This window comes from Cryobacterium sp. M23 (assembly GCF_002929655.1).
GTDB classification, from domain to species: Bacteria; Actinomycetota; Actinomycetes; order Actinomycetales; family Microbacteriaceae; genus Cryobacterium; species Cryobacterium sandaracinum.
In genome coordinates this window covers 1-41907 of record NZ_PJJV01000051.1, presented here as the reverse complement: position 1 = coordinate 41907, position 41907 = coordinate 1, and the positions used below count along the sequence as shown (strand labels likewise).

At 67.5% G+C, this 41907-nt stretch carries 35 protein-coding genes, 1 tRNA gene and 2 pseudogenes; 27 read left to right on the top strand and 11 right to left on the bottom strand.

The window, feature by feature from the left end; all coding sequences use genetic code 11:
• Positions 1-236: 236 nt before the first annotated feature.
• Positions 237-836, bottom strand: coding sequence for a vitamin K epoxide reductase family protein (locus CXY82_RS03125; RefSeq protein WP_233194144.1), 600 nt, complete (start codon positions 834-836; stop codon positions 237-239).
• 279 nt (positions 837-1115) lie between these two features.
• On the opposite strand from CXY82_RS03125, the gene CXY82_RS03120 reads away from it, so the two are divergent.
• Entirely contained in the window at positions 1116-3854 is a 2739-nt protein-coding gene (locus CXY82_RS03120) for an Rne/Rng family ribonuclease (protein WP_104169637.1), read from the top strand.
• A 121-nt stretch (positions 3855-3975) separates the two neighbouring features.
• Here the strand turns inward: CXY82_RS03120 and CXY82_RS03115 are convergent, their stop codons facing one another.
• A complete protein-coding gene (locus tag CXY82_RS03115; RefSeq protein WP_104103409.1) occupies positions 3976-4266 on the bottom strand; it encodes a DUF4031 domain-containing protein in 291 nt (96 codons plus the stop codon).
• 191 nt (positions 4267-4457) lie between these two features.
• On the opposite strand from CXY82_RS03115, the gene rplU reads away from it, so the two are divergent.
• The 11 genes from rplU (at position 4458) to CXY82_RS03060 (ending at position 12092) form a co-directional block, all read left to right on the top strand.
• Positions 4458-4766: a 50S ribosomal protein L21 gene (gene rplU / locus CXY82_RS03110; RefSeq protein WP_104103412.1), complete on the top strand. Its 309-nt coding sequence runs from the start codon at positions 4458-4460 to the stop codon at positions 4764-4766.
• A gap of 19 nt (positions 4767-4785) precedes the next feature.
• Complete coding sequence (gene rpmA, locus CXY82_RS03105; protein WP_104169636.1) at positions 4786-5043, top strand: 50S ribosomal protein L27; 258 nt, start codon at positions 4786-4788, stop codon at positions 5041-5043.
• 135 nt (positions 5044-5178) lie between these two features.
• Complete coding sequence (gene obgE, locus CXY82_RS03100) at positions 5179-6759, top strand: GTPase ObgE (protein ID WP_104103417.1); 1581 nt, start codon at positions 5179-5181, stop codon at positions 6757-6759.
• Positions 6756-7565: a glutamate 5-kinase gene (gene proB / locus CXY82_RS03095; protein ID WP_104169635.1), complete on the top strand. Its 810-nt coding sequence runs from the start codon at positions 6756-6758 to the stop codon at positions 7563-7565. Before obgE ends, proB (CXY82_RS03095) begins: the two co-directional genes overlap by 4 nt.
• Positions 7562-8344, top strand: coding sequence for a glutamate 5-kinase (gene proB, locus CXY82_RS03090; RefSeq protein ID WP_104103424.1), 783 nt, complete (start codon positions 7562-7564; stop codon positions 8342-8344). Before proB (CXY82_RS03095) ends, proB (CXY82_RS03090) begins: the two co-directional genes overlap by 4 nt.
• Before the next feature lie 9 nt (positions 8345-8353).
• Complete coding sequence (locus CXY82_RS03085) at positions 8354-9616, top strand: glutamate-5-semialdehyde dehydrogenase (protein ID WP_104169634.1); 1263 nt, start codon at positions 8354-8356, stop codon at positions 9614-9616.
• A gap of 63 nt (positions 9617-9679) precedes the next feature.
• On the top strand, positions 9680-9880 hold the full coding sequence (locus CXY82_RS03080; RefSeq protein WP_104169633.1) for a hypothetical protein: 201 nt from the start codon (positions 9680-9682) through the stop codon (positions 9878-9880).
• 15 nt (positions 9881-9895) lie between these two features.
• Positions 9896-10498, top strand: a complete 603-nt coding sequence (gene nadD, locus CXY82_RS03075) for a nicotinate-nucleotide adenylyltransferase (protein ID WP_255408565.1) — start codon at positions 9896-9898, stop codon at positions 10496-10498.
• Complete coding sequence (locus CXY82_RS03070; protein WP_146069037.1) at positions 10495-11529, top strand: hypothetical protein; 1035 nt, start codon at positions 10495-10497, stop codon at positions 11527-11529. The genes nadD and CXY82_RS03070 overlap by 4 nt, the downstream gene beginning before the upstream one ends.
• 40 nt (positions 11530-11569) lie before the next feature.
• Positions 11570-11947: a ribosome silencing factor gene (rsfS, locus tag CXY82_RS03065; RefSeq protein ID WP_104169630.1), complete on the top strand. Its 378-nt coding sequence runs from the start codon at positions 11570-11572 to the stop codon at positions 11945-11947.
• Between the two features lie 72 nt (positions 11948-12019).
• Positions 12020-12092 (top strand) — tRNA-Ala (locus CXY82_RS03060).
• Between the two features lie 162 nt (positions 12093-12254).
• Here the strand turns inward: CXY82_RS03060 and CXY82_RS03055 are convergent.
• The gene (locus tag CXY82_RS03055) at positions 12255-12473 is read right to left on the bottom strand and encodes a DUF1653 domain-containing protein (protein WP_104169629.1); all 219 of its coding nucleotides are present in this window, start codon (positions 12471-12473) and stop codon (positions 12255-12257) included.
• Between CXY82_RS03055 and CXY82_RS18485 the strand changes: the two genes are divergently transcribed.
• Positions 12399-13259 (top strand): YchJ family metal-binding protein, encoded by an 861-nt coding sequence (locus CXY82_RS18485; RefSeq protein WP_370443674.1) that lies wholly within the window; start codon positions 12399-12401, stop codon positions 13257-13259. The genes CXY82_RS03055 and CXY82_RS18485 overlap by 75 nt on opposite strands.
• A 280-nt stretch (positions 13260-13539) precedes the next feature.
• Here CXY82_RS18485 and nrdD read toward each other — a convergent pair.
• Positions 13540-14466, bottom strand: a pseudogene (gene nrdD, locus CXY82_RS03045) (anaerobic ribonucleoside-triphosphate reductase); the annotation flags it as partial.
• Positions 14467-14625: 159 nt separating this feature from the next.
• Positions 14626-15006, bottom strand: a complete 381-nt coding sequence (locus CXY82_RS03040; RefSeq protein ID WP_104169628.1) for a hypothetical protein — start codon at positions 15004-15006, stop codon at positions 14626-14628.
• 212 nt (positions 15007-15218) lie between these two features.
• On the opposite strand from CXY82_RS03040, the gene CXY82_RS03035 reads away from it, so the two are divergent.
• Positions 15219-16280, top strand: coding sequence for an LLM class flavin-dependent oxidoreductase (locus CXY82_RS03035; RefSeq protein ID WP_104169627.1), 1062 nt, complete (start codon positions 15219-15221; stop codon positions 16278-16280).
• Between the two features lie 150 nt (positions 16281-16430).
• On the opposite strand, the gene CXY82_RS03030 is transcribed toward CXY82_RS03035, so the two are convergent.
• Positions 16431-16622, bottom strand: coding sequence for a hypothetical protein (locus tag CXY82_RS03030; RefSeq protein ID WP_146069036.1), 192 nt, complete (start codon positions 16620-16622; stop codon positions 16431-16433).
• 361 nt (positions 16623-16983) lie between these two features.
• Between CXY82_RS03030 and glgX the strand changes: the two genes are divergently transcribed.
• The 3 genes from glgX to treZ are packed head-to-tail and all read left to right on the top strand — an operon-like array spanning position 16984 to position 23337.
• Positions 16984-19188 (top strand): glycogen debranching protein GlgX, encoded by a 2205-nt coding sequence (gene glgX / locus CXY82_RS03025; RefSeq protein ID WP_104169625.1) that lies wholly within the window; start codon positions 16984-16986, stop codon positions 19186-19188.
• Positions 19185-21575: a malto-oligosyltrehalose synthase gene (treY, locus tag CXY82_RS03020; protein ID WP_104169624.1), complete on the top strand. Its 2391-nt coding sequence runs from the start codon at positions 19185-19187 to the stop codon at positions 21573-21575. The genes glgX and treY overlap by 4 nt, the downstream gene beginning before the upstream one ends.
• Positions 21565-23337, top strand: coding sequence for a malto-oligosyltrehalose trehalohydrolase (treZ, locus tag CXY82_RS03015; RefSeq protein WP_104169623.1), 1773 nt, complete (start codon positions 21565-21567; stop codon positions 23335-23337). Before treY ends, treZ begins: the two co-directional genes overlap by 11 nt.
• Positions 23338-23448: 111 nt before the next feature.
• Here the strand turns inward: treZ and CXY82_RS03010 are convergent, their stop codons facing one another.
• Positions 23449-26298, bottom strand: a complete 2850-nt coding sequence (locus tag CXY82_RS03010) for an FAD-binding and (Fe-S)-binding domain-containing protein (protein ID WP_104169638.1) — start codon at positions 26296-26298, stop codon at positions 23449-23451.
• A 74-nt stretch (positions 26299-26372) separates the two neighbouring features.
• A complete protein-coding gene (locus CXY82_RS03005) occupies positions 26373-28100 on the bottom strand; it encodes an L-lactate permease (protein WP_104169622.1) in 1728 nt (575 codons plus the stop codon).
• A gap of 134 nt (positions 28101-28234) precedes the next feature.
• On the opposite strand from CXY82_RS03005, the gene CXY82_RS03000 reads away from it, so the two are divergent.
• Genes CXY82_RS03000 through CXY82_RS02990 form a run of 3 tightly spaced genes read left to right on the top strand, consistent with a single transcriptional unit; the run spans position 28235 to position 30013 of the window.
• Positions 28235-28927, top strand: coding sequence for a GntR family transcriptional regulator (locus tag CXY82_RS03000; RefSeq protein WP_104169621.1), 693 nt, complete (start codon positions 28235-28237; stop codon positions 28925-28927).
• A gap of 16 nt (positions 28928-28943) precedes the next feature.
• Complete coding sequence (locus CXY82_RS02995; protein WP_104169620.1) at positions 28944-29504, top strand: hypothetical protein; 561 nt, start codon at positions 28944-28946, stop codon at positions 29502-29504.
• A complete protein-coding gene (locus CXY82_RS02990) occupies positions 29501-30013 on the top strand; it encodes a hypothetical protein (RefSeq protein ID WP_104194935.1) in 513 nt (170 codons plus the stop codon). The genes CXY82_RS02995 and CXY82_RS02990 overlap by 4 nt, the downstream gene beginning before the upstream one ends.
• Positions 30014-30048: 35 nt before the next feature.
• Here CXY82_RS02990 and CXY82_RS02985 read toward each other — a convergent pair whose 3' ends face one another.
• A complete protein-coding gene (locus CXY82_RS02985) occupies positions 30049-31299 on the bottom strand; it encodes a low temperature requirement protein A (RefSeq protein ID WP_104169618.1) in 1251 nt (416 codons plus the stop codon).
• Positions 31300-31440: 141 nt separating this feature from the next.
• Here CXY82_RS02985 and CXY82_RS17510 point away from each other — a divergent pair, with 141 nt between their 5' ends.
• From CXY82_RS17510 to CXY82_RS02965, 5 genes are all read left to right on the top strand, one after another.
• Positions 31441-32625, top strand: a complete 1185-nt coding sequence (locus CXY82_RS17510; RefSeq protein WP_199180866.1) for an acetyl-CoA C-acyltransferase — start codon at positions 31441-31443, stop codon at positions 32623-32625.
• Positions 32626-33372 carry an enoyl-CoA hydratase/isomerase family protein gene (locus tag CXY82_RS17505; protein WP_104103479.1) on the top strand — a complete coding sequence of 249 codons (747 nt, stop codon included), beginning with the start codon at positions 32626-32628 and terminating at the stop codon, positions 33370-33372.
• Complete coding sequence (locus CXY82_RS02975; RefSeq protein WP_104169617.1) at positions 33369-34268, top strand: 3-hydroxyacyl-CoA dehydrogenase family protein; 900 nt, start codon at positions 33369-33371, stop codon at positions 34266-34268. Before CXY82_RS17505 ends, CXY82_RS02975 begins: the two co-directional genes overlap by 4 nt.
• Positions 34268-36349: a phenylacetic acid degradation bifunctional protein PaaZ gene (gene paaZ / locus CXY82_RS02970; RefSeq protein WP_104169616.1), complete on the top strand. Its 2082-nt coding sequence runs from the start codon at positions 34268-34270 to the stop codon at positions 36347-36349. Before CXY82_RS02975 ends, paaZ begins: the two co-directional genes overlap by 1 nt.
• 305 nt (positions 36350-36654) lie before the next feature.
• The gene (locus CXY82_RS02965) at positions 36655-37059 is read left to right on the top strand and encodes a VOC family protein (RefSeq protein WP_199180865.1); all 405 of its coding nucleotides are present in this window, start codon (positions 36655-36657) and stop codon (positions 37057-37059) included.
• Here CXY82_RS02965 and CXY82_RS02960 read toward each other — a convergent pair.
• Complete coding sequence (locus CXY82_RS02960) at positions 36992-37783, bottom strand: metalloregulator ArsR/SmtB family transcription factor (RefSeq protein ID WP_104169614.1); 792 nt, start codon at positions 37781-37783, stop codon at positions 36992-36994. The genes CXY82_RS02965 and CXY82_RS02960 overlap by 68 nt on opposite strands.
• Positions 37784-37887: 104 nt before the next feature.
• Between CXY82_RS02960 and CXY82_RS02955 the strand changes: the two are divergent.
• Positions 37888-38492, top strand: a pseudogene (locus CXY82_RS02955) (MFS transporter).
• 236 nt (positions 38493-38728) lie between these two features.
• On the opposite strand, the gene CXY82_RS02950 reads toward CXY82_RS02955, so the two are convergent.
• Positions 38729-40789, bottom strand: a complete 2061-nt coding sequence (locus tag CXY82_RS02950; protein ID WP_104169613.1) for a glucose PTS transporter subunit IIA — start codon at positions 40787-40789, stop codon at positions 38729-38731.
• 320 nt (positions 40790-41109) lie between these two features.
• Between CXY82_RS02950 and CXY82_RS02945 the strand changes: the two genes are divergently transcribed.
• Positions 41110-41709 carry a GNAT family N-acetyltransferase gene (locus CXY82_RS02945; protein WP_199180864.1) on the top strand — a complete coding sequence of 200 codons (600 nt, stop codon included), beginning with the start codon at positions 41110-41112 and terminating at the stop codon, positions 41707-41709.
• Positions 41710-41907: the final 198 nt, after the last annotated feature.

The window sequence follows — 41907 nt, the reverse complement described above, 5'->3', positions numbered from 1 at the left end:
CCGAACGCCTCATCAAACTCACACTCGCCGCCTAAAATGAAACCAAGGACCCCGTCCGAAAAGACCGGGTCACCCCAGCCCGTGTGAGCGGCGTGTTGCGAAAATCTCCGAAGTTAGCAACCGCCACGGATGCCCGGAGCGGCAACCTCCGGCCGCTACCACCGGAGCTCGACCACCGGAGCTCGACCACCGGAGCTCGACCACCGGGTCTCAACCGGACGGGGGCAGGGTCGCCATTACAGGCGGTTCAGGAAGTCCATCTCGACCTGGGCGATGACGGCGGCGATCAGGTAGCAGACGATCGTGATCACGATGATCCAGGAGGAGGCGACGGATGCCAGGCGCCGCACGTGCGGCCCCGCTGGGAGGTTGCCCGCCGTGAGGTTGTGCAGCGTCACGGCGAGGAACATTGGGATCGTGACCGTCCAGGTCACCATGCACCACGGGCAGAGCACGTCGAGCTCGAAGAAGCTCTGCGCCATCAGCCAGATCACGAACGCGAGGGCGCCGGTGACGCCCACGTTCAGCGCGATCCAGAACCAGCGGGCTAACCGCGCCCCGGCCAGGATCGCGGCGCCGATCGTGATGACTACCGGCCAGGCCATCAAGCCGATCACCGGGTTGGGGAAACCGAGGATGGCACCCTGCCACGATCCCAGGTTGGTGCTGCAGCCCACCAGCACACTGAAGTTGCAGGAAAGCTGGGCCTGCGGGTCCTCGAGGATCGCGAACTTGTCGACGGTCAGGAGGAAAGCCGCGATGAGGGCGATCAAACCACCGATGATGAAGAAGATGGCGAGCCCGATGGGGCGCTTGACGGGCGGGTTGTGGGGCACGATTGAATTATGTCATGTGCCTCGCATGTGTTCCTGAGAATGCATGCGATAATCGGAACAGTCGCTTGGGCCGCGCTCAAGTTGACGCCAGAGAAGTCTTAATGGGCCGTAAAGGCCCAGATTCATTGGTCCCACGACCAAAGGTATTAGCAGCCAGAGCCAAGAGCCGGTTGCGAACGAAGAGGATTTCCGAGGGTTTCGCGCAAGCGTGATCCTCGCACGAGAGAGTAGCCGGATGGGTGGCGCGGTCGCCCACACTGGTCAAGGAGCGCACCAGTGATGGTGGAAGACAACGAAAACATCAGAAAACGCAAGGGTTTGTTCGGCACCCGCCGCACCTCGCGGAGGGCTGCCACCCCGGTGACCGTTCCGGAGGCCGCGCCTGAGAACAACAGTGCGCAGCAAAATGACGCCGCACAGAACATCGCTGCGGCGACGCGCGAGCCGATTTCAGCAGCGCAGGCACCCCGCGTCCACACCGACGACGCCGTGACCGAGCCGGCAGCCGCCGCTCCGTTCGGCGAAACCCCCGACTCAGAACAGGACGCTGCCGTGGAACCGACGCCGCCGCCCACCCCGACCGCCGATGTGGTTCGCCGCCCGTCCACCTCGCTGGTGTTCCAGGCCCCGGTCATCGTGCCGCTACCGGCCCGCACCGGAGCGCGCCGCGACACCGCGCGCCAGGACCAGCGCCAGGACCAGCGCCAGGACACCGGCCAGGACATCCGTCAGGACCATGACGACGAGGGCGACGACTCGTCGACCGTTCGTCGTCGCGCCCGCCGGCGCACCGGCGACGAGAACCGGTCCGGATCCGACGACCCCGCGAACACCGTTGTTCGCGTGCGCACGCCCCGCGAACCCGAACTCATCACCGAACCCCAGCGGATCAAGGGGTCGACCCGCCTCGAGGCCAAGAAGCAGCGCCGCCGTGACGGCCGCGATGCCGGGCGCCGTCGCCCGGTGATCACCGAGGCCGAGTTCCTCGCCCGCCGCGAATCCGTCGACCGGGCCATGGTCGTGCGGGCCAAGCACAACAAGATTCAGATCGGGGTGCTGGAAGACGGTGTGCTGGTCGAGCACTACGTCGCCAAGAATCAGGATGCCTCGCTGATCGGAAACGTCTACCTGGGCAAGGTGCAGAACGTGCTGCCGAGCATGGAAGCAGCCTTCGTCGACATCGGACGCGGCCGCAACGCCGTGTTGTACTCGGGTGAGGTCGACTGGGAGGCCGCCGCCGAGAACTCCGGCAACAGCAGCCAGGCTCGGCGCATCGAGCTCGCGCTCAAGCCGGGCGACAAGGTGCTCGTGCAGGTCACGAAGGACCCGATCGGGCACAAGGGTGCGCGACTCACCAGCCAGGTGTCACTGCCCGGCCGCTACCTCGTCTACGTGCCGAACGGCTCGATGAACGGGATCAGCCGCAAGTTGCCCGACACCGAGCGGGCGCGCTTGAAGAAGATCCTCAAGGAGGTTCTGCCCGAGAACGTGGGGGTCATCGTGCGCACCGCGGCCGAGGGTGCCACCGACGAGCAGCTCACGCTCGACGTCAACCGGCTCACCTCGCAGTGGGCGTCCATCGCCAAGCAGGTCGACACGGTGCAGGCACCGGCCCTGCTGCACAGCGAACCGGACCTTCTGATCAAGATCGTGCGGGATGTCTTCAACGAGGACTTTCAGAAGATGGTCATCTCCGGCGAGGAATCCCGCGAGGTCATCGAGGCCTACCTGCGCCAGGTCGCACCGGACCTGGTGGAGCGCGTGGAGCGCTACGAGGGCGAGAACGACGCCTTCGACGAGTACCGTATTTCGGAGCAGATCGAGAAGGCCCTCGACCGCAAGGTCTGGCTACCGTCCGGTGGCTCCCTCGTGATCGACCGCACCGAGGCCATGACCGTCGTCGATGTCAACACCGGCAAGTTCGTCGGCTCTGGTGGAAACCTCGAGGAGACCGTCACGAAGAACAACCTCGAGGCTGCCGAAGAGATCGTTCGCCAGCTGCGTCTGCGCGACATCGGCGGCATCATCGTCGTCGACTTCATCGACATGGTCCTCGAAACCAACCGCGACCTCGTGCTGCGCCGCATGCTCGAATGCCTGAGCCGCGACCGCACCAAGCACCAGGTCGCCGAGGTTACCTCGCTCGGGCTTGTGCAGATGACCCGCAAAAAGCTCGGTCTCGGACTTCTGGAATCATTCAGCGAGAACTGTGAAGCCTGCGCCGGCCGAGGCATCGTCATCCACCACGACCCGGTGCTCAAGCACCGCCAGACGGCTCAGCCGGCCATGGAGCGTCGCCCGCGCAGCAAGTCGGGCACCAATTCCGGCGGCGACAACGGGCACCGCGGCGGAAACGGAAACGGAAACGGTACCAACTCCGCAGCCGTGCACGCGTCTCAGGCCGATGCCGGCAAGTCCGGACACGGCACCCACGGCATCACCGAGGATGCCAAGCACGCCCTCGCCCTGATCGCCGCCCGCACCATCCCGCGCGCCCTGACCGGCTCGATCCCGATCATCGCCCTGCCTGAGGCGAAGCCGGAATCGGTTCCCGCGGAGACCGCCGCATCAGCCAACCCGGCCGCCGAAGCCAACCCGATCGAGGAGGCCGTGAACGAGGCAGTCGCGGTCGAGACGTCTGCACCGTCGGCACGCCGCAGCCGTAGGGCGTCCTCCCTTCCCCGCCAGCGGGACGCAGCGCCCATCGTGACCCCGGAAACCCCGGTGCAGGAGGCGCAGCAGACCCCGGTCGAGGCACCTGCCGCGCTCGAGGCCGCAACGCCCGACGACGACGAGCCCGTCGCCATCCTGGACATCCCGGTCAAGAAGTCCTCCCGTAGCCGCCGCACGGTCAGCAAGCAGGTCACCGACCAGCTGCTGGACTCGGTGCTGGACGCCCTGCCCGAGCCCAAGCAGCCGGGCCAGGGGCGTTCGCGCAGCCGGCGGGTGACGACGGCCGGCGGATCCACCGGGTCGGCCCAGCCGATCATGACCACGGCCCCGGATTCCCAGCAGTAACGAGAATCCCTGCAGGAACGAATCGAGTCGATCGGGCGACCGGCGGCGCACAGCCCACGGGGCTGGGCGTCGCCGGTCGCCCGGTCTCTTTCAACCGGCGAGGCAGCGCTTCGGGCCCCGATCAGGACTCTGGGAGAGAGCCGCTGCCCGATCGGTCCCGGCCGCGCACACGCAGGCCGCTTGCGCGGAGCCGGAGAACCAGTTCCCGATTGTCCACCGGATGCGCCCCCGAGGCCACGAGGGCGTCATAGCGGTGGGCGGGTACGTCGTAGTGGTCCAGGTCGAAGCCGCGGCGGGGGATTCCGTTGCGGGCCGCGAAAGCGTGCAGTTCGGCCAGTGACGAATCGCTGACAAGATGGGACCAGACGGTGCCATGCGCGGGCCACATCGGCTTGTCGATCAAGACGGTCATCACCCGATTCTATGATCCGGCCTCGGTTTGACCGTTGCAGCAGGATCGGCTAACGTTGACTTTTGGTGTGCGACGGGCCTTCGCCCCCGCGATCACCGAGGTTTTCTGAGAGCGACGGGCCGACTTGGCGTGTTTAAGGCAGTAACTTTCCATCACGGGGCCTCACGGCTCCCCAGAGATAGGTACGTAACGTGGTTTACGCAGTTGTGCGCGCCGGTGGGCGGCAGGAAAAGGTAGAGGTCGGGACCATCGTCACGATGGACCGAATCAAAGCCAACAAGGACGGCAACGTCGAGCTGGCCGCAGTGCTTCTCGTCGACGGCGACACGATCACCTCTGACTCCCAGTCACTGGCCAAGATCACGGTCACGGCCGAGGTCTTGAACGATCTCCGCGGTCCGAAAATCGTCATCCAGAAGTTCAAGAACAAGACCGGGTACAAGAAGCGTCAGGGGCACCGTCAGGAGCTCACTCGCGTTCAGGTTACCGGCATCGCCTAGGCCCTGAGGAGCAGAACAGATGGCACATAAAAAAGGCGCGAGTTCCACTCGCAACGGTCGCGACTCCAACGCCCAGCGCCTCGGCGTGAAGCGCTTCGGCGGTCAGGTTGTCAGCGCGGGCGAGATCATCGTCCGTCAGCGCGGCACCCACTTCCACCCCGGCGTCAACGTCGGGCGTGGTGGCGACGACACGCTCTTCGCTCTCGAGCCCGGCTCGGTTGAGTTCGGCGCCAAGGGCGGCCGCAAGGTCGTCAACATCGTGGTGGCTGCCGCTTAGGCATTCCACATCGGTAAGCGTGAGGGCGGGCTTCGGCTCGCCCTTTGCGTGTTTTACGGCACCCGCACGACAAGATGCACAGCACCAATGATTTACGCACCACTGAGCTTTTTGCCACCTGAAAGGGGCACCCCCATGGCCACGTTTGTTGACCACGTCACTCTCCACCTGCGAGCAGGCAACGGAGGGAACGGCTGTGTCTCCGTCAAGCGTGAGAAGTTCAAGCCGCTCGCCGGCCCTGACGGAGGCAACGGCGGAAGCGGTGGTGACATCGTGCTCGTCGCCGACCCGAACGTGACGACCCTCCTCGGTTACCACCGGTCCCCGCACCGCAGCTCCGCGAACGGCGGCCCCGGCATGGGTGACCACCGCGCCGGCTTCGGCAGCGAGCTGATGGAGCTGGCCGTCCCGCTCGGCACCGTGGTCAAAGACGCCGAGGGCAACGAACTCGCCGACATGACCGAGCCGGGCTTCCGCATCGTCGTGGCGCCTGGCGGTCAGGGCGGGCTCGGCAACGCGGCCCTGGCCTCGCTCAAACGCAAAGCCCCCGGCTTCGCCCTGCTCGGCACCTACGGCTGGGAAGGCGACATCCAGCTTGAACTCAAGACCGTGGCGGATGTCGCGCTCGTCGGCTACCCCTCGGCCGGCAAGTCCAGCCTGATCGCGGCCATCTCGGCGGCCCGGCCCAAGATTGCGGATTACCCGTTCACGACCCTGCACCCCAACCTCGGCGTCGTGGATGCCGGCGAGGTGCGCTACACCGTCGCCGACGTGCCCGGCCTAATCGAGGGCGCCAGCGAGGGAAAGGGCCTCGGCCTCGAATTCCTTCGTCACGTGGAACGGTGTACGGCGTTGCTGCACATCCTCGACTGCGCCACACTCGACCCTGACCGTGACCCGCTCAGCGACCTCGACGTCATTCTCGGCGAACTGGCCGCCTACCCGGTGCCCGACGGCCAGAAACCGCTCCTCGACCGCCCCCAGTTGATCGCCCTGAACAAGATCGACGTTCCCGAGGGCCGGGAGCTCGCGGAGTTCGTCAAGCCCGACCTCGAGGCGCGCGGTTACCGCGTGTTCGAGATCTCGACCGTCAGCCATGAGGGTCTCAAGCAGCTCAACTATGCGCTGGCCGAGACCGTCGAGGCCGGACGGGTCGAGGCCGCCGCGGCGCAGGCCGTCAAGCCGCGCATCGTGATCCGCCCGAAGGCCGTCGACGACAGCGGCTTCGTCGTCAAGGTCGAGGGTGGGTCGTTCGGCAACATCTACCGCATCATCGGCACCAAGCCCGAGCGCTGGGTGCAGCAGACGGACTTCAAGAACGACGAGGCCGTCGGCTTCCTGGCCGACCGCCTGGCCAAGCTCGGCATCGAGAACGAACTGTTCAAGGCCGGCGCGATCGCCGGCTCGACGGTCATCATCGGGCCCGGCAACGGCGTGGTCTTCGACTGGGAGCCCACCCTCACCTCCACGGCCGAACTGATCACGGCCCCGCGTGGCACCGACACCCGCCTTGACGACTCCAAGCGACGCACCAGCAACGAGCGCCGAGAGGAGTACTTCGGCCGGATGGACGCCAAGGCAGCCGCACGCGCCGAACTGATCCGAGAGCGCGAGGCCGGCATGTGGTCGACCGGCGAGGAAGAGTACAACGGCGACACTCTCACGGGCGACGGTTCAGTCCCGGTGTCGCCCCGTAAGGAGAGCGGGGCCGAATGAGTCACCGCTCCCGCGCCCAGGTAGCCTCCGCCCGGCGCATCGTCGTGAAGGTCGGCTCCTCGTCGATCAGCGGCGACAACTCCGAGCAGATCGTACCTCTGATCGAGGTCCTGGCCCAGGCCCACAATCGCGGCGTGGAGGTCGTCCTGGTGTCGAGCGGCGCCGTCGCCAGCGGCATGGACTACCTCAACCTCGACGAGCGGCCGGCCGACCTGGCCACCCAACAGGCCGCGGCATCCGTGGGTCAGAACGTGCTCACGGCCCGTTACCAGGAGACTCTGGACCGCTATGGCATTGCCGCGGGGCAGGTGCTGCTGACAGAGGGTGACCTACTCAACGAGCCGCACCGCAGCAACACCCGCCGCGCGGTGAACCGGCTGCTGGACCTGCGCATTATGCCCGTCGTGAACGAGAACGACACGGTCGCGACCTACGGGCTGCGATTCGGCGACAACGACCGGCTCGCCGCCATGCTCTCGGTGCTCATCCGCGCCGACCTACTGCTCTTGCTCAGCGACGTCGACGCGCTCTACACCAAGCCCCCGCACCTGCCCGGTGCGGAACCGCTCGACTTTATCGGGTTCGACCAGGAACTGGACGGCATGGAGTTCGGGGCGAACAAGGGTGCCGGCACCGTGGGCACCGGCGGGGCGGACACCAAGGTGAGGGCGGCCCGCCTGGCCGCCTCCGCCGGAACGGCCGTTCTCGTCACTGAGACGAGCCTGGCCGCAGAGGCCCTCCGCGGCGGCTCCTGTGGCACCTGGTTCGAGCCGATGCCCACCGCGCCCGGCCGAGCGCTTCTGTGAGCGCACTCGGCCGACACGAGGTCGCGTCGGCCGCGCGCATCGTTGTGAAGGTCGGCTCCTCCTCGATCAGCGGCGCGAACATCGCACAGATCATCCCGCTCGTCGATGCCCTTGCCGAAGCGCACGGGCGCGGAGTGGAGATCGTCCTCGTCTCCTCCGGGGCCATCGCCACCGGCATGCCCTACCTGCAACTCGACGAGCGCCCCACCGACCTGGCCACCCAGCAGGCCGCGGCATCCGTGGGCCAGAACCTGCTCATCTTCCGCTACCAGGACAGCCTCGACCGGTACGACATCGTCGCCGGCCAGGTGCTGCTCACTGCCGGTGACCTGGAAAACCCCTCGCATCGAGGCAACGCCCACCGGGCGATGGATCGCCTGCTCGGTCTGCGCATCCTGCCGATCGTCAACGAGAACGACACGGTCGCCACCCACGAGATCCGGTTCGGCGACAACGACCGGTTGGCCGCCCTGGTCGCCACGCTCATCCACGCCGACCTGCTGGTCCTGCTCAGCGACGTCGACGCCCTCTACACGCGCGCGCCGCACCTGCCGGGCGCGGAACGCATCGATCACGTCCCCTGCGGCGATCCCATGCTCGGTGTCGAGCTCAGCGGCAGCCGCTCCGGCGTGGGCACCGGGGGTGCCGACACCAAGGTGTCGGCCGCACGGATCGCGGCGGAGGCCGGCACTGCCGTGCTGCTCACCTCGACTGGTCTGGTTGCCGAGGCACTCCGCGGCGACCCGGTCGGAACCTGGTTCGAACCCGCTCTGGCCTAAACTACCGGGATGCTGCAGACCGACTCACCTCAGATCACCCCGATCCTCGAAGCCGCCCGAACCGCCGCCCGAACTCTGGCCACGACGTCGACCGGGCTGAAGAACCAGGCGTTGCACGGGATCGCCGCCGCCCTGCGGGGGAGCGCTGCGGAGATTCTGGCCGCTAACACCCTGGATCTGGCCGCCGGCACGCACAATGGCCTCTCCGAGGGCTTGCTCGACCGCCTCAGCCTCGACGAGGCGCGCATTAACGCCCTCGCCGACGCCGTGCTCGAGATCAGCCTGCTCACCGATCCCGTCGGGGAGGTTGTGCGCGGCTCCAGCCTGCCCAACGGCGTCCGAATCAGCCAGGTGCGTGTACCCTTCGGTGTCGTCGGCGTCATCTACGAAGCCCGCCCGAACGTCACCGTGGACATAGCCGCCATCGCTCTGAAGAGCGGCAACGCCGTCGTCTTGCGGGGCGGATCGGCCGCCGAGAACACCAACCGGGTGCTCGTCACCCTGCTCCAGGCCGCGATCAGGCAGGTCGGCCTGCCCGAGGCGTGCGTGCAGACCATCGACCCGTTCGGCCGTACCGGTGCCACCGAGCTGATGCAGGCCCGCGGCTTTGTCGACGTGCTGATCCCGCGGGGGAGCGCCGGCCTGATTCGGGCTGTCGTCACCCAGTCGACCGTGCCCGTGATCGAGACCGGGGCCGGCGTCGTGCACATCTTCGTCGACGAGTCGGCGAATCCGGAGTGGGCGGTCGACATCGTGCACAACTCGAAGGTGCACCGGCCCAGTGTCTGCAACGCCCTCGAGACTCTGCTCGTGCACGAGGCCGCGGCCGCGCGGCTCCTGCCGGCCGTTCTGGCGAAGCTGACGGAGTCCGGCGTTACCCTGCACGGCGACGACCGCGTGCGCGAGATCTTCCCCGCGGCCGTGCCGGCCACGGAGGAGGACTGGTCCACCGAGTACATGGGCCTCGAACTGGCCGTGGCGGTCGTCGACTCCCTCGACGACGCCATTGCGCACATCCGTCGCTACTCGACCGGGCACACGGAGTCGATCATCACAAACGACATCGTGAACGCCGACCGGTTCCTCGGAGAAGTGGATTCCGCGGCGGTCATGGTCAATGCCTCGACCCGGTTCACCGATGGCGGCGAGTTCGGTTTCGGAGCCGAGGTGGGCATTTCCACCCAGAAACTGCACGCTCGCGGGCCGATGGGTCTGCCCGAGCTCACCAGCACCAAGTGGATCGTGCGTGGCTCCGGCCAGGTGCGCGCATAGCCCCGCTAGACTGTGAGCCGCGGCGTATCACTGTGCCTTGTGTGTCCCTGAATGGAGAATCCCATGTCGTTCCTGACCGTTGTGCTGGCTGAGGCCGGGCTCGTCGATTTGCCGATGCCGATCTTCCTCTACGGAGTGATCGCCCTCGTGGTCTTCGCCGCGCTCGGCTTCGTCGTCTGGTCCTACCGGGATGTCGCCAACCGCCACCAGGCCAAGGCGAAGGCTTACGCCGACGCCCACGGCGGCGCGCGCAGCGACCACTAATCGGAAGCGTCACCCATCGATAATCCCGGGGCCCGCCCACCGCGCATCGGCGTGATGGGCGGCACGTTCGACCCCATTCACCACGGGCACCTTGTGGCCGCCAGCGAGGTGGCTCAGAGCTTCGACCTTGATACGGTCATTTTCGTTCCCACCGGTCAGCCGTGGCAGAAGGCAGATGTGACCGAGAGCGAGCACCGGTATCTCATGACGGTCATCGCCACCGCCTCCAATCCCCGGTTCACCGTCAGCCGGGTCGACATCGACCGAACCGGGCCCACGTACACGATCGACACCCTGCGGGATCTGCACGCCGAACGCCCGGACGCGGAGCTGTTCTTCATCACGGGTGCCGACGCGATGGGGCAGATCCTGGGCTGGAAAGATGTTCAGGAGCTCTGGGACCTGGCCCATTTCGTGGCTGTGAGTCGTCCGGGACACGAGCTCAGTATTTCGGGATTGCCCGACCAGGACGTAAGCTTGTTGGAGGTTCCGGCTCTGGCCATCTCGTCCACGGACTGCCGGGAACGTGTGAATCGGGGATTCCCGGTCTGGTATCTGGTCCCCGATGGGGTTGTCCAGTACATCTCAAAGCATCATCTGTATCGGAGTGTGGCATGACGTTGGGTAATGACCCACAGCCACTGACGCGGCGACAAGCCCGCGAATGGGCTAGTCGGAACGAGCAGGTCGTCGCCGGCGAATCGGCCGTGCCTGCGCCTCCGGCGCCGCTCGAACCGGCACCGGTGGATCAGGCACCGGTGCCGGTGACGGATGCCCTTTCCGCAAAGCAGCACGCCGCCCAGCAGTATCCCGCCGCACCGTCCGCGTTCGCGCCTCGCGCCGTCGACGGCACGCGCAGCGTTCTCCACGCGCAGGACCACAGCACCCTGACCCGTCGTGAGCTGCGCGCGCTTCAGACCGCACAGACCGGCGATTCCGGCGAATTCCTGCTGAAGCACAACTCCCACACCGAGTCGGCGCTCCCAGCTGCCCCGATCGCACCCGTGCCCGAGACGGCTGCGCACCCCTTCGCCATCGACGCGCTGCACGTTCCGGTGGCCCCCGCCAAGGTGGCGCCGCCCGTCGAGTTCCTGATTGAGGCCTCCCCGCGCACGAGGGTCAAGTCCCGACCCGGAGTGCTCCACCCGCCGGTCGGACACTGGTCGCTGGCCCGCGACGAGGTTGACGACCACGTTCCCGGCGTGACACAGCTCGAACCGTTCGACCAGATCGTGGCTCGCGGCATCAGCGCCGGCGGCATTCCGACCACGACCAACGCCCTGATCCTGCCGTCCATCCCGCACCACGGATCTTCGTCGGGCCCGCTCATGCGCACCGGCGAGATCATGGTCACCGGGTCGATCGACCTGCCCCGCAGCCTCGGTTCCACCGGAGCCCTGCCGAACGTCTTCGACTCGTCGGACATGGATCAGATGCTCGACCAGCTCGACGAGGGTGGACACCATAGCGACGTCGCCCCGGTCAGTGCGAGCCGCGCCGTCAGCACGCACGCTTCGACCCGGGGAGTCATGGCTCCACCGAAAAAGCGCGGGTTGACCGTTCCGGCCGTCCTGACCGTTACCGCAGGCGTCCTCGCTTTCGGCGTGCTGGCCCTGATCGTGGCCGGCTACGTCCTCAAGATTTTCTAATGCCATCCATTTCGCTTTCACTAACTCAGGGATTCATTCGATGACCGCTTCTGCCCATGCTCTCGAGCTCCTCCAGGTGGCCGCCGCCGCCGCAGACTCGAAAGCGGGGGAGGACCTCGTCGCAATCGACGTATCCAATCCCCTGCCTCTCACCGACATCTTCCTGATCGTCACGGGCCGCTCCGAGCGCAACGTGGTGGCCATCGCCGGTGAGGTCGAGGACAAGATGACCGAGGCCGGCCACAAACCGCTGCGTCGCGAAGGCCGTGCCGAGGGGCGCTGGGTCCTCGTCGACTTCGGCGATCTCGTCGTGCACATTTTCCACGAGGAAGAGCGCGTGTACTACTCGCTCGAACGTCTGTGGAAAGACTGCCCCGTCATTCCCATCGCACTGCCTGCCCACAAGGCCGCCGAGTAGCGGTGGTCAGCAGCAGGCTAATCATGTAGTAGCCTAGAGAAGTTGTTTCGGGCACGTTGCGAAACACATTCTGGGTCCGTGGCGCAGCTGGTAGCGCACCTGCATGGCATGCAGGGGGTCAGGGGTTCGAATCCCCTCGGATCCACCGAGTAGCACAACGTACCGAAAATATGGAACAGGCCTCGACTTCGGTCGGGGCCTGTTCTGGTTATGTGGGGCAGAAAAGCTCATCAGTGAACTTCGCATGAAATGTATCGATCAGATGGATCCTCGCGGAGGCCCTCTGACGCGACTGCGGGGCTGGTGATCACGCGCCGTCGATCAGGGCGAAGCGTGGAACGTCTGCGCCGTCGATGCGGACGGTTCCCGTGAACATGGCCAAGGGGCGCACCCACAGCCCGCGTTCTCCGTACAGGGCGGTGTAGACCACCAGCTGTTCCTCGGTCTCCGAGTGCAGGGCCACGCCGAGAACCTCGTAGAGGTGACCCTTGTAGTGCTTGTATCTGCCGATCGCAATGTCATTCATGGTGGGCTGACTCTAGGCTCCTTCGCCCGGCATTCCCAAACCGTCATCTCCCCACCCGAGCCGGACCGGCAGGTACCGGGCCGTACCCTGTTGCCCGGCGCCACACACCTGTTCGAGGAGCCGAAACCCTGGCGGAGGCCGCCGACCTGGCCCGGAACCGGGTCGCCGACCACCTCGCCCCGACCGTCCCGCCACCGGTTGCCCGCACCGCGAGTATCGCCCCGAGTCCGGCCGACACCCGAGCGACGGGAGCCACAGAACGAACCCGGCACGGGAGGTGACCGCGACGCTGCGGTCGAACAGGTCGGCAGAACGCGAGTACGAGACCGAGCCGACCGGGTTCCGGCGGCCCGGACGCTGCCCGATACTGGAGGGGTGCCCGAGACTTCGATCCCCGCAGAGCGCCCGCAGCGCCCTCGACCGTGCCCCTGCCCGAGCGGCAACCCCTATTCCGCGTGCTGTGGTCGGTTCCACCGCGGGGACGCGTTTGCGCCCACCGCGGAGGCGCTGATGCGGTCCCGGTACGCGGCCTTCGCGGTGGGGGAGCCGGACTACCTGCTCACGACGTGGCATCCGCTCACCCGCCCGGAGGTGCTGGAACTCGACGCCGACGTGCGTTGGCTCCGCCTCGAGATCGAACGGACCGCGCAGGGCGGCCCGTTCGACACCGAAGGGGTGGTGGAGTTCACCGCGCACAGCCGGTCCGGCGGCGTCTCCTCGCAGCAGCACGAGATCAGCCGGTTCGTGCGCCTGAACCGCCGGTGGGTCTACCGGGACGCCGTCTAGCCCAGCTGCTCCAGGTGGGCTTTCAGCCGCGCCGCGAACGCGGGGCGGGCACCTTCGGCCCGCACAGTCTGCAGCACGTGTTCCCGCACGCCCAGGGCGGTGAGCGTGGCGCTGAGCCCCTGACTTCTCCGGGGGGCGTGATCATCGGGTCGACGGTCGTGCGTGCCGGGTGGGCTCCCCACCCGAGAAGACCACCCCGTCGAGCAGGCCGTGACGCTTGGCCAGCAGCCAGCCGCAGGTGGACAGTGCCACAAGTCCCGCGATCTGCAGATCGTTCGCGCTCGCCCTTCTTGCCGATGCTGAACGAGCTGACCGGGCGGAAGTGGCCCATCACGATGGTCCACACCTCACAGACGCCGCCGCAGACCGTGCAGGTCGGGTGCTCGCCGGCCAGGTAGCCGTGGTCGGGGCAGATTGAGAACGACGGCGTAACCGTGATGTACGGCAGCCGGTGCGTCGTCAGGGAGCGCTGGACGAGCTCGCGCCAGGCCGCGGCCGTGCAGAGCTTCTCCGACATGTACAGGTGCAGCACGGTGCCGCCGGTGTACTTGCTCTGCAGCTCGTCCTGGCGGTCGAGGGCCTCGAACGAGTCGTCGGTGAAGCCCACCGGCAGCTGGGACGAGTCGGTGTAGTACGGGTTCGCTTCGGTTCGGGCCTGCAGGATGTCCGGGAAGCGCTTCCGATCGTCCTTTGCGAACCGGTCGGTGGTGCCCTCCGCCGGGGTAGCCTCCAGGTTGTACATGTTTCCGGTGGTCTCCTGGAATGAAGTTCTGGAAATAAGGCGTGCCAAACTTCGCGGTCATCACGTCGATAGACGCCCGGTTGATCACGGCCATCTCCTCGGCCAGGTCGCCGTGGTTGAAGTCCTGCTCGACCTCGCCGATCACGGTCACCTGCTCGCGCAGGTACTCCGGGCAGACCCAGTCGAACGTGAGGTTGGTGAACGGTGCCCGGTAGGAGTCGAAGGAGCTGAACTCCTGCGCTCCGGCCCACTCGTTCTGCATGGTGCCGAGGAAATTGACGATCCGCGCGAGGGCCGAGGAGAAATGCCTCGGGGAGTGGACTCGACCTTGTCGAGAAAGCCAATCAGTCCCTCGTCGAGGAACACCCGGAGCGACCAGCCGGCGCAATAGCCGGCCAGCATGTCGAGGTCGTGGATGTGTAGCTCGCCCTCGCGCTGCGCCTTGCCGATCTCGGCGCTGGAGACGGCGGCACGGATCCGCACTGCGTCGGAGGGAGCGTCGGCGCCAGTGCGCTTGATGGCCCAAAATTTCGGGTTTGTGCATTCGACCTCACACCCTGTGCCTCAACGTCACCACATCTTGGGGTCCACATTCCGATACTGACGAGATGTGGTGGTGAGTGGCTAAGCGAACGGTAAGAACAGGGCCGCCAAAAGGGCGATGTAGACGACCACGAAGACTGCGGGGGTCAGGAAGCGCACGACGTTGATCCACGGTGCGGAGGCGATGACGCCGCGCCCGAGGGCGCTGCTCGCGGGCAGCGCGCAGAGGTCAGCCACGATGGCGAGCCCTTCGTTCGCGGACGCGATTTGAGCGAGCGCGCCGAGAATGCCTGAGGCCAGCAGGATGCCCGCGGCCGCGATGCGCACGCTCAGCTCGGCCTCCGCCAGGCCGAGGGACAGGAAGGCCACGAGCGCCGTGAGTAGGAAGGTCGGAGCGAGCTGGGACATGATGATGTGCCAACGGGCCCGGGTCCAGAGCGAAATGAGTTCGTGTTCGGTCATGGGAAATCTCCTGTCGCCGGGGCGGCCGGATGGTGGCGCCTGACCCCATTCTGCCCCCTCGCGCCGGCTCGCCGGCGGCCCCCCTCCCTAGCGGAGCGCGCCGAACCTCAGGTCGGGCTCGGAATATTCCCGGGACGGCCGCGGTTTGGCCTTTGAATGCATTTGCATAGAGTTTGTCGAACGTACCGACCACGGCGAGGAGCACGCACCAGATGAAAAAGAAGTTCGAACTCGGGCTGGATACCTTCGGTGACGTTACCTTTGACGTCTTCGGGGCCCGGTTGTCCCAGGCGGCGACGCTGCGCAACGTGGTGGCCGAGGGTGTGCTGGCCGATCAGGTCGGCCTGGACTTTTTCGGGATCGGTGAGCACCACCGGGAAGATTTCGCCGTTTCCGCCCCCGAGGTTGTTCTGGCCGCGATCGCCGGGCAGACCACCGGCATCCGTCTCGGGTCTGCGGTCACCGTTCTCAGCTCCGACGACCCGGTGCGCGTCTTCCAGCGCTTCTCCACCCTCGACGCGGTCTCCAGCGGGCGTGCCGAGGTCATCCTGGGTCGCGGCTCCTTCACCGAGTCGTTCCCGCTTTTCGGCCTGGAGCTGGAGCAATATGAGCTTCTGTTCGAGGAAAAGCTCAACCTCTTCACCGAGCTGCTCAAGGAGGAGCCCATCACCTGGTCGGGCGAAACCCGTGCCGGCCTGCGTAACCAGCGGGTGTTCCCGCCCACCGAATCCGGATCCCTCACCACCTGGATCGGCGTGGGCGGCAGCCCCCAGTCCGTCGTGCGCGCCGCGCACTACGGCCTGCCGCTGATGCTGGCCATCATCGGCGGCTCGCCGCTGGCCTTCGTGCCACTGGTCCAGCTCTATCACCGTGCGCTGGCCCAGTTCGAGAAGCCGACCCGCCCGATCGGCGAGCACTCCCCGGGATATGTGGCCGTGACGGATGCCCAGGCCCGCGAGGAAATATGGCCGCACTATGCCGCCATGCAGGACCGGATCGGCCGCGAGCGCGGTTGGGGTCCGGTCACCCGGGAGCGCTTCGAACACGACGCCGGCCCGGACGGCGCCCTGTTCGTGGGCTCACCCGAGACCGTGGCCACGAAGATCGCCGCCACGGCGGTGAGGCTGGGGCTCGCCCGCTTCGACCTCAAATACAGCCTCGGCACGCTCTCCCACGAGAAACTGATGACCAGCATCGAGCTTTACGGCACCGAGGTGGCACCGCTCGTGCGCGAGCTGGTAGCTGCCGACCGCGCCGACGACGAGAGCGGGTGATCGCGGAACGCCAGAATACGAGGCCCGGCACAGCGCCCGGAACGAATTCGACGGAGATTCTGCTCAATACGGCTCGAAATACTCCGGAAACCCGCTCTTTTCCCAAAATCTCCGTCGAATTGGTTCGACACCGGGCACGGTGCTCCGCCTCTAGAGCTCGGCCACCGTGCCGGCGCCGTCCTCCTGCAGAGCGTACCTGGCGGGGACGAGCTGCTCGAGGCTGCGGTAGACATCCGCCGGCACCACGTCTTCGCCGGCCGGTGCGCTGAGGATGATGACGTCTGTCCCCAGGCCGGCCCGGAGGGTGAGGTCGTAGAGCTCGTCGAGGTCGTGCTGGGACAACACATCGCCCTGAGCCTCGGCGAGATGTACGCGTTCGCCGCCACGCCAATCGTGCAGGTACGCAGCACCTCGGCCGGGGCGTCGCACCGCGAGCCTGAACCATCCGGGCCTGCCAAGCTCCCTGGCCACCGGCGTGCAGAGGCACATCGGCGGCGTCCTCGCGGCCCTCGACGGTGACCGTGGGAACCGGGGGACGAAGCGAAGACCACGACCGCATTCACAGCGGCTTGATACCCAGAGCGGTCACCCGCGAAAACGGATCGGGCGTCGACGGGGCCCGGCAGACTGTAGCGTACTTGTGGGCATACCGGCGCGGTCGGTGTGTCGACAGCACGAGACCCGTAGCACGAGGAGCACCCTTTTGGAAACCTGGCCCGGTACTGCGTACCCGCTCGGCGCAACGTACGACGGCAGCGGCACGAACTTTGCCCTGTTCAGCGGAGCCGCCCACCGCGTTGAGCTCTGCCTTTTCGACGAACAGGGCGTGGAGACCCGCATCGACGTGGTCGAATCCAGCGCGTTCATCTGGCACTGCTACCTGCCTCTGATCCAACCGGGACAGCGCTACGGCTACCGCGTGCACGGCGACTACAACCCCGCCGCGGGCAGCAGGGCGAACCCCAACAAGCTCCTGCTCGACCCCTATGCCAAGGCCACCTGCGGCACGATCGACTGGGACCAGTCCCTGTTCTCCTACAACTTCGGTGACCCGGATTCGCGTAACGACGAGGACTCCGCCCCGCACATGATGCTCGGCGTCGTCGTCAACCCGTTCTTCGACTGGGTGGGAGACCGGCCCCTGCGTACGCCCTACAGCGCCTCCCTGATCTACGAGGCCCACGTGAAGGGCCTCACCAAGCTGCAGGATGCGGTACCGGAGGGCCAGCGCGGCACGTACGCCGGCGTGGCGCATCCGTCGGTCATCGACCACCTGCAGAAACTCGGCGTGACCGCGATCGAGCTGATGCCGGTGCACCAGTTCGTCAACGACGGCACCCTCGAGGAAAAGGGCCTGAACAACTACTGGGGTTACAACACCATCGGGTTCTTCGCCCCGCACAACGCGTATTCCTCCACCGGTGACCTCGGCAACCAGGTGCAGGAATTCAAGGGGATGGTTCGTTCTCTGCACGACGCCGGTATCGAGGTCATCCTCGACGTGGTCTACAACCACACCGCGGAGGGCAACCACCTCGGCCCGACGATCTCGTTCAAGGGTATCGACAATGAGGCGTACTACCGGCTCATGGACGACGACAAGCGGTACTACATGGACTACACGGGCACCGGCAACACTCTAAACGTTCGCCACCCGCACTCGCTGCAGCTGATCATGGACTCGCTGCGCTACTGGGTTCTCGAGATGCACGTCGACGGCTTCCGGTTCGACCTGGCCTCGGCTCTGGCCCGGGACCTCTACGACGTCGACAAGCTCTCCACCTTTTTCGAGCTCGTGCAGCAGGACCCGGTGGTGTCCCAGGTCAAGCTCATCGCCGAGCCGTGGGACGTCGGCCCCGGTGGGTACCAGGTCGGCAACTTCCCGGCCCAGTGGACGGAATGGAACGGAAAGTACCGCGACACCGTGCGTGACTTCTGGCGCGGCGAACCGTCGACGCTGGGCGAGTTCGCCTCGCGCATCACCGGTTCCGCCGACCTCTACGAGCACTCGGGCCGCCGCCCCGTCGCCTCGATCAACTTCGTCACCGCGCACGACGGGTTCAGCCTCTCCGACCTGGTCTCTTACAACGAGAAGCACAACGACGCCAACGGCGAGAACGGCCAGGACGGCGAATCGCACAACCGGTCCTGGAACTCCGGGGTCGAGGGGCCGACGGATGACCCGGAGGTCCTGGCATTGCGGGCCCGGCAGCAGCGCAACTACGTTGCCACCCTGCTCCTGTCGCAGGGTGTGCCGATGATCCTGCACGGCGATGAGCTCGGCCGAACGCAGAACGGCAACAACAACACCTACGCCCAGGACAATGAACTGAGCTGGATCCACTGGTCGGAGGCGGACCAGCCGCTGATCGAGTTCACGGCTGCCGTTTCCCGGCTGCGCCGCGAACACCCGACGTTCCGCCGCAGCAGCTTCTTCAACGGCCACCCCGGTCACCGCACCGCGGGCGACCCGATGAGCGACCTCGTCTGGCTGACCCCCGACGGGCAGGAAATGCAGTCCCAGGACTGGGACGAGCACCTCACCCGCACGGTCGCCATGTTCCTCAGCGGCAACGGCATCCGGGAGCGCGACGTCCGTGGCCGGGTGGTGACCGACGTGAATTTCCTGGTCTGCTTCAACGCAGACGCCGAGGATGTCGAGTTCACCCTGCCCTCGGCCGAATACGCCCCGGCCTGGGAGATCGTCGTCGACACGGCGGGCGAGGGCGCCGACGCAGTCCCGCGGCCCGCCGGGTCCCTGCACACGGTGACGTCGCGTTCCCTCGTCGTGCTGAGGGCGTATCACGCTCCGGAAACCACGCCGGACCACTCCGTCGCGGCCTCCCTGGCCGGGCTGATGACGGGGACGATCCCCGTGATCGACCCGGCGCACCTGGTCAAGCCGTGAAAATTCCACTCACCACCTACCGTCTGCAGATCACGGCCGCGTTCGACCTGGCGGCCGTGGGAGGGGTGCTCGACTACCTGACCGAGTTGGGTGCGGACTGGCTCTATCTGTCCCCGCTGCTCGCTGCGGAAGAGGGCTCCGACCACGGCTACGACGTCGTCGACCACTCCCGCATCGACCCGGTGCGGGGCGGCGCCGAGGCGCTCACCCGCTTGGCGGCGGCCGCGACGGATGCCGGGCGCGGCATCCTGGTGGACATCGTGCCCAACCACATGGGCGTCGCGACCCCGCACCGCAACCTCTGGTGGTGGAACCTGCTCCAGCACGGCCCCGCGTCGCGCTACGCGGAGGCCTTCGACGTGGACTGGGCCGCGAACGGCAACCGAATCGTGCTGCCCGTGCTCGGCGACGACGCGGACGGAATGAGCGAACTCGACCGCCTCCAGGTGGTCGGCGACGAGCTGCACTACTACGACAACCGGTTCCCGCTCGCCCCGGGCAGCGCCGACGGCGGCGCGGACGCCCGCGTCGTGCACGCCCGGCAGCACTACGAACTCGTCAACTGGCGCCGCGCGGACGCGCAGCTGAACTACCGTCGGTTCTTCTCCGTGAACACCCTGGCCGGCCTCCGGGTCGAGGTGCCGTGGGTCTTCGACGAATCCCACCGGGAGATCGTGCGCTGGGTGCAGGAAGGCCTCGTGCACGGGCTGCGGGTCGACCACCCCGACGGTCTCGCCGACCCGGGCGGCTACCTCGACCGGTTGCGGGATGCCACCGACGGAGCCTACGTGCTCGTCGAGAAGATCCTCGAGGGTGACGAACAGCTGCCGACCAGCTGGGCCACCGCCGGCACGACCGGGTACGACGCCCTCGCCGACTTCGACCGGCTGCTCGTCGACCCGGCCGGGCAGGGCGCGCTCGACGCACTCGAGGCCCGGCTGCAGGCCGAGGCCGCGGCGCCGACCGGTGACGCGCCGCCGGCGGACTGGGCCGACCTGGTGCACGCGCGGAAGCGCGTCATCGCGGACCGCACCCTCCAGGCCGAGGTCGTGCGCCTGGCCCGACTGGTCCCCGGCGGCGACGCCACCACCGAACTGACCACGGTCGACGCCCTGGCCGAACTCCTGGCCTGCTTCCCGGTCTACCGCTCCTACCTCCCGGTGGGCATCGACGAGCTGCGCCACGCTGGCGTCGAGGCGGCTCGCCACCGGCCCGACCTCGGCCCCGCGATCGAGGCTCTGCTTCCGTTGCTCGGCGACCCGGGGCATCCGCTGGCCGTGCGCTTCCAGCAGACCTCGGGCATGGTGATGGCCAAGGGTGTCGAGGACACCGCGTACTACCGCTTCAGCCGGCTCACCTCGCTGAACGAGGTCGGCGCCGACCCGGGGGAGTTCGCGGTCGACATGGCCGAGTTCCACCGTCGCCAGCAGACCCGCCAGGCCACCTTCCCGACCTCGATGACGACCCTTTCCACCCACGACACCAAGCGCAGTGAGGATGTGCGCGCCCGGATCTCGGTGCTGGCCGAGATCCCGGCCGAATGGGAGAGCACCCTGCGCACCCTGCGCGCGACCGCGCCCCTCGGCGACGCCCCGTTCGAGAACCTGCTCTGGCAGGCCATCGTCGGATCGTGGCCAGCCACACCGGAACGCCTCATCGCCTACGCGGAGAAGGCGGCTCGGGAAGCCGGAACGTCGACCACCTGGACCAGCCAGAACGCGGAGTTCGAGACGGCGATGCGCGGCCTCGTGACCGCCTCCTTCAACGACCCGGCAGTCACGCAGACGCTCACCGCGTTCGTCGACCGGGTACGCCAGGCGGGCTGGAGCAACGCGCTCTCGAACAAGCTCGTGCAGCTGACGGCCCCCGGAGTGCCCGACGTCTACCAGGGCAGCGAGCTATGGGACACCTCCCTCGTCGACCCCGACAACCGCCGCCCGGTCGACTACGACCTGCGGCGCGGCTACCTGGCCCGGGTGCAGGACGGCTGGCTGCCGCCCGTCGACGAGACCGGCGCCGTGAAACTTCTGGTCACCACGCGCGCCCTCCGGCTGCGCCGCGACCAGCCCGAACGTTTCTACCGGCACAGTCCGGTCCCCGCGTTCGGCGCCGCCGCCGACCACGTGATCGCTTTCGACCGCGGCGGCGCGGTCACCATCGCCACCCGGCTGCCGCTCGGGCTCGCGGCCGCGGGCGGCTGGGGAGATACGATCGTGGTCCTGGCCGGCGGGCCGGTCGTCGATCTGCTGACCGGGGAACGCCACCCCGGCGCATCCGTCAGCGTGGCCGCCCTGCTGGGGCGCTACCCGGTGGCCCTGCTGGTGCCGGCCGACGACGCCGACCCGACCCGCACGACCGACCTGGAAGGTGCCGACCATGCCCGCTGAATTCGAAGTCTGGGCTCCCAACGCATCGGCCCTGGCGGTCGAACTCGCCGACCAGACCGTGCCGATGACCCCGCGGGGCGACGGATGGTGGCACGCACCCCGTCCGCTGACCGAGCCCGCCGAGGGCCGTGCCGCTGAGCCCGTCGACTACGGCTTTTTGATCGACGGCCAGGGGCCCTTCCCCGACCCGTGCTCCCGGCACCAGCCGAACGGCGTGCACGCGAAGAGCCGCACGTTCGATCCCGGCGCGCACGTCTGGCAGGACAGCGCCTGGACCGGCCGCCAGCTGGCCGGCAGCACGATCTATGAGCTGCACCTCGGCACCTTCACCACGGAGGGCACCCTCGACGCCGCGGCGGGCCGGCTGGCCCACCTGGCCTCGATCGGCGTCGACTTCGTGGAGCTGCTCCCGGTCAATGCCTTCAACGGCACCCACAACTGGGGCTACGACGGAGTGCTCTGGTACGCCGTGCACGAGGGCTACGGCGGACCGGCTGCCTACCAACGGTTCGTGGACGCCTGTCACCAGGCCGGAATCGGCGTCATCCAGGACGTGGTCTACAACCACCTCGGCCCGAGCGGCAACTACCTGCCGCAGTTCGGTCCGTACCTGAACGAGAGGGGCGACACGGGCTGGGGCTCCTCCCTCAACCTCGACGGCGCCGACTCCGACCCGGTGCGCCGCTACATCATCGACAACGCCCTGATGTGGCTGGGCGACTACCACGTCGACGGGCTCAGGCTGGATGCGGTGCACGCCCTGCGGGACGACCACGCCCTGCACCTGCTCGAGGAACTCGCCGCCGACGTCGATGCGTTGAGCGCCACCTGCGGGCGCCCGCTCACCCTGATCGCCGAGTCGGACCTCAACGACCCGCGCCTGATCACCCCGCGGGACGTCGGCGGCTACGGGCTTACCGGCCAGTGGAGCGACGACTTCCACCACGCCGTGCACGTGGCGGTCACCGGCGAGACCACCGGCTACTACGCCGACTTCGAGCCGCTCAGCGCCCTCGCGAAGGTGCTCACCCACGGGTTCTTCCACGACGGCACCTTCTCCAGCTTCCGCGGGCGCACCCACGGTCGGCCGATCGACACCGCACGGATGCCGGCCTGGCGCCTCGTCGTCAACAACCAGAACCACGACCAGATCGGCAACCGGGCCACGGGCGACCGCCTCAGTGCGACCCTCGACGCCGGGCAGCTGGCGATCGCCGCTACGCTGACCCTGCTCGGCCCGTTCACGCCCATGCTGTTCATGGGCGAGGAGTGGGGGGCGAACACACCTTGGCAGTTCTTCACGTCGCATCCGGAACCCGAACTCGGCGAGGCCGTCCGCACAGGCCGGATCGGCGAGTTCGCGCGCATGGGCTGGGACCCGGCCGTGGTGCCCGACCCGCAGGACCCGGCCACGTTCGAGCGGTCGGTGCTGGACTGGGCTGAGGTGTCCCAACCGGCCCACGCGCGCCTGCTCGATTTCTACCGGGCTCTGGGCTGGCTGCGGCGTTCCCGTCCGGACATCACGGACCCGCGCTTCGGCCGGGTCGCGGTCGACGTCGACGAGAAAGAGCGGTGGCTGCGGCTCTGCCGCGGCGACACCGAAATCCTGGTCAACCTGGGCACGGAGGCTCGTGACGTGCCGACGGATGCCCCGGCGCTACTGGCATCCTTCGCCGCCGTCGGCGACGCGGTCCAGTCTCGCACGCCCACCGCGGTCACCCTCGCACCGCACTCCGTCGCCGTGTTCGGCGCCTCCGAGTAGCCCGCAGTCAACGGTCCCCGGGGCCTCGTGCATCGCGGCGCACCCTACGGAAGCTGGCGCACGTTACACCGTGCGCCAGCTTCTCCAACTTGCGCCGCGAGTGGGCAGAGCTCAGACGGCGCCCGACTCTGCCAGGTGGGATGCGGCGGCATCCGGATCGTCGGCGTCGGGCCGGGTCACCTCTTCCAGCAGCTCGAGCACGTGGCGGTACTCCTTGCCGGTGGCCCGGGTCAGCCCGAGCTCACAGGTGCGGTTGCACGACGCGAATGCCGTGGCGTCCATCGTCGCGACATCGGCCGCCTGCGCCCGGGTGGCGGATTCTGTCAGCTCGGGATGCAGCATGCCGCGGTCCCCGGCGAAGCCGCAGCAGCCCCAGTTATCCGGCACCTGCACCCTCTCGGCCACCCCGCCGGCCAGGGTCTGCAGGGAGTCGTTGATGCCCATCCGGGTGGAGGAACACGTGGGGTGCAGCGCGAGCGAATCGATCTTCTGGTACTCGGGCAGTGACGGCAGGATGCGTTCGGCCGCGAACTGCACGGCGTCGACCACCCGCAGGCGCGGCTCGTTCTGGTCACCCTCGATGGTCGTCCGCAGCCCCTCGGTGCAGGAGGAGGCGTCGCAGATGATGGCGAGCTCGCCGTTCCGGGTCGCCGTGCGCAGCGCCGCGAGGGTCTTGGCCCGCATGGTCGCTTCGCCGGTCTTCAGCCCCTTCGATGACCACGGCGTGCCGCAGCAGAGCCCGTCGATGCCCGCGGGCACGACGAGGGTGATGCCGGCCCGGTCGCAGAGCTGCTCGAAGCTGACCTGCACCCCGGGCGTGCCCGCGGTGGCCGGACCGAACATGGTCTGCACGCAGGCCGGGAAGTAGACGGCCTCCGGCGCCAGGGCCGGCACCGGGCGGGAGCGTCCGCCGCCGCCGCCGGGCAGCTCGCTCGAGTAGAGCGGCAGCGTGTCGGTGCCGAGCACGGCTCGGCCGAGCTTGTTGGGCACCATCAGCACCGGGGCCGGGATCTTGCGCACCACAGTGAGGGCCAGCCCGGCGCCGCGGGTGACCGCACCCCAGTTCTTGGCCGCGGTGTTCCAGACGCCGTTGATCAGCGGCCCGGTCTCGCCGCGCCGGATCTGCTTCATCATGGTGCCGGTGTTGATGTTGACCGGGCAGGCGGTCTGGCACATGCCGTCGACCGCGCAGGTCTCCACGCCGTCGTAGACGAAGTCCTTCTCCAGCTCGGCGGCCAGAGCCAGGTTGCCGCTCCGGCGGGCCTGTTCGATGGCGCGCAGGGTGACGATGCGCTGGCGGGGGGTCAGGGTCAGGTCCCGGCTGGGGCAGACGGGTTCGCAGTAGCCGCAGGAGACGCAGCTATCGACCACCTCGGCGACGGGCGGCACCAGCTTGATGTCACGAAGGTGCACCTCAGGGTCGTCGTTCATCAGCACGCCGGGGTTGAGCATCCCGGCGGGGTCGAACAGCACCTTGAGCTGCCGCATGACGTCGTAGAGCTCGTCGCCGTACTGGCGCCGCACATACGGAGCCATCACCCGGCCGGTTCCGTGCTCCGCCTTGAGCGAGCCGCCCTCGCCGAGCACCAGGTCGACCATGTCCTCGGTGAAGGCGCTGTAGCGCTCCAGCTCGGTTGTGCCGGTGAACCCGTCGGTGAGCATGAAGTGGATGTTGCCGTCCTTGGCATGGCCGAAGATCACGCTGTTGCGGTAGCTGTACTTGTCGAACAGACGGATCAGCTCCACGCAGGTGCGGCCGAGCGCGGCCACCGGCACGACGACGTCCTCGAGCAGCGCGGTGGTGCCCTGCGGGCGGGCGCCGGCGACGGATGCGTAGAGCCCCTTCCGCAGATGCCACAGCTGGGCACGGGTCGCGGAGTCCGCGCTGAACTTCACCGGGGCGCTGAGCCCGAGCCCCGGCATAATGGTCAGGCCCGCGCGCTGGAGCTCCTGCAGCGATTCGGGGTTGTCGGTCTGGTACTCCATCAGGAGGGCGGCGTGGTCGCGCACCGCGAGGTCGCGCACGACCGGGGGTACGTCGTCCAGGCCCTGGCCGACCTTGAGCGACAGGGCGTCCATCAGCTCCAGGGTGGCCGCGCCGGTGCCCACCAGGGCAGGCAGGGCCGCGTTGGCGGTCTCCAGGTCCGGGAAGACCAGCAGGCCGGTGACCGTGTGGGTCGGCCGCGGGACGGTGCGGAAGACCGCCTCCGCGACGAACCCGAGGGTGCCCTCGCTGCCCACGATCAGGTGCGCCAGGATGTCGACGGGCCGGTCGAAGTCCAGCAGGGAGTTCAGGCCGTAGCCCATGGTGTTTTTCATCGAGAACTGGTGACGGATGGTCGAGACGGAGGCCGGGTTGCCGGCAACCCGCTTGGCGAGGCGCAGCAGGCCCTCGTGCAGCTCGGGTTCGAGGGCGCGGAGGCGCGCGTCGGCATCCGCCGCCCCGGTGTCGACGACGGTGCCGCTGGGCAGCACCACCGTGACCGATTCCAGGGTCTGGTAGGCGTTGTCGACGGTGCCGCAGGCCATACCGGAGGAGTTGTTGGCCACGACGCCGCCGATGGTGCAGGCGGATTCGCTCGCCGGGTCCGGACCGAATTTGCGCCCGTACTGCGCCAGGCGGGCGTTCAGGGCGCGCACGGTGGCGCCGGGCTGAACCCGCACTCGGGCGCCGTTGTCCTGCACCTCGATCTGTTTGAAGTTGCGGCGCACGTCGACGAGCACGCCGTCGGTGAGCGCCTGGCCGCTCAGGCTGGTACCGCCGGAGCGGAACGTGAGCGGCACACCCTGCGCCCGACTGGCGCGCAGCAGCTTGCCGACCTCGTCCGCGTTGGCGGCCACGACGACCGCCTGCGGCACCAGCAGGAAGTGCGAGGCGTCGTGGGCGTTGGCGTGCAGGTCGATCGCCCGGGTCTTCACCTGGGCCGGGTCGGACACCGCGGCGCGGAGGGCACCCAGCATCCCGGCGGATGCAGGCACCGCTGTGGGACCGGAGACGGTCGCCGAGGGCGTGACCACCGTGCCGCGGCGGGCCATTACGGCACCATCCAGCCGAGGACCGGGGTGGACTGCAGCACGATCAGGACCGTGATCAGCACGAGGAGCCCCAGGCTCCATCCGACGAGCTTGCGGAAGAGCAGGCTCTCCGCACCCACCAGGCCGACGGCGGCGGCCGCCACGGCCAGGTTCTGCAGCGAGAGCATCTTGCCGAGCACACCGGCCGACGAGTTGGCGGCGGCCATCAGCACAGGCGACAGGCCGGTCGCGTTGGCGGCGGTGACCTGCAGCTGCCCGAAGAGCGCGTTGGACGAGGTGTCGGAACCGGTCAGGGCCACGCCGATCCATCCGATCAGGGGGGAGATCACGGCGAAGAATACGCCGGCGGTGGCCAGGTAGGCGCCGAGGGAGGCGGTCTGGCCGGACAGGTTCATCACGAATGAGAGGGCGAGCACGGCGGTAACGGTGACGATGGTCCAGCGCAGCTGCACGAGGGTGTCGCCATAGATCTTGAGGCCCTGGCGGAACGAGACCTTGTAGAGCGCCATGGTGAGCAGGCCGGAGAAAAGCAGCAGGGTGCCGGTGGCCTTGAAGTGGTCGAGCTTGAACATCGTGGCCGGAACCGGGTCGCCGGCGGCGTCGGTCACGTTCAGTCCGGGCCAGGCGAAGGTGACGCTGCCCACGACGCTGAGCCAGGCCTTGATGGCCGGGATCTGCGCGATCGAGAAGATGCCCATGATGATCAGGTACGGGGCGATGGCCTTCCACACCTGGCGCGGTTCCGGGCGGGTGTTGTCGTTCAGGTCAGGGCTGTCGGCAGAGCGTCGCGCCGACTTGAGCGCGGTGGTGGGGGTGCTACGCATGGCGGATGCGGGGACCGCGGCGCCCACGGTCGTGCTCACCAGGTTCTCGGCACCGGACAGTTCGACGTCGTCGTTCAGTCCCATGGATTCGGCCGGCTGCCAGAAGCGCAGCATGACCAGGACGGCGGCCACGGTGGCGACGGCGGCCACGACATCCGTCAGCTCGACGGCGAAGAAGTTGGCGGTGACGAACTGGGCCAGTCCGAAGACGAGTCCGGCGACCACGGCCACCGGCCAGGTCTGCTTGACGCCGCGCTTGCCGTCGACGATGAAGACGAGGATCAGCGGAACGATCACGGCGATGAACGGCGTCTGGCGGCCGGCCATCGACGCGAGGTCCTGGATCGGCAGGCCGGTGACGCCGTTGAGGGCGATGATCGGGGCGGCCATGGCACCGAACGCCACCGGGGCCGTGTTTGCCAGCAGCGACACCATGGCGGATTTGAGGGGCTTCATGCCCGCGGCCATCAGCATGGCGGCGGAAATGGCAACCGGGGCGCCGAATCCGGCGAGGGACTCGAGTAGTGCGCCGAAGCAGAAGGCGATCAGGATGGCCAGGATACGCAGGTCGTTGGAGATGGAGCGGATGGTGCGGCCCAGCACCTCGAACCAGGGGGTGGCCACGGTGAGCTTGTAGATCCACAACGCGTTGACCAGAATCCAGAGAATCGGGAAGAGGCCGTAGAAGAGGCCGGCGGCCGTGGCGCTCAGCGCTTGGCCGACCGGCATCTGCCAGCCGACGACGGCGAGCACGACCGAGAGGAGCAGGCTGACCAGCGCCGCCTTGTGCGCCTTGACCCGGAACACGCCGAGAAGGACGAACAGGAGAATCAGCGGCAATGCGGCGCAGATGGCCGACAGGACGAGGGATCCAAGAATCGGATCGAGTATCTGTTGAAAGATTGGGTCTCCACACTGAGGTCGTGGTCACGCCGTCGTGACACTTCATCAGTTGTATAGCAAGTATGCAAGTAAGTCAATATAAATTGTGTTTTTGTCTGTCAAGATGAGAACACAATTTAGGAAAGGCAGGCCCCGTGACAGCGCGCGTAACGGCAACGTCGATCGTGGATGCCATCGCGAACGACCTGCGAACCCGAATCCTTGAAGGGGAATTGACCTCCGCCGCGGCCCTGACTGAGACCGATATGGCCGCGAGCTACGACGTCGCCCGCCCCACGGCGAAGGCGGCGATCGAGAAACTCGTCGCTGAGGGACTGCTGGTGCGCGGGGCGCACAAGAGCGCCCGCGTCGCCGAGCTCGGACCGGACTCCGTGCGCGACATCTACCAGGCCCGCGCCTACCTCGAAAGCGAGGTGCTGCGCCGCCTGGCCCTCAGCTGCACCGTCCCCGAGGAGGCCGTGCAGGCCAACCTCGACATCGCGGCCGTGGCTGGCGGCTCCGCCCTCGACGTCGTGGAACCCGATATGCGTTTCCACACCAGTCTGATCGACGCCGTCGGCAACGAGCGGATCAGCAGGATGTACCGTTCCCTGGTTAGCGAGGTACGCCTCTGCATGGTGCGGGTGCAGTCGCTGAACCTGCTCGACACCGCGTTGATCCAGGCCGAACACCAGCGCCTGCTCGAGCTGATCGGGGAGGGCGATGGCGCCGCGGCCGCCGAGTTGCTCGACGAACACCTCGCCCGTGCCCGCGAACGCCTCGCCGCGGCAATCGGCGGCGAAGCCGGCCCGGAGGCACACCTCCCGTCATCCCTGCACCGGGTCTGAGTCCCCCAGAGACGCCATGGGCTACTTTCTCGCACCATCCACCCGGGTTGCCCTGTCGCGCCTGGTGACCCTCGACACGGCCCCGGGCTCGGCGCCGCTCGAGCGGTTGCGGGCCATCCGTTCCCTGCTCTTCGAGCTCGACGCCGACCCAGCCACCCTGGTAGGTGTGCGCGACGCCCTCAGCGGGGGAGCGGACTGGGACGAGATCGCCGACACCGCCGGTTTGAAACCGGCCGCCGCGAAGTGGCGCTGGAGCGGCACCGATGCGGAGATCGCCGCCCGGCAGGCGGCCGGACGCAAGCGGTCCGCACGTCCCAGCGCCGTGCCCACCGATCTGCCCGGGCTGTCCGTGTCCGAGGCAGCTGCGCAGCTGGGGGTCACCGCCCAGGCGATCTACCTGAAGCTGAGCCGCGGCAAGCTCGCCGGCCGAACCGTCGAACTCCCCGACGGGCGAAGCTACAAACGGGTCTTTCTCAACGAAGACCCGGATGCCCGCCTTGACCGCGCCGAATCGGCAGCAGACAATGACCCCACCGCTTCCCCCCGATGCACTCTGACGACGGAGCCCTCACCATGACTGATTTCTCCTCGACCAGCACGCCCACCCGGTCGATGCCCCTGTCCGATCAGACCGAGACGCTCGAGCCCCTTGAAGAGCCTCAGACGACCGAGGCCCAGCCCGCGCCCAGGCGCGTAGCGCACCTCACGACCACGTCTGGCCAGCGCACCGCGCTGGTCGTCCTGGTCGGAATCATAGCCCTCGCCGTGGCCTTCATCGTGATGCTTTTGGTGGGGGTGTCGAGCGAGAGCATCAACGCCCTGGCCGTATTCGCCACGCCCGTCGCCTCGATGGTGGCCGCCTATTACGGCATCACCCTGAGCATCCAGCAGGTGCGCAGCGAACGCGCCGAGAAGGAAAAGGCTATCGCCCGAGCGGATGCCGCCGACGCCGCCAGCCGCGAGACCGAGGTCTGGGCCGCCCAGATGGAATCCGGCCTGCGCGTCGCGATGGCCCAGCTCGCCGCCGCGGGTATCGGCACCGAGGCGGTCGAGAAGGCTGCAGGCACCCCCGACGGCTTCTTCTGACCGGGGTTCGATCACTTGAAGCCGCCCAGTTTCGGCTAGCCGGCCTCCTTCTCGGCGGTGCCGTTCCGCACGCGCACGATGGTCCCCCAGCAGGCGACGGTCGTCAGCATGAACGCTCCCAGCGCTCCTAACGCGAGCGGCGAGAGGGCGAAGGCGAGGGGCAGCGCCAGCAGCAGCAGTGCGATTCCCGTGACATGGGAGATCAGCACCTCCCGGGCCACGACGAATCGGAACAACGCCAGCCCCAGCAGGTACAGCAGAGGCCCGCCGGTGATGGCGACGGCCGTCGAAAAAATGACCGGGTCATCCGGATGCGCCAGGATCTCCTTAACGCCGACCGAGCTCAGAACAACGCCGGCGATGAGCATCGCATGTACATAGGTATACGCGAGCCGGGCGAGCCGGCCGGGGTCGGCGGCATCGGCGAGGGCTTTGCTGCCCGCGTACTCGCTGTGGTCGAAGTACAGCCACCACATGGCCGCTCCACTCACGAAGGCCAGCAGCAGGCCGAGCACACCCGGCACCGACACGTCCTGATCGACGAAGGCGAAGCCCGTCACCAGAAATGATTCGCCGAGTGCGATGATGACGAACAGGGCGCTGCGCTCCGCGATGTGCGGACCGGAGAGCTCGCCGTCGCCGGGAGTGGCCCGGCCGAGGCCCGGCACCGGGAAGCCGAGCGTCGCGGAAACGAACTCGATCCCGAGTGCGGTGGCCCAGAGCAGCAACCGGTAGTCGGCCGGGAGCAGGCCGCCGAGAATCCAGAAGAGCCCGGCCACGGCGAGCCAGAGGAAGATCCGCACGAAGGCGCGGTAGAGGGCGCGATCGTGGAGCGCGAGGGCGAGCGCCATGAAGGCCGTTCGGCTCAGCTGCAGGGTGACGTAGGCCACGGCGAAGAGGAATCCCCGGTCGCCGAATGATTCGTGGATCGAGACGCTCACCACGAGCCCGACCAGGGAGAGGCCGATCACGACCCCGCGCACAGGCAGGCGGGCCGGATCGAGCAGGTTGGTCACCCAGGTGGTGTGCACCCAGATCCACCACAGGGCGAGCACCAGGATGACGGACTCGGCGGTTCCCTGCCAGGACTGGTTCTCGTAGAGATGGCGCGACAGCTGGGTCAACGCGAACACAAAGATCAGGTCGAAGAACAGCTCGATGTAGGTGACCCGATCCGCCAGGTCGGACCGATCCGGGCGCATCAGATTGAGCCGGAGGCCAAAACGGACGGCGGGGCGGCGACCGGTGCCGGGAGCGGAGGGGACGGTGCTGGGCGTTGCGTTCACGCACCCAGTCTGCCTCAGTCCGGCAGATGTGGGGGAGGCGGCGTGGCGGCCTCCCCTGTTGCCCTGAGGGGACTTTCTATGACATTCTTTTACAAAACGAACGGTCAGTTAGTAAACACGGCGATCAAAGGTGATGAAGCCATGCCCGAAGCATTCCTAGTTGATGGTGTTCGAACTCCTATCGGCCGATACGGCGGGGTGCTGGCCGGCATCCGCCCCGACGACCTGGCCGCCATCGTGCTTGCCTCGGTCGTGTCCCGGTCCGGGCTGGATCCCGCCCTCGTTGACGAGGTCGTCCTCGGCGCCGCCAACCAGGCCGGCGAGGACAACCGCAACGTCGCCCGCATGGCCGTGCTCCTGGCCGGTCTCCCCGACAGCGTGCCGGGGATCACGGTCAACCGGCTCTGCGCATCCGGCCTGTCCGCCGTGCACCTGGCCGCCAACATGATCAAGGCCGGCGAAGCAGACCTCGTGATCGCCGGCGGCGTCGAATCGATGACCCGCGCACCCTGGGTTCTCGCCAAGCCGGAGAAGGCGTTCGCCAAGCCGGGCGAGATCGTCGACACCTCGATCGGCTGGCGCTTCACGAACCCGCGCCTGAAAGCGCGCGACAAGGCCACCTTCTCCATGTCGGAGACGGCGGAGGAGGTCGCCGCCCTCGACGGCATCAGCCGGGCGGATGCCGACACGTTCGCCCTCCGCTCGCACCGGCTGGCACTCGAGGCGCAACGTGACGGCATCTTCACGCCCGAGATCGTGGGTGTTCCCACCCGCGCCGGACTGATCGAGATCGACGAGGGCCCCCGAGCCGACACCACGCTCGAACGCCTCGCCGGGCTGCGCTCGGTCGTGCGGACGGGCGGCATCGTCACGGCCGGCAACGCCAGCTCCCTCAACGACGGGGCCTCCGCCATCGTTGTGGCGAGCGAGGCGGCCATCGAGCGTCTGGGGCTGACGCCCCGCGCCCGGGTGGTAGGCGGAGCCAGCGCCGGCGTCGCCCCGGAGACCATGGGCCTCGGCCCGGTCCCCGCCACCCAGAAGCTGCTGCACCGCCTGGGACTGACCATCGGTGACGTCGACGCCGTCGAACTCAACGAGGCGTTCGCGACCCAGTCTCTGGCCTGCATCCGCCGGCTCGGCCTCGACCCGGAAATCGTCAACCGGCACGGCGGCGCCATCGCCCTCGGGCACCCGCTCGGGTCGTCCGGGTCCCGCATCCTGATCACCCTTTTGGGGCGCATGGAGCGCGAGGGTGCCCACCGCGGCGTGGCCACCATGTGCGTGGGCGTCGGGCAAGGTTCCTCCCTGCTGGTGGAGCGCGTCTAGATGTCGCGCGAGTTCACGACGCTGCTGGTCGACGAGCGGCCCGACCGGGTGCACGTGCAGCTTGACCGACCGGCCGTGCGCAACGCCATCGACCAGACCATGATCGACGAGCTGCACCTGGTCTGCGCCGACCTCGAGCAGGAACCCCGCATCCTGATCCTCTCCGGCACGAACGGCGTCTTCGCCTCCGGGGCCGATATCGCCCAGTTGCGGGAGCGCCGGGCCGAAGATGCCCTGAACGGGATCAACTCGACCCTGTTCGGCCGGATCGCCCGCCTGCCGATGCCCGTGATCGCCGCCATCGACGGCTGGGCGCTCGGCGGCGGGGCCGAGCTGGCCTACGCCGCCGACTTCCGGATCGCCTCCACGACCGCCCGGCTCGGCAATCCGGAGACGGCCCTCGGCATCATCCCGGCGGCCGGAGCGCTGTGGCGGCTGGCCGCGCTGGTCGGCGAACCCGTGGCCAAGGAGATCATCCTGGCCGGGCGCATCCTGAACGCTTCCGAGGCGCTGGCGGTGCACCTGGTCACCGAGGTGCACGAGTCGGACGTCCTGCTCGAGGCAGCGCACGCGCTGGCCGACCGGATCGCCAAGCAGGACCCGCTGGCCACCCAGCTGGCCAAGGAGGTCTTCCATGTTCCCGCCGCGGAGCATCCCGTGGCCGACAACGAGGCCCAGGCGCGCCTGTTCGAGTCCGACCAGAAATTCACCCGAATGACCGCATTCCTGGAGAGGAAGAAGCGATGACGCTCAGCACCGTGTCCACAAAGGCCCAAGCCGCTCAGTCCGTGCCAGTGCCGCACCAGGTCGGCGTGCTCGGCGGAGGCCGCATGGGCGCCGGCATTGCGCACGCGTTCCTGATGGCCGGGGCCCATGTCACCGTCGTGGAGCAGGGAGACGACGCGGCTGCCGCCGCCCGCGACCGGGTCCTGACCGCCATCGACAAATCCCAGAGCCGCGGTAGCGTGACCGCGAGCCGCGCCGAGCTCGGCGACCGGCTGACCGTGACAACGGATGCCGCCGCGTTCGCTGGCTCCGGCCTCGTCGTCGAGGCCGTTCCCGAGATCGTGGCGCTGAAGACGCAGGCGCTCCGCCTGGTGGAGGGGCACCTCGCCCCCACCGCCTGGCTGGCGTCCAACACCTCCTCGCTGTCGATCACCGATCTGGCCGAGACGCTGGACCGCCCGGACCGGTTCATCGGACTGCACTTCTTCAACCCGGTGCCGGTCTCGACCCTGATCGAGGTCGTCACGGGGGAGCGCACCGACCCGGAGCTCGCCCGGCTCGCCCAGGCCTGGGTGTCCGCGCTCGGGAAGACGCCGATCCTGGTGCGGGACTCGCCCGGATTCGCCAGCTCCCGCCTCGGCGTCGCGATCGCGCTCGAGGCGATCCGCATGGTCGAGGAGGGCGTGGCCAGCCCCGAGGCCATCGACACGGCCATGGTTCTCGGCTACAAGCATCCGGTCGGGCCTCTCCGCACGACCGACATCGTCGGCCTCGACGTTCGCCTCGGCATCGCCGAACACCTGCACGAAACCCTCGGCGACCGGTTCGCCCCGCCGCAACTGCTGCGCGACCTTGTCGCACGCGGTGACCTCGGACGCAAAAGCGGCCGCGGCTTCTTCGATTGGAAGGACGCATGATGACACTCCTCAGCAATGGCACCAGCACTGACACGAGCTCTGACACGAGCTCTGACACGGTCGTTCCCAGCTACGTTCTCGACTCCTGGTGGACCCCTGACACCGACGTGGTCGCCCAGCGTGTCCTCGACGCGAGCACCGGGGCCGAGGTCGCCCGGGTCAGCAGCGACGGGCTCGACCTGGCCGCCGTGGTCGAACACGCCCGCACCGTCGGCCAGGCCTCGCTCGGGGAACTGACCTTCCACCAGCGCGCCATCCTGCTCAAGAAGCTGGGACAGTACCTGGGCGGGGTCAAGGAGGAACTCTACGCGCTCTCCGCCCGCACCGGCGCCACCCGCTACGACTCGATGGTCGACATCGACGGCGGCATCGGAGTGCTGTTCACGCTGTCCTCCAAGGGCCGGCGCGAGATGCCCAACAGTCAGGTTTACATCGACGGCGACGTCGAGGCGCTCTCCCGCGACGGCTCCTTCAGCGGTCAGCACATCTACACCCGCATCCCCGGAGTCGCCTGCCAGATCAACGCCTTCAACTTCCCGGTCTGGGGCATGCTTGAGAAGCTGGCCCCGGCGTTCATCGCCGGCGTGCCGACGATCGTCAAGCCCGCGACGCCCACCGGGTACCTGACCGAGGCGGTCGTGCGTCACATCCTGGCGTCCGGCATCCTGCCCCTGGGCGCCCTGCAGCTGATCTCCGGCAGCGCTAGGGACCTGATCGACCACCTCGATTACCGCGATCTGGTGGCGTTCACCGGGTCGGCCGGCACCGCCCGCACCCTCAAGTCCCACCCGAACGTGGTCGAGGGCGGCGTGCGCTTCACGAGCGAGACCGATTCGCTCAACGCCGCGATCCTGGGCCCGGACGCCGCGGCCGGCACGGCCGAGTTCGACGCCTATGTCGCCTCCGTAGTGACCGAGATGACCAGCAAGGCCGGTCAGAAGTGCACCAGCATCCGCCGGCTGATCGTGCCGGCGGGCCGCCGCGACCAGGTCGTCGCGGCCGTCTCCGAACGGATGGCCCGCCGCGTCACCCTCGGCGACCCGCGCGCCGAGGGGGTCACCATGGGGCCCCTCGCCAGCACCGGGCAGCGCGACGAGGTGCTCGCCAGCGTCGCCCGCCTGATCGACGGCGGCGGACGCATCGTGATGGGCTCGGTGGACGCCCCGACCGGAACCGACCCGGGCGGCGCCTTCGTCGCCCCCATCCTGCTGGCCTTCCACGACCCGGAGAGCCCGGCCGTGCACGAGATCGAAGCCTTCGGCCCGGTGGCCTCCATCATCGAGTACACCGACCTGGACCACGCCATCGCGCTGGCCGCGCGCGGCGGCGGCTCACTGGTGACGACCGTGGCCACTCACCACCCCGATATCGCGCGTACGCTCGTGCTCGGGATCGCAGCGCACCACGGCCGGGTACTGATGCTTGACCGGGTCGATGCGCGCAGCAGCACGGGCCACGGATCGCCCGTTCCGCACCTCGTGCACGGCGGACCCGGGCGGGCCGGCGGCAGTGAGGAGCTCGGCGGCATCCGTTCGGTGCTGCACCACATGCAGCGCACGGCTATCCAGGGCTCGCCCGACATGCTGACCGCCATCACGGGGGAGTGGCACGCCGGTGCCGCGGTGCGAACGGGCATCCACCCGTTCCGAAAGTCCCTGGCCGAGTTGCGGGTGGGCGACCAGACCCAGGGCGGACCGCGCGTGGTCACTCTGGCCGACATCACGGCATTCGCCGAGGCCACCGGCGACAAGTTCTACGCGCACACGGACCCCGAGGCGGCGGTGGCGAACCCGTTCTTCCCCGGGATCGTCGCGCACGGCTACCTGCTGGTGTCCTGGGCGGCGGGGTTGTTCGTGGATGCGGCCCCCGGGCCGGTGCTCGCGAACTCCGGGCTGGAGAAGCTGCGGTTCGTCACCCCGGTGTCGCCCGGCGACAGCATCCGGGTCACCCTGACGGCCAAGCGGATCACCCCGCGCGAGACCGAAGAGTACGGCGAGGTCTGCTGGGACGCCGTGCTGCACAACCAGAACGATGAGGTCGTCGCCACCTACGACGTTCTCACCCTGGTCGCCAAGGAGTAACCCCCGGGCACCAGCTGAGAGCGCCACAGGCGGAGCGCCAGGTCGGGTGTCGAACGAATTCGACGGAGATTTTAAGGAATGAGCCGGTTTCCGGGCTGTTTTGGGCCTTCGCGCAAAATCTCCGTCGAACTCGTTCATGCTGCCGGCGGGGCGCGCGTACGGTGCGCGGCCGCTGTCGACGGCACGAGCGCGATCGGGCAGGCCTTCGATGCCGCACCGGAGTGCACTTCCCTGACTCGGTAGGTCTGAGGGTGAGCAGAGCCTGACACCATGACTATGTGACTTCCGGGACAGATCCAGCGTTGGTGCCTGAACTTCTGGTGCGGGATCTTGAAGCCAGCATCGAGTTCTGGTGCGACTTGTGCGGATTCACGATTCGCTACGACCGCCCCGCTGACGGCTTCGCTTACATCCTGCGGGGATCCGCGCACGTGATGCTGGAACGGGCGGGAGCCGGCAGGAACTGGATCACGGGTCCCCTCGAGGTGCCGCAGGGTCGCGGCGTGAACTTTCAGGTGGCCGTGCCCGACGTCGATCCGATCCTGTCGGCCTTGCGAGCGGCCGGCGTTTCACTGTTCATGGCGCCCGAGACGAAGTGGTATCGCGTCGACGACGAGGAAGCCGGTGTGCGCCAGTTCCTGGTCACCGATCCGGACGGCTACCTGATTCGGTTCCAAAGCCCACTCGGCCGCCGGCCGGTAGTCCGGTAGTCCGATAGGCCGGTAGTTCGACGGATGTGCGCCCGGCGGCCGCCTCGGCGGACACCGGCAGATTCGCCAGTCGCCATTCCAACATCCCCTCGTTCAATCGCGTTGCGCGGCGGCCGCTCCGGCGCAGCACGGCCATGGCCTCGTAGGCAAGCACGCAGTACTTGCTGCGGCAGTAGGCGACAACCTCGCGGTCCGTCGGCAGTTCACTGAGCCGATCGCTGAGTTCCTCGAGGGGGATGGAGAGGGCGCCGGGAATGTGCGCAGCGTGGTATTCCTGCCGTGGCCGCACATCCAACACGGTGATAGTCCCGGCCGTCGCGCGTGCGAGAAGCTCTTCCCTGGTGATTTCCTCGTGCGCATCGTCACCCGCCGCTTCGGAGTCATCGAGACCCAGATAGGCGATCCGGATGGATTCGACGTCTGCGAGATGGGTCTGCGCGACGCTGCGCACCAGGCTGTAGAGCCGGGCGACGTCATCCCCGGCGAGTCGGTAGTGAATCCGGGTGCCCTCCCGGCGAGTGCTGACCAGACCCGCATGTTTGAGGGTTTGCAGGTGGGCGGATGCGCTCGTCAGACCCAGGCCGGCCGCGTTCGCCAACGATTCCACCGTGCGTTCGCCCTGGGCGATCAGGTCGACCAGCTCAAGGCGCTTGCCGCTGCCCAGCGCCTTGCCGACGCGGGCAAACTGCTCGAACAGCGCCGATTTCTTTTCTCGATCGCCCATCTTTTTCCTCTTGGTTCCCTTCACACTAGCATCATCTGATAATCCATGGTTTTATGGAATATGATTTGGGCGCGTGTAGCGGCTCTCTCGCTGGAGAACGGACTATGAGTCAGACCCCGAACGCCGCAGACCAACCCAAAGGCGTGCGCCGCGGCATCGTCCTGGGCCTCCGGCAGAACTTCCCCCCAGTTCCTGTTGCTCGTCGCGGTCAACGCGCTGGTCGGCGGCACGCTCGGCCAGGAACGCACTGTGCTGCCGCTGCTGGCGGACGAGGTCTTTCAGCTCGACCGCTATACGGGCGCGCTGACCTTCATCCTCGCTCGGCTTCGCCAAGGCCGGCACCAACTATTTCGCCGGCACCTTCTCCGACCGCTACGGCCGAAATCCGGTGCTGGTCGCAGGGGACAGCTTCGGGGTCTGGCTGACCGCAGCCATCCTGCTCGGCGCCGGCACCGCCATGGTCTACCCGACACTGCTCGCCGCGATCGGCGACGTCGCCCACCCCGAGTGGAGGGCCCGCTCGGTGGGTGCGTACCGGTTGTGGCGTGACGGAGGCTTCGCCGTGGGCGCGTTACTGTCCGGGCTGCTCGCCGACGCCTTCGGTATTCCTACGGCGGTCGCCGTGGTCGCGGCGCTGACCGCGGCATCCGGACTCGTCGTGGCCTTGCGCATGCGCGGAGACGACCATCTCCGTACCCGCAGCCGATGAGCCGTGCCCTTCGCTCCTGCGCACGCACCAACAGTGAACCCACGATGAGGCTCGCGGTCTCCTGAGTGCCGAATTGCTCGTTCGTTGACCACAAGAATGTCGATTCCGTCGACGTTCTGGCCGATGAACTGTCGTTTTCTGGTCGGTGGAACGAGGATGGTATACCCCCGGGTTATGTGAGCGGCAGGAAAAAGGTGGGCAGAAAATTCTCTGCCCACCTTTTGACCTGAGGTGTCTTATTTGGCGGTGACCGTGATGAGAGGGCTTCCGACCTCTACATGGCCAGACGCTGCCTGGTCGACCGATCCGAACTTCTTGGGGTTCGTCACGAGCACTGGGGTGACCAGCGAGTAGCCGGCATCCTCGATCACCTTGCGGTCGAAGGTCACCAGCGGGGTGCCTGCCTCAACGCGGTCGCCCGCGGCCACCTTGACCTCGAAGCCCTTGCCGCCAAGGTTCACGGTGTCGATACCCACGTGAATGAGCATTTCAACACCGCTGTCGAGTCGCAGCCCGAAGGCGTGACCGGTCGCCTGAGCGACGAGAACCTTGCCTGCTCCAGGGGCGTACACGGTGTCCTCGGTCGGATCGATTCCCACGCCAAGACCGACGATTCCCTTGCTGAACACAGGGTCCGGCACGTCCGTCAGCGGAACGACGATACCGGCGATGGGCGAACCAATCGTGGCCAGGACCGTGGCGGTGGCGGTGGCGGTTGCGGTCCCGGTGCCTGTTCCTGAGCCTGACGCACCGGCAACAACCGGGGCTGCGATGTCAGAGTCGGTTGCAGCTTCGTCGCTCGCTACGGTTTCCGCAGCCAGAGCCTCGGCGAATTCCGCCTTCTGCTCCGGCGTCTTATAGCCGGAGAGAATCACGAGGATCATTGCGGTGAAGAACGACGCGGTAATGGCGCCCGCGTACAGGGGAATGTTGTCGAACGCGGGGATGGTCAACAGCGAGGTGAAGACGAATGCGCTGGTCTTCACGCCGCCGCCGAGGCCGAGGATGATGCCGCCGACGAGGCAGCCCACGAGCATCCGTGGGTAGATGCGCTTGAACCGAAGGTGGATGCCATAGAGCGAGGGTTCGGAAATACCACCCAGCAGGCCGGCCGCGAGCGCGCCCGTTGCGGTCTGCTTCATCTGACGGTCCTTTTCGCGGATGGACAGGAACAGCACGCCGGCAGTTGCACCGAAGCACGCGAAGTTCCACGCGCCCATGGGGCCCTGGATGAAGTCATAGCCGAGGGACTGGATGTTGAGCAGCATGATTGCGTTCAGCGGCCAGTGCAGGCCGAGCGGAACCATGAACGGGTAGGCCAGCGGGATGACGACAGCGAAGATGAACGGCGAGAAGTCGTTGATCGACTTGAGGAAGTTACCGAGTGCGGCACCGCCGTACACGCCCATGGGGCCGATCAGGAAGGCGGTCAGCGGGATCATGATGAGCATGCAGAAGAACGGCACGAAGATCAGCTGAACGCTGGACGGAATGATCTTCTTCAGATACTTGGTCAGCAACCCGAGAACGACCGCCATGATCAGCGGCGGGAACACCTGCGAGCTGTAGTCGGTGACGGTCAGAGGCAGTCCGAAGATCTGCACGACTGCTGCCTTGCCGCCGAAGACGGTCTCTGCTCCGTCGGTGAGTCCCAGCGCGTTGAAGCCGGGGAGCATGACGACGGCCATGATGGCGAAGCCGACCCAGGGGTCAGCGCCGAGCCGCTTGGAGGCGTTGTAGGCGACCATCAGCGGAAGGAAGACGAAAACGCCCTGCCACATCAGGTTGATGAACGCCCAGGACGGGTCGAGGGTGACGCCTGGTGCGTTCCACGACGGGATGACCCCGAGGGTTGCCATCAGAGCCATGAACGTGATGAACAGGGATGCGCCGAGCAGCGCACCCAGGATCGGGCGGAAGGAGTCGGACAGGATCTCGAAGAACGTGTCCAGCCCGGAGAACTTTCCGCGCGGGCCCTTCGCGCGTCCCGCGGCCTTCACATCGGCGATGGTATCGCCGGTGCCGGTGCCGTGGTCGCCCGCATGGTTCTTCATTGCGGGAAGCGCCATAATGTCGTTGTATACGGTATCTACGGATCCGCCGACGACGATCTGGTAGCGATCGCCGGCCTGCGGAACAGCGCCGAGAACCAGAGGCAACGCTTCGACGGCCGCTTGGTCAATCCCCGATGCATCCTTCAGCGTGAAACGTAGCCGGGTGGCACAGTGGGTGAGGCCGACGATGTTTCCGGCCCCTCCGATACTTTCAATAATGTCTGCAGCGGGTTTCGATGCCACCTTGGACTCCTTCTGGTGTTGATGCGGATTTTAATGATTCCGCTTGTTACGGCTCAGCGCGAACCACGCTGGCTGGCTGAAGACCGTAATGGTCTCCACGCATCGTTAGCAACGATAACGGTTTTTTGGACACACTTAAGCATAAGGACACCGCCGGCCGTGCGCGGAAGGAATTATGCCGTCGCGAGTCAGCGATGAGTCGGTACCATCGCGGGATGGGGAACCACGAAACACATCCGCCGTCGCGAGCAGTCTTGTCCAAACCAATTGAAGACCTGTGGCCACCTTTCGGGCTGAAAATCACCTGCGGCCCCGTTACGTTGTCTCCCGTTCGCGACGCTGACCTACCCGAACTCGATGCGCTCGCTGCGGCAGGCATCCACGCGCCGACGGAGATGCCGTTCTTCTTCCCGTGGACCGTAGGTTCCCCGGGCGAGATCCGGTTGCGACTCATGCAATACCACTGGGCACAACGAGCCGAGATGTCGCCGGCGGCCTGGTCGCTCGAGACCACGGTTCGCTTCGACGGTGAGATCGTCGGTTGCCAGAGCATCTCAACCAGGGACTACCTCGTCACGAGAACGGGGGAGACGGGCTCCTGGCTCGGCATGAAGCACCACGGCCGCGGGATCGGTACGCGCATGCGTCAGACTCTCTGCGCATTCATGTTCGATCACCTGGACGCCGCCGAGGTCACCTCAACGGCATTCGTTGACAATCCCGCGTCCCTCGCGGTGTCGAGAAAGGTCGGTTACCGGGAGAACGGAATCGGTCGCCTGAAGAGGCGCGACGGCGAGATGGTCTTGAACCAGAAACTGGTTCTGACTGCCGACACCCTGAACCGCGCCGAGCCCGAACTGAAAGTCGAGGGCGCACTGCAGCTCCGGGACTTCCTCGGCCTGAATGGTCGCGATCAATGATCAGGGCTTTTTCCTCCACATTGTGGGTGTGATCGGGTTATCCACAGGGTGCGTGTAGGTGGGCGGATGCCGCGGGCAATGTCGGTGGGTGCCCGTAGCGTGTGTGTCATGAAGCCCTCATTTATTGAAGAGCAAGAGGCTCTCGGGGAGCATTTCGAGGCGATCGCGGAGGCCGAACTGGCCTGCACGATTCGGGTG

Bases quoted from the DNA above. Each gene is read 5' to 3' on its own strand.
- CXY82_RS03120 (WP_104169637.1), top strand. From the start codon at position 1,116: ATGGTGGAAGACAACGAAAACATCAGAAAACGCAAGGGTTTGTTCGGC.
- CXY82_RS03115 (WP_104103409.1), bottom strand. From the start codon at position 4,266: ATGACCGTCTTGATCGACAAGCCGATGTGGCCCGCGCATGGCACCGTC.
- rpmA (WP_104169636.1), top strand. From the start codon at position 4,786: ATGGCACATAAAAAAGGCGCGAGTTCCACTCGCAACGGTCGCGACTCC.
- obgE (WP_104103417.1), top strand. From the start codon at position 5,179: ATGGCCACGTTTGTTGACCACGTCACTCTCCACCTGCGAGCAGGCAAC.
- proB (WP_104169635.1), top strand. From the start codon at position 6,756: ATGAGTCACCGCTCCCGCGCCCAGGTAGCCTCCGCCCGGCGCATCGTC.
- CXY82_RS03085 (WP_104169634.1), top strand. From the start codon at position 8,354: ATGCTGCAGACCGACTCACCTCAGATCACCCCGATCCTCGAAGCCGCC.
- CXY82_RS03080 (WP_104169633.1), top strand. From the start codon at position 9,680: ATGTCGTTCCTGACCGTTGTGCTGGCTGAGGCCGGGCTCGTCGATTTG.
- CXY82_RS03070 (WP_146069037.1), top strand. From the start codon at position 10,495: ATGACGTTGGGTAATGACCCACAGCCACTGACGCGGCGACAAGCCCGC.
- rsfS (WP_104169630.1), top strand. From the start codon at position 11,570: ATGACCGCTTCTGCCCATGCTCTCGAGCTCCTCCAGGTGGCCGCCGCC.
- CXY82_RS03055 (WP_104169629.1), bottom strand. From the start codon at position 12,473: ATGAATGACATTGCGATCGGCAGATACAAGCACTACAAGGGTCACCTC.
- CXY82_RS03040 (WP_104169628.1), bottom strand. From the start codon at position 15,006: ATGACCGAACACGAACTCATTTCGCTCTGGACCCGGGCCCGTTGGCAC.
- CXY82_RS03035 (WP_104169627.1), top strand. From the start codon at position 15,219: ATGAAAAAGAAGTTCGAACTCGGGCTGGATACCTTCGGTGACGTTACC.
- treZ (WP_104169623.1), top strand. From the start codon at position 21,565: ATGCCCGCTGAATTCGAAGTCTGGGCTCCCAACGCATCGGCCCTGGCG.
- CXY82_RS03010 (WP_104169638.1), bottom strand. From the start codon at position 26,298: ATGCTGGGTGCCCTCCGCGCCGCGGTGTCCGACCCGGCCCAGGTGAAG.
- CXY82_RS02995 (WP_104169620.1), top strand. From the start codon at position 28,944: ATGGGCTACTTTCTCGCACCATCCACCCGGGTTGCCCTGTCGCGCCTG.
- CXY82_RS02990 (WP_104194935.1), top strand. From the start codon at position 29,501: ATGACTGATTTCTCCTCGACCAGCACGCCCACCCGGTCGATGCCCCTG.
- CXY82_RS17510 (WP_199180866.1), top strand. From the start codon at position 31,441: ATGCCCGAAGCATTCCTAGTTGATGGTGTTCGAACTCCTATCGGCCGA.
- CXY82_RS17505 (WP_104103479.1), top strand. From the start codon at position 32,626: ATGTCGCGCGAGTTCACGACGCTGCTGGTCGACGAGCGGCCCGACCGG.
- CXY82_RS02975 (WP_104169617.1), top strand. From the start codon at position 33,369: ATGACGCTCAGCACCGTGTCCACAAAGGCCCAAGCCGCTCAGTCCGTG.
- paaZ (WP_104169616.1), top strand. From the start codon at position 34,268: ATGACACTCCTCAGCAATGGCACCAGCACTGACACGAGCTCTGACACG.
- CXY82_RS02960 (WP_104169614.1), bottom strand. From the start codon at position 37,783: ATGGGCGATCGAGAAAAGAAATCGGCGCTGTTCGAGCAGTTTGCCCGC.